53 protein-coding genes and 2 pseudogenes (2 of these 55 only partly in view) are annotated in these 56,936 nt (G+C 71.1%); 15 read left to right on the forward strand and 40 right to left on the reverse strand.

The window, feature by feature from the left end; translation table 11 throughout:
• Positions 1-238, reverse strand: partial view of a radical SAM/SPASM protein FxsBH, inactivated beta-hydroxylase extension form gene (fxsBH, locus tag ACTWOL_RS07520; RefSeq protein WP_474295636.1) — the 5' portion only. The gene continues 1,988 nt to the left of window position 1, outside the view; 238 of the gene's 2,226 nt are visible here — the first part of the coding sequence; its start codon is at positions 236-238; the stop codon falls past the left edge of the window.
• 40 nt (positions 239-278) lie between these two features.
• A complete protein-coding gene (locus tag ACTWOL_RS07525) occupies positions 279-443 on the reverse strand; it encodes a hypothetical protein (protein WP_474295639.1) in 165 nt (54 codons plus the stop codon).
• A 201-nt stretch (positions 444-644) separates the two neighbouring features.
• Here ACTWOL_RS07525 and ACTWOL_RS07530 point away from each other — a divergent pair, with 201 nt between their 5' ends.
• A complete protein-coding gene (locus ACTWOL_RS07530) occupies positions 645-1,577 on the forward strand; it encodes a DUF4231 domain-containing protein (protein ID WP_474295641.1) in 933 nt (310 codons plus the stop codon).
• Positions 1,578-1,605: 28 nt separating this feature from the next.
• Here the strand turns inward: ACTWOL_RS07530 and ACTWOL_RS07535 are convergent, their stop codons facing one another.
• The 4 genes from ACTWOL_RS07535 to ACTWOL_RS07550 form a co-directional block, all read right to left on the reverse strand.
• Positions 1,606-2,085, reverse strand: a complete 480-nt coding sequence (locus ACTWOL_RS07535; RefSeq protein ID WP_474295645.1) for a hypothetical protein — start codon at positions 2,083-2,085, stop codon at positions 1,606-1,608.
• Positions 2,086-2,192: 107 nt separating this feature from the next.
• Entirely contained in the window at positions 2,193-2,387 is a 195-nt protein-coding gene (locus ACTWOL_RS07540; RefSeq protein WP_474295647.1) for a hypothetical protein, read from the reverse strand.
• A 154-nt stretch (positions 2,388-2,541) separates the two neighbouring features.
• Entirely contained in the window at positions 2,542-3,447 is a 906-nt protein-coding gene (locus ACTWOL_RS07545; RefSeq protein WP_474295649.1) for a S1 family peptidase, read from the reverse strand.
• A gap of 716 nt (positions 3,448-4,163) precedes the next feature.
• Entirely contained in the window at positions 4,164-5,435 is a 1,272-nt protein-coding gene (locus ACTWOL_RS07550; RefSeq protein WP_474295651.1) for a DUF5685 family protein, read from the reverse strand.
• Positions 5,436-5,734: 299 nt separating this feature from the next.
• Between ACTWOL_RS07550 and ACTWOL_RS07555 the strand changes: the two genes are divergently transcribed.
• Positions 5,735-6,169 carry a cell division protein SepF gene (locus ACTWOL_RS07555; RefSeq protein WP_474295653.1) on the forward strand — a complete coding sequence of 145 codons (435 nt, stop codon included), beginning with the start codon at positions 5,735-5,737 and terminating at the stop codon, positions 6,167-6,169.
• Between the two features lie 107 nt (positions 6,170-6,276).
• On the opposite strand, the gene ACTWOL_RS07560 is transcribed toward ACTWOL_RS07555, so the two are convergent.
• Positions 6,277-7,467: an acyl-CoA dehydrogenase family protein gene (locus ACTWOL_RS07560; protein WP_474295655.1), complete on the reverse strand. Its 1,191-nt coding sequence runs from the start codon at positions 7,465-7,467 to the stop codon at positions 6,277-6,279.
• Between the two features lie 80 nt (positions 7,468-7,547).
• Positions 7,548-9,398, reverse strand: coding sequence for an MFS transporter (locus ACTWOL_RS07565; protein ID WP_474295657.1), 1,851 nt, complete (start codon positions 9,396-9,398; stop codon positions 7,548-7,550).
• A gap of 446 nt (positions 9,399-9,844) precedes the next feature.
• Here ACTWOL_RS07565 and ACTWOL_RS07570 point away from each other — a divergent pair, with 446 nt between their 5' ends.
• Positions 9,845-10,897 carry a phosphatase PAP2 family protein gene (locus ACTWOL_RS07570; RefSeq protein ID WP_474295659.1) on the forward strand — a complete coding sequence of 351 codons (1,053 nt, stop codon included), beginning with the start codon at positions 9,845-9,847 and terminating at the stop codon, positions 10,895-10,897.
• Positions 10,898-11,039: 142 nt separating this feature from the next.
• Here ACTWOL_RS07570 and ACTWOL_RS07575 read toward each other — a convergent pair whose 3' ends face one another.
• Positions 11,040-11,258 carry an I78 family peptidase inhibitor gene (locus ACTWOL_RS07575; RefSeq protein WP_474295661.1) on the reverse strand — a complete coding sequence of 73 codons (219 nt, stop codon included), beginning with the start codon at positions 11,256-11,258 and terminating at the stop codon, positions 11,040-11,042.
• A 668-nt stretch (positions 11,259-11,926) separates the two neighbouring features.
• Between ACTWOL_RS07575 and ACTWOL_RS07580 the strand changes: the two are divergent.
• Positions 11,927-12,150, forward strand: a pseudogene (locus ACTWOL_RS07580) (hypothetical protein); the annotation flags it as partial.
• Here the strand turns inward: ACTWOL_RS07580 and ACTWOL_RS07585 are convergent.
• The 3 genes from ACTWOL_RS07585 to ACTWOL_RS07595 all read right to left on the reverse strand — a co-directional run bounded on the left by ACTWOL_RS07585 (position 12,116) and on the right by ACTWOL_RS07595 (position 15,279).
• On the reverse strand, positions 12,116-13,075 hold the full coding sequence (locus tag ACTWOL_RS07585) for a helix-turn-helix transcriptional regulator (protein WP_474295663.1): 960 nt from the start codon (positions 13,073-13,075) through the stop codon (positions 12,116-12,118). The pseudogene ACTWOL_RS07580 and the gene ACTWOL_RS07585 overlap by 35 nt on opposite strands.
• A gap of 108 nt (positions 13,076-13,183) precedes the next feature.
• The gene (locus ACTWOL_RS07590) at positions 13,184-13,999 is read right to left on the reverse strand and encodes a hypothetical protein (protein WP_474295665.1); all 816 of its coding nucleotides are present in this window, start codon (positions 13,997-13,999) and stop codon (positions 13,184-13,186) included.
• Entirely contained in the window at positions 13,996-15,279 is a 1,284-nt protein-coding gene (locus tag ACTWOL_RS07595; RefSeq protein WP_474295666.1) for a glycosyltransferase family 4 protein, read from the reverse strand. The genes ACTWOL_RS07590 and ACTWOL_RS07595 overlap by 4 nt, the downstream gene beginning before the upstream one ends.
• 357 nt (positions 15,280-15,636) lie before the next feature.
• On the opposite strand from ACTWOL_RS07595, the gene ACTWOL_RS07600 reads away from it, so the two are divergent.
• The gene (locus ACTWOL_RS07600) at positions 15,637-16,455 is read left to right on the forward strand and encodes a hypothetical protein (protein ID WP_474295668.1); all 819 of its coding nucleotides are present in this window, start codon (positions 15,637-15,639) and stop codon (positions 16,453-16,455) included.
• A 125-nt stretch (positions 16,456-16,580) separates the two neighbouring features.
• Positions 16,581-16,877, forward strand: coding sequence for a hypothetical protein (locus ACTWOL_RS07605; RefSeq protein ID WP_474295670.1), 297 nt, complete (start codon positions 16,581-16,583; stop codon positions 16,875-16,877).
• Between the two features lie 108 nt (positions 16,878-16,985).
• Here the strand turns inward: ACTWOL_RS07605 and der are convergent, their stop codons facing one another.
• From der to ACTWOL_RS07635, 6 genes are all read right to left on the reverse strand, one after another.
• Positions 16,986-18,434: a ribosome biogenesis GTPase Der gene (gene der / locus ACTWOL_RS07610; protein WP_474295672.1), complete on the reverse strand. Its 1,449-nt coding sequence runs from the start codon at positions 18,432-18,434 to the stop codon at positions 16,986-16,988.
• Between the two features lie 83 nt (positions 18,435-18,517).
• Positions 18,518-19,105: a lysophospholipid acyltransferase family protein gene (locus tag ACTWOL_RS07615; protein ID WP_474295675.1), complete on the reverse strand. Its 588-nt coding sequence runs from the start codon at positions 19,103-19,105 to the stop codon at positions 18,518-18,520.
• A gap of 62 nt (positions 19,106-19,167) precedes the next feature.
• Complete coding sequence (gene cmk / locus ACTWOL_RS07620) at positions 19,168-19,848, reverse strand: (d)CMP kinase (protein WP_474295677.1); 681 nt, start codon at positions 19,846-19,848, stop codon at positions 19,168-19,170.
• A gap of 226 nt (positions 19,849-20,074) precedes the next feature.
• Positions 20,075-21,160, reverse strand: a complete 1,086-nt coding sequence (locus tag ACTWOL_RS07625) for a prephenate dehydrogenase (protein WP_474295680.1) — start codon at positions 21,158-21,160, stop codon at positions 20,075-20,077.
• Entirely contained in the window at positions 21,157-21,519 is a 363-nt protein-coding gene (gene aroH, locus ACTWOL_RS07630; RefSeq protein ID WP_474295682.1) for a chorismate mutase, read from the reverse strand. The genes ACTWOL_RS07625 and aroH overlap by 4 nt, the downstream gene beginning before the upstream one ends.
• Before the next feature lie 124 nt (positions 21,520-21,643).
• Positions 21,644-22,087: a YidB family protein gene (locus ACTWOL_RS07635; RefSeq protein WP_474295684.1), complete on the reverse strand. Its 444-nt coding sequence runs from the start codon at positions 22,085-22,087 to the stop codon at positions 21,644-21,646.
• A 161-nt stretch (positions 22,088-22,248) separates the two neighbouring features.
• Here ACTWOL_RS07635 and ACTWOL_RS07640 point away from each other — a divergent pair, with 161 nt between their 5' ends.
• Genes ACTWOL_RS07640 through ACTWOL_RS07650 form a run of 3 tightly spaced genes read left to right on the forward strand, consistent with a single transcriptional unit; the run spans position 22,249 to position 24,116 of the window.
• Positions 22,249-22,920: a hypothetical protein gene (locus ACTWOL_RS07640; RefSeq protein WP_474295686.1), complete on the forward strand. Its 672-nt coding sequence runs from the start codon at positions 22,249-22,251 to the stop codon at positions 22,918-22,920.
• Positions 22,921-22,941: 21 nt separating this feature from the next.
• Positions 22,942-23,562: a DUF6529 family protein gene (locus ACTWOL_RS07645; protein WP_474295688.1), complete on the forward strand. Its 621-nt coding sequence runs from the start codon at positions 22,942-22,944 to the stop codon at positions 23,560-23,562.
• A gap of 20 nt (positions 23,563-23,582) precedes the next feature.
• A complete protein-coding gene (locus ACTWOL_RS07650; RefSeq protein ID WP_474295690.1) occupies positions 23,583-24,116 on the forward strand; it encodes a Rieske (2Fe-2S) protein in 534 nt (177 codons plus the stop codon).
• A gap of 156 nt (positions 24,117-24,272) precedes the next feature.
• On the opposite strand, the gene helR is transcribed toward ACTWOL_RS07650, so the two are convergent.
• A complete protein-coding gene (gene helR, locus ACTWOL_RS07655; protein ID WP_474295691.1) occupies positions 24,273-26,423 on the reverse strand; it encodes an RNA polymerase recycling motor ATPase HelR in 2,151 nt (716 codons plus the stop codon).
• Between the two features lie 337 nt (positions 26,424-26,760).
• Between helR and ACTWOL_RS07660 the strand changes: the two genes are divergently transcribed.
• Positions 26,761-27,441, forward strand: a complete 681-nt coding sequence (locus ACTWOL_RS07660) for a nucleotidyltransferase domain-containing protein (protein ID WP_474295693.1) — start codon at positions 26,761-26,763, stop codon at positions 27,439-27,441.
• A 320-nt stretch (positions 27,442-27,761) separates the two neighbouring features.
• Here ACTWOL_RS07660 and ACTWOL_RS07665 read toward each other — a convergent pair whose 3' ends face one another.
• Positions 27,762-28,379 (reverse strand): TetR/AcrR family transcriptional regulator, encoded by a 618-nt coding sequence (locus ACTWOL_RS07665; RefSeq protein ID WP_474295695.1) that lies wholly within the window; start codon positions 28,377-28,379, stop codon positions 27,762-27,764.
• A 73-nt stretch (positions 28,380-28,452) separates the two neighbouring features.
• Here ACTWOL_RS07665 and ACTWOL_RS07670 point away from each other — a divergent pair, with 73 nt between their 5' ends.
• On the forward strand, positions 28,453-28,929 hold the full coding sequence (locus ACTWOL_RS07670; RefSeq protein ID WP_474295697.1) for a DUF1453 domain-containing protein: 477 nt from the start codon (positions 28,453-28,455) through the stop codon (positions 28,927-28,929).
• A gap of 143 nt (positions 28,930-29,072) precedes the next feature.
• Here ACTWOL_RS07670 and ACTWOL_RS07675 read toward each other — a convergent pair.
• The 6 genes and pseudogenes from ACTWOL_RS07675 to pnuC form a co-directional block, all read right to left on the reverse strand.
• A pseudogene (locus ACTWOL_RS07675) lies at positions 29,073-29,414 on the reverse strand (transposase); the annotation flags it as partial.
• Between the two features lie 4 nt (positions 29,415-29,418).
• Positions 29,419-30,168: a nucleotidyltransferase domain-containing protein gene (locus tag ACTWOL_RS07680; protein WP_474295699.1), complete on the reverse strand. Its 750-nt coding sequence runs from the start codon at positions 30,166-30,168 to the stop codon at positions 29,419-29,421.
• A gap of 3 nt (positions 30,169-30,171) precedes the next feature.
• A complete protein-coding gene (locus tag ACTWOL_RS07685; RefSeq protein ID WP_474301110.1) occupies positions 30,172-31,185 on the reverse strand; it encodes an ADP-ribosylglycohydrolase family protein in 1,014 nt (337 codons plus the stop codon).
• 5 nt (positions 31,186-31,190) lie between these two features.
• Positions 31,191-31,931 (reverse strand): NUDIX hydrolase, encoded by a 741-nt coding sequence (locus tag ACTWOL_RS07690; protein ID WP_474295701.1) that lies wholly within the window; start codon positions 31,929-31,931, stop codon positions 31,191-31,193.
• Entirely contained in the window at positions 31,928-33,043 is a 1,116-nt protein-coding gene (locus ACTWOL_RS07695; RefSeq protein ID WP_474295703.1) for an AAA family ATPase, read from the reverse strand. The genes ACTWOL_RS07690 and ACTWOL_RS07695 overlap by 4 nt, the downstream gene beginning before the upstream one ends.
• The gene (pnuC, locus tag ACTWOL_RS07700; RefSeq protein ID WP_474295705.1) at positions 33,040-33,699 is read right to left on the reverse strand and encodes a nicotinamide riboside transporter PnuC; all 660 of its coding nucleotides are present in this window, start codon (positions 33,697-33,699) and stop codon (positions 33,040-33,042) included. Before pnuC ends, ACTWOL_RS07695 begins: the two co-directional genes overlap by 4 nt.
• A gap of 260 nt (positions 33,700-33,959) precedes the next feature.
• Here pnuC and ACTWOL_RS07705 point away from each other — a divergent pair, with 260 nt between their 5' ends.
• Positions 33,960-34,967, forward strand: coding sequence for a 1-aminocyclopropane-1-carboxylate deaminase/D-cysteine desulfhydrase (locus tag ACTWOL_RS07705; protein ID WP_474295707.1), 1,008 nt, complete (start codon positions 33,960-33,962; stop codon positions 34,965-34,967).
• 108 nt (positions 34,968-35,075) lie between these two features.
• Here the strand turns inward: ACTWOL_RS07705 and ACTWOL_RS07710 are convergent, their stop codons facing one another.
• The 9 genes from ACTWOL_RS07710 to ACTWOL_RS07750 all read right to left on the reverse strand — a co-directional run bounded on the left by ACTWOL_RS07710 (position 35,076) and on the right by ACTWOL_RS07750 (position 46,247).
• Positions 35,076-35,831 (reverse strand): pseudouridine synthase, encoded by a 756-nt coding sequence (locus ACTWOL_RS07710; protein ID WP_474301111.1) that lies wholly within the window; start codon positions 35,829-35,831, stop codon positions 35,076-35,078.
• Positions 35,832-36,157: 326 nt separating this feature from the next.
• Entirely contained in the window at positions 36,158-36,847 is a 690-nt protein-coding gene (gene scpB, locus ACTWOL_RS07715; RefSeq protein ID WP_474295709.1) for an SMC-Scp complex subunit ScpB, read from the reverse strand.
• Positions 36,844-38,181, reverse strand: a complete 1,338-nt coding sequence (locus ACTWOL_RS07720) for a segregation and condensation protein A (RefSeq protein WP_474295711.1) — start codon at positions 38,179-38,181, stop codon at positions 36,844-36,846. Before ACTWOL_RS07720 ends, scpB begins: the two co-directional genes overlap by 4 nt.
• A gap of 46 nt (positions 38,182-38,227) precedes the next feature.
• Positions 38,228-38,794 carry a hypothetical protein gene (locus ACTWOL_RS07725; protein ID WP_474295713.1) on the reverse strand — a complete coding sequence of 189 codons (567 nt, stop codon included), beginning with the start codon at positions 38,792-38,794 and terminating at the stop codon, positions 38,228-38,230.
• A complete protein-coding gene (locus tag ACTWOL_RS07730; RefSeq protein ID WP_474295716.1) occupies positions 38,779-39,825 on the reverse strand; it encodes a ParA family protein in 1,047 nt (348 codons plus the stop codon). Before ACTWOL_RS07730 ends, ACTWOL_RS07725 begins: the two co-directional genes overlap by 16 nt.
• A gap of 500 nt (positions 39,826-40,325) precedes the next feature.
• A complete protein-coding gene (gene ald / locus ACTWOL_RS07735; protein WP_474301113.1) occupies positions 40,326-41,441 on the reverse strand; it encodes an alanine dehydrogenase in 1,116 nt (371 codons plus the stop codon).
• Positions 41,442-41,604: 163 nt separating this feature from the next.
• The gene (locus tag ACTWOL_RS07740; RefSeq protein ID WP_474295719.1) at positions 41,605-43,665 is read right to left on the reverse strand and encodes a tetratricopeptide repeat protein; all 2,061 of its coding nucleotides are present in this window, start codon (positions 43,663-43,665) and stop codon (positions 41,605-41,607) included.
• 195 nt (positions 43,666-43,860) lie between these two features.
• The gene (locus ACTWOL_RS07745) at positions 43,861-44,487 is read right to left on the reverse strand and encodes an NUDIX domain-containing protein (RefSeq protein ID WP_474295721.1); all 627 of its coding nucleotides are present in this window, start codon (positions 44,485-44,487) and stop codon (positions 43,861-43,863) included.
• Between the two features lie 83 nt (positions 44,488-44,570).
• Positions 44,571-46,247: a CTP synthase gene (locus ACTWOL_RS07750; protein WP_474295723.1), complete on the reverse strand. Its 1,677-nt coding sequence runs from the start codon at positions 46,245-46,247 to the stop codon at positions 44,571-44,573.
• Between the two features lie 456 nt (positions 46,248-46,703).
• Here ACTWOL_RS07750 and ACTWOL_RS07755 point away from each other — a divergent pair, with 456 nt between their 5' ends.
• From ACTWOL_RS07755 to ACTWOL_RS07765, 3 genes are all read left to right on the forward strand, one after another.
• The gene (locus ACTWOL_RS07755) at positions 46,704-48,506 is read left to right on the forward strand and encodes a glycoside hydrolase family 15 protein (protein WP_474295725.1); all 1,803 of its coding nucleotides are present in this window, start codon (positions 46,704-46,706) and stop codon (positions 48,504-48,506) included.
• A 90-nt stretch (positions 48,507-48,596) separates the two neighbouring features.
• A complete protein-coding gene (locus tag ACTWOL_RS07760) occupies positions 48,597-49,979 on the forward strand; it encodes an FAD-binding oxidoreductase (protein ID WP_474295728.1) in 1,383 nt (460 codons plus the stop codon).
• A 57-nt stretch (positions 49,980-50,036) separates the two neighbouring features.
• Positions 50,037-51,665 (forward strand): PucR family transcriptional regulator, encoded by a 1,629-nt coding sequence (locus tag ACTWOL_RS07765; protein ID WP_474295730.1) that lies wholly within the window; start codon positions 50,037-50,039, stop codon positions 51,663-51,665.
• Positions 51,666-51,696: 31 nt separating this feature from the next.
• Here the strand turns inward: ACTWOL_RS07765 and ACTWOL_RS07770 are convergent, their stop codons facing one another.
• From ACTWOL_RS07770 to ACTWOL_RS07790, 5 genes are all read right to left on the reverse strand, one after another.
• Positions 51,697-52,341 carry a cysteine hydrolase family protein gene (locus ACTWOL_RS07770; RefSeq protein WP_474295732.1) on the reverse strand — a complete coding sequence of 215 codons (645 nt, stop codon included), beginning with the start codon at positions 52,339-52,341 and terminating at the stop codon, positions 51,697-51,699.
• A gap of 143 nt (positions 52,342-52,484) precedes the next feature.
• A complete protein-coding gene (locus tag ACTWOL_RS07775; protein ID WP_474295734.1) occupies positions 52,485-53,582 on the reverse strand; it encodes a glycosyltransferase family 4 protein in 1,098 nt (365 codons plus the stop codon).
• Between the two features lie 89 nt (positions 53,583-53,671).
• Entirely contained in the window at positions 53,672-54,409 is a 738-nt protein-coding gene (locus ACTWOL_RS07780; protein ID WP_474295737.1) for a hypothetical protein, read from the reverse strand.
• Positions 54,410-54,585: 176 nt separating this feature from the next.
• Positions 54,586-56,316 (reverse strand): DNA repair protein RecN, encoded by a 1,731-nt coding sequence (recN, locus tag ACTWOL_RS07785; RefSeq protein WP_474295739.1) that lies wholly within the window; start codon positions 56,314-56,316, stop codon positions 54,586-54,588.
• 208 nt (positions 56,317-56,524) lie between these two features.
• Positions 56,525-56,936, reverse strand: the 3' end of a protein-coding gene (locus ACTWOL_RS07790; protein ID WP_474295741.1) for an NAD kinase. 512 nt of this gene lie beyond the right edge of the window; 412 of the gene's 924 nt are visible here — the last part of the coding sequence; its start codon lies off the right edge, out of view; it ends in the stop codon at positions 56,525-56,527.

Genomic DNA, 56,936 nt, shown 5'->3' on the forward strand with positions numbered 1-56,936 from the left:
CGGCCAGCAATGGCTCCCCTCCGTGCAGGATCACTGACACGGAGGGCAATGCATGGGTCCTTGCATGCTCGGCCAGTCGCCGAGCTGTCCGGACGATCGCGTCGTCAGAGATTGCCTTAGGGCGTGTACGCCAGCTCTGATCTGCGTGTTCATAGATGTAACAGTGGTCGCATGCGAGATCGCACCTGCTGTGCACCTTGAGAACGATCTCGCGGAATGGGACCAGCGGTCCTGTCATTCCACCAGTCTAGGGTCAGGCGGGGAGCCTGGAGACCAGACTAGAGAGCCGAGTTGAAACTCGGCACCCGATCGGTGCGGTCGACGGCAGCGGGACGCACGCGACCCAGCTTCCTGACGGCATCGGCACCGTGCACGTCGATCTCGGTGACGGGCACACGATTCTTCTTCGCGGCGGCGAAGGTGGCTGAGGTCTGGAAGGTCACGACGGCCGTCCTAGGTCATCTTGTGCTAACAGAGGGCACCGCACCGTTGCAGTGTCGGCGGCACGACTTTACTCTCATGGCCACCCACAGCAACTCGGCACGTAGAGCTGAAACAAAAGCGTTGCGCGAGTATTCCCCACTCCGAACGGAACAAGCCATTCCATCGAACGAGTGAAGCCAAATCCGCCGAGGGGGGTACGCATGGCCGGGGTTCCCGGACATCTGCAAAGCATGGTCTTCCGAAACGCTGATCTGCCGGTTCTCTTCCACCGCACCGACGAGACCGCCATCTCGCGCCAGCGCGAGGCTGTCAACGGCACCCGGCTGCAGTTACTCCTCCTCGTCCTGGGAGCCGGGCTGGCGGCGCTGCCCTGGCGCGGCTCGATCGGTCACTCCTTCCAACTCATGGGCATGCTCAGCGCGTTGGCGTACGCCGGGGTTCTGGTGGTCAGCTTCCGCGGATCCCGTCACCGAGCAAAGTCGCATTGGCAACTCAACCGCTCCGCAGCGGAGTTCATCCGCTCGATGTGCTGGCGGTACGCGGTCCACGGCGCACCCTTCGACTCCAACTCGCCCGATCCCGACCGGCTGTTCGTCACACGACTGGAAGAGGGACTGCAGGAACTGAGGAAGGTCGGATGGGTGGACCCGCGGGAGAACGGGGAGAGCGCCGCCGGCACCGAGCTCATCACCACACCGATGCGACTGCTGCGGGAGAAGGTCTTCAGCGTACGCAAGGAGACATATGTACGAGACCGGCTGATCGAACAGCGCAACTGGTACCACCGGCGCACGGAGGTCTCCCGGCGGGCCACCCTGCTGTGGCAGCTGACGATCGGCCTGCTCACCCTGCTGGCCCTGCTGTTCGGGACCCTGCGCACCTTCTCGGTCACCGAGTCGGCCGAACCCTTCGGACTGCTCTCGGCGGCGGCCGCGGCGTGTCTGGCGTGGAGCGAGATCCGGCGCCATCAGCCGCTGATCGCCGCCCACTCGCTGGTCGAGGAGGATCTGGCGGCGATCCACATCGCGATGGAGACCTCGGTGAACGAGGAACAGTGGGCGTCTGCCGTGTACGAGACCGAGCGGATCGTGTCACCCCAGCACACGGACTGGCTTGTGCGACACCGTAGTTGACCGTCCGTCACTCCTGGCGGCCCACTCCTCAGGCACGCTCGACGCCGGGCCGCCAGATGACGGTGACGGGGGTGCCGGTCTGCCGCGCGTAGCGCACGATGTCACCCGTCCCGCCGAGCCCCCGGGCCGGCTGCCCGTCCCAGACGGCGAGCAGCCGGTCGCAGTTGTCGGCGATGTAGGCCCCGGCGGCATAGTAGGCCTCGTCGGTGGAGTGGTCGAAGGCCATCCGGATCTCCTGGGCGGCCAGACTCCTCAGACTGCGGAAGCGCGCCAGTTCGTCCGGATGGTCGAAGGCGTCCTCGTAGTCACCGCTCGGGATCACGACGGTGAGCGCGGCGCCGCATTCGAGTGCGATGTCGGCGAAGATCTGGTCGGCGCCCGCCGCCAGGCTGGACAGTGCTTCCAGTGAGCCGCTGTGACCGCAGAGCAGTCTGCGGATGGCTGTGCGGACATGGGTCATGGCCTCGGGCGGGATGTTCCGGTGGCCGGTCACTCCGATGCGCTTCACAGATCGCAACCCCCCTGGCGTCTACGGTGCGCGACCGTTCTGACATCCTCTCAAATCCGCGCAAGAGGACGGGCCCGCGTACTCGATCCGGACACCGGTGGCCGCCGCTACGGTGCGGCGAAGGAATCGAGATGCCGCCGCAGCACTTCCTGGATCTCGTTGGTGTCGCCGGCAGGCAGCAGCCACGGGGTCTCGGCTCCGTTCGCCATGGCGAGACTGCTCGCAAAGCGCACGAGGTGCGGTGCGGGGGCGAACGAGTCGCGAAGCCACGTGGCGAAGACGCCGGCTTCGGCCGAGGTCACGTCGGTGAGTCTCGCAGCACTCGGTCCCGCCGAGCCGGAAGCTCAGCGGGACCGAGGAGAACCACCCCCTCACCGATCTGGAGCGTCCGGATCGGGGACGGGGGCTTTGACTACAGCTCGAGCTGGTGTGCGAGGGGATTGCGGGAGGGCGGAATCAGTAGACGCTGACGCCGTACGCGCTGAGTGCCTCGGTGACCGGCTGGAAGAAGGTCGTACCGCCGGAGCTGCAGTTGCCACTGCCGCCGGAGGTCAGGCCGATGGCGCGGCTGCCGGAGTAGAGCGGGCCGCCGCTGTCGCCCGGTTCGGCGCAGACGTTGGTGCGGATCATCCCGTAGACGATGTCCCCGCCGCCGTAGTTGACCGTGGCGTTGAGACCGGTGACGGTGCCGCTGTGGGTGCCCGTGGTGGATCCGCGGCGGGTCACCGACATCCCGACGGTGGCGTTGGCGGCGCTGGTGATGTCCACGCCGCCGACCGTTCCCGGCTTGGCGATCGAGGTGTTGGTGTAGCGGACGATGCCGTAGTCGTTGCCCGGGAAGCTGGAGCCCGCGGTCGGGCCGAGGACGGTCGTGCGGGCGGAGTTGGCGTACCAGGTGCCCGCGCCGTCGGTGCAGTGGCCTGCGGTCAGGAAGTACTGGGTGCCCGCGCTGTTGCGGACGTTGAAGCCGAGGGAGCAGCGCCAGCCGGATGCGTAGACGGCGTCGCCGCCGGAGATCAGCTTGGAGAGCTTGCCCGGGATGCGCTCGATGCGGAGCGCGCCGGAGTTCGATCCCGCGGTCTGCCTGAGCTTGGCGAGCTCGGCCTTGGAGACGGTGGAGTCGGCGGTGACGACCAGGGTGTTGGTCGCCTTGTCGATGTACCAAGCGGTGCCGGCCACATCGGCTTCGAGCACGGCGTCGCTCGCGGCGGAGAGCTGCGTCGCGCTGAACATGCGGGGAGACTCGTCGGCGCTGGCGGTGGGGACGGCCAGGGCTGCGGCTGCGACGAGTCCGGTGGTGACGGCGAGCAGACGGGTTCGTCTCGCGACGCCACTGCGGGGGATGGTGCGCTTGATCCTCACTTGTCGTTCCTCCAGAGGGGGATCGGGGACCCGGCTGTGGGGTGACGGGTCCGTGAGGCGCAGTCAGCAGGCGGGGCGGATGCGGCATCCCTTTCCGCCACGTTCTGACAAGCGCTGTTCGGAGTATTCGCGGCCTCAACTACCCACGCAAGGGGGCCTTTCGGTCGCCGGTAGACCCGTGGACGGCGCCCCGTCAAGACAGCTTGCCCGGCCGAGTCCGGAAACCGGAGTCCGGGGGTCTGCCACCGGGCGTCCGGCAGCCGAGCAGCCCGCGCTCGTCGGCGTTTTCGCCGGTCGGCGGGCGCGGTGGGGATTCGGCGCAGGCGCATCACCTATCGGCCGGCGGCTCCGTGGAGACGACCGCTTCGTGGTGGACCTGTCAGCCCCGGACAGGGAAAGCACCACGGCGGCGCATCCTACGGTCCCCTTCGAACAAGGCCGGAATTCGATGTTCCGGATGGGTCGATGAAGGGAACCGGGGCAGGTGGGAACAGACGACCGGAGGGGTACGCGGTACACCGGAGACCCCTGACACGTTCGGGTGCGGGGCCATCGGTGAGGCCGCGCCGGGCTCTACCGCAGCAACAGAGCCGTGTCAGCGGCGCTCGCCCGGGGCGCGCAATCCGGCGCATGCTCCGACGCGCTGCCGCGGCCTTCCCCCGCCGCCAGGTCGTGCCCCCAGGACGCGCACGTACTGCGCTGGTCCTGACACAACCTCAGCAGCCGTCGCACGGACAGCAGCAGTCGCAACCGTCACAGCCGCAGTCGTCGCACTTGTGGCAGCAGCCCTCGCGCTTCTTCCGGGACCACGGCCCCTCGTACTCCTCGGCACAGCAGAGTTTGCAGGTACAGCACAGGCCGATGAAGGCGCCGCAGCCCGCCAAGAAGCCGCGCGGCTTCGGCTTGTGCGGACCGCCGCCGTACTCGGGCGGCAGTCCCCCGGGGCCGCTCGGACCGCCCGGACCACCCGGGCCTCCCGGCACACCGCCCCCGTAGGGGTTGGACGATCCATACGGGCCGTGCAGCCCGTGCCCGCCGTGCTGCCCGGGTGACCCCGCGCCGCCTCCGTAGGGCCCCGCGCCGTACGGGTTGCCCTGCGGAGGATGGCTTCCGTAGCCCTGGTGCGAACAGCCGACGGTACCGAAGGCCCGGTCGACGGACCGCACCAGTTCGTGGGCGAGCAGCATGTGCAGCAGCTTGTCGTCGACGAACTCGGCGTCGCGCAGCGCGAGCCTGATTCCGTGCAGGGCGTCGTCCGCGAGCCGCCGTGCCTCCGCCAGTGAGGTGCCGGTCGCCGTCAGCGGGTTCCACGCACCCGACGCGGCGTCAGTTTCCTTGTCCTCCACCGCGTCCAGCAGATGCGCGAGACGACCGAAGAGCCGGCCCGCCTCGGCGAGCGGGGCGACGTTCCCCGGCCGGCCGGCCAGTACGGCGGTGTGGGCGAAGGCCGCCGCGGTCGCCGTCTCCGTCGGCTCGGTCACCGTCAGCAGCGGGGTGCCCGGCCCCGCGAGGGCCTCGATCCCGGTCTGCCGGTCGACGGCGTCGACCAGCACGGCCGTGTCGAAGCCCAGCTCCCGGCCGGTCCGCGCTCCGGCCCGGTCCCAGCTTCGGGCGACCTTGCGGGCCGCGGCGGCCACCGGCCTGCGTGCCAGCACCCCGTCCCCGTCGGCGACATGGTCCCGCACCTTCGCCGAGGCGAGCACCAGTGACACGGTGGCGGCCAGCCGGGCGCCCTCACCACGCGCGACGGGAGCCGTGCGCATGGCGCGCAGCGGACAGGGGCCTGCCGTCCTGCGCAGCCGGGTGGCGTGCTCGGTCTGAGCCTCCGTCAGAACCGAGACGACAAGCCCGTCGTAGTTGGTGACGATCCGGGCGAACTGGCCGTGGTCCGAGCGAAGTGCCAGGCACAGACCGCAGAGATGGGCCATCCACTGCGTCTTGAGGCCGTCCGTGAGCCGATGGGTGCAGGGCCTGACGATTCCGAACACGACATGTCCCCCGTGAAGCCGTTCGAGTGCGCGGCCCGCATCGTACCCGCCGGACTCGTTAGGCCATACGCGCCCGACGTCACCCATCCGGCACGACATTCATATTTTGCTTCGATATGAGGCGTCTGAAGGCTCCTCAGGGCCCGTATTCAGGAACAATGTTGACGAAACGCCACATCTTCTGCACCAGTACCGTCACGAAACCCGCCTGCGGCGACTAACCACTTGGCGCACGATCCGCATCATGGACGACCATAGTGATGCGGAACCACGAGTGACCGCGGTGAAAGGAGGCGTCCATGGCATCGGTACGCAAGGCGAGTGCATGGCTGGGGCTCGTCGAGGACAACGACGAGCGGTACTACGACGACGAGTACTCCGAGGGTGCGGGAGCGGCCGAGCAGTGGGTCACCGACCCGCGGGTCCAGGTGGCCTCCGAGGCGGCACAGGAGCAGGGCCGCCGCATCGCCACCATCTCTCCCGACAGCTTCCGTGACGCGCGCATCATCGGCGAGCACTTCCGGGACGGCGTTCCGGTCATCGTCAACCTGACGTCCATGGAGCCCACCGACGCCAAGCGCGTCGTCGACTTCGCAGCCGGGCTGACCTTCGGGCTGCGGGGCTCGATCGAGCGTGTGGCGACCCGGGTCTTCCTGCTGACCCCCGCCGACACGGAGATCGTCACCGGAGAGCCCACCGGCCACCCCGGTGACAACTTCTTCAACCAGAGCTGAGGCCGGGATGGCCCCCGGCCGCACGCCCCGGCCCGCGGCGGGGACGCCGTACCGTGCGGCGTCCCCCGGCAGACGCGGAAGCCGGACCGAGCAAGGCGCTCGCCGGTCTACCGGAAGGCATCGAGACCGGTGAGCGCCTTGCCGAGCACCAGTTGGTGCATCTCCACGGTCCCCTCGTAGGTGAGCACCGACTCGAGATTGGTCGCGTGCCGCATCACCGGGTACTCGAGCGAGATCCCGTTGGCACCGAGGATGGTGCGCGAGGTGCGGCAGATCTCGATCGCTTCCCGCACGTTGTTGAGCTTTCCGAAGCTGACCTGCTCCGGACGGAGCCTCCCTGCGTCCATCCGCCGCCCGAGGTGGAGGGCGAGCAGGATCCCCTTGTGCAGTTCGAGCGCCATGTCGGCGAGCTTGGCCTGGGTGAGCTGGAAGCCGCCGATGGGCTTGCCGAACTGCTCGCGCGTCCTGGCGTAGTCGAGCGCGGCCTCGAAGCTGGATCGGGCAGCGCCCATGGCGCCCCAGACGATGCCGTAGCGCGCGTGCGACAGACAGCCGAGCGGGCCCTTGAGCCCGGTGACGCCCGGCAGGACGGCGTCGGCGGGCAACCGCACCTCGTCCAGGACGAGTTCACTCGTGACGGACGCACGCAGTGACCACTTGTGGGTGATTTCGGGGGCCGAGAATCCAGGGCTGTCGGTCGGGACGGCAAAACCGCGGATCCCGTCGTCGGTCTGTGCCCAGACGACCGCCACGCCCGCGACCGAGCCGTTGGTGATCCACATCTTGCGGCCCGTCAGCACCCAGTCACCGCCGTCGCGCTTGGCGTACGTACGCATCGCGGCGGGATCGGATCCGACGTCGGGCTCGGTCAGGCCGAAGCAGCCGATCGTGGAGCCGTCCGCCATCGACGGCAGCCAGCGCTGCTTCTGCTCCTCGGAGCCGTACTTCCAGATCGCGTACATGGCCAGGGAGCCCTGCACCGAGACGAGCGAGCGGATACCGGAGTCGGCGGCCTCCAGCTCCAGACAGGCCAGTCCGTACTGGACGGCCGTCGCGCCCGCGCAGCCGTAACCGGTCAGCGACATGCCGAGCGCGCCGATCGAGCCCAGTTCGCGGGCGAGTTCACGGATCCCGGGGAGCTCACCGCGCTCGTACCACTCGGCGATGTGCGGCAGCACGCGGTCGGCGGCCCAGGAGCGGACGGTGTCGCGGATCGCGAGGTCCTCCGGCTCCAGGAGGTCGTCGATGCCCAGGGGGTCGGCGGGGTCGAAGGGCGGCAGCTTCGAGGATGCGGTCATGAGGGTGCCTCCGGCGGCCGGCACGGCGCTGTGCGCAGAACCTAGCGGTGTTAGTTAATGCTCCGCGCTGACGTTACGGCTCAGTGTGCCGTGCGTCCAGAGCGGGCCGCGCCCGCCGCTTCGGCGGCCTTGCGGTACGCCGGGGCCGGGGCCGGGGCCGCGCTCCGCAGATGGTCCCGCGTGGGGAGAGCCGCCTGTCCGGGGAGCCCGGGCGCACCGTGGTCGAGTGCACCGTGGTCGAGTGCACCGTGGTCGAGTGCCCCGTGGTCGAGTGCCCCGTGGTCGAGTGCCCCGTGGTCGAGTGCCCCGTGGTCGCCCGCCTCGCTCCGCTCACTCGCCGCGTCCTGCGCGTACGCACGGGCATCGGGACGCGCGGGCGCGGGCACGTCGGTCTCCTCGGCGCACTCCATCACCTTCGGCAGACGCAGTGCCGCCAGCGCCCCGAGCAGCAGCAGCCCGGCACTCACCACGAGCGTGACGTGCAGACCGTGCACGAACGAGGTCCGCGCGGCGATCCGCAGTGCGTCCCCGGCGGGGCCGCCAAGGGTCTCGGCCACCTGATAGGCCTCGCCGAGCGAGTTGGTCGCGGCGGAACGCGCGGCTCCCGGCACTCCGGAGGCAACGGTCAGCCCGGGCGCATAGGCGGCGTTCATAACGCTGCCGAGCAGCGCGATGCCCATACCGGCGCCCAGTTGGTACGAGGTCTCGCCGATGGCGGCGGCCCCGCCCGCCTGGGCCGCGGGAGCCTCGCTCAGCATCGACTCGTACGCGGCGAACAGGGTGGTCTGCAGCCCGAAGCCGAGCAGCACGAAGCCGGCGGTGAGCAGCAGCGGCCGGTCGTGGTGTCCCATCAGGGTGAGCAGCAGCACGGCAGCCGCGGTCAGCACGAAACCCCAGCCCACCATCCGCCGCGGGCCGACGCGACGCAGGGTGTACGAACCGGTCGCACCCGCCGCCATGGCCGCGAAGGTGAGGGGCAGCAGCCGCAGCCCCGTCTCCAGTGGGCTGAGTTCCAGCACGAGCTGGAGGTACTGGACGGCGATCAGCTCCAGGCCGACCAGTGCCAGCATCGCGAGCACGATGCAGCCCACGGAGGTGGAGAAGGTCGCCCTGGCGAACATCCGCATGTCGATGAGGGGATGGTCGCGGCGCCTCTGCCGGCGTACGAAGAGGGCGAGCAGCACCGCTCCGGCGAGCAGCGGACCGGAGGTGCGCAGGTCGAGCGGCCCGTGACCCACGCCGAGCCGCTTCACGCCGAGGACCATTCCGAGCACGCCGGACGCGGCCATCAGCGCGCCGACGACGTCCCACGGCCCGTCGCCGCTTCCCCTGGACTCGGGGAGCAGCCAGCGGCCGACCGGCAGGATCAGCATCATCAGCGGGATGTTGATCAGGAAGACCGAGCCCCACCAGAAGTGCTGGACCAGGAAGCCGCCGAGCACCGGTCCGGTGGCCGCGCCCACGGCGGCGACCGCGGTCCAGATGCCGATGGCGGTGGCGCGCTCGCGGCGGTCGGGGAAGACGGCCCGCAGGATCGAGAGTGTCGCGGGCATGATCATCGCGCCGCCGACGCCGAGCAGGGCGCGGGCCCCGATGAGCACCTCGGGTGTGGTGGCCAGTGCGGCGACGGCGGAGGCCACGCCGAAGAGCGCGTAGCCGAGCAGCAGGATGCGCCGGCGGCCGACGCGGTCACCGAGCGTGCCGAAGAGGATCAGCAGCGAGGCGCACACCAGCGGATAGGCGTCGACGATCCAGAGGAGCTCGACACCGCTCGGGCGGAGGTCCTCGGTGACGGCGGGCACCGCGACGTGCAGCACGGTCGCGTCGAGCGCGACCAGCAGCAGGCTGAGGCAGAGGACGAGGAGGACGACCCAGCGGTTGGCACCGCCGCCGGCGCGCGTGCGCGCTCCGGTCGTGGTCGTCCCGAACATGTACGTACCTCCTGGTGAGTCTCTCGCGTCGGTGGGCCGGCCGGGGCGGGGCCTCGGGTGGGTGGCCCGGCATCGACGGGCGAGTGATCAGTCAGCGTACGCGAGTCCGGGCCGGTGACGCGTGGTCCACCTCTCACCTCACCGGGCCCCGCAGTGTGGCGTACACCACGCCGGACTGCCGGTGAGGTGGTACCCGTCGCGTGCGGAACGGCCCCGGAATTCCGGGCACCATTCCCGTGAACTGTTTTCTGTGCGACTGTTCGCGTTTCTTCGCCGACAAACACACCGCCCGCGGGTGCCGCCCCGCATTTGATGTGGACATACGCCTGCTTTTGCCACTCCGAACCGGAAAGAATGTCCGACTGAGACGCACTCCACATCACATCGTCATCACGAAGAGCCGAGATCGGCCTGGCGCAACGCTCACTCCCTGTAACGTCGATTGGGTGCGTACCGACATCTTTGCCCGTCTGGACCGGGAGCCGGAGCCGCCGAAGATAGAGATCCCGCGGATGAGCCGCACCCGTCTCGCCCTTCTCGGCGGGACCGCGGCGTTCTATCTGGCGATCGTCGTGGCCGTGATCGTCTCTTCCTGGCTGGTGATCGTCGACTGGAAGGTCATGCTCTTCCGGCCGTACCAGCAGTGGCCGGAACTGCACGCGTTTCTGGACTACTTCGTCGTGCTCGGACAGCGCGGCCCGACCGCGGTGATGGTGGCGGCCTGGCTGGGCTGGCGTTCATGGCGCCAGCACACGCTGCGGCCGCTGCTCTCCCTGGGCGCCGCACTGCTGCTGCTGAACGCGACGGTCGGCTCGGTCAAGCTCGGCCTCGGGCGGCTCGGACCGCACTACGCGACGCAGATCGGCTCCCCCGAGCTCTTCGCCGGCGGCGATATATTTCCGTCCGGCCACACCGCCAATGCCGTCGTGACCTGGGGAATCCTCGCCCATATGGCCACCACTCCACGGGCTCGGCGGTATCTGTCGGCGCTGTCCGCGGTGGTCGCGCTGGGCGTCGGCCTGACCACGGTCTACCTCGGTACGCACTGGCTGAGCGATGTGCTGCTGGGCTGGGCGGCGGGTCTGCTGATCCTGCTGGCGCTGCCGTGGTGCGAGCCGTTGATCGGGCACGCCGAGGCCTTCATCCTGTCGCTCCGCGACCGGCTGCGGGAACGTCGTCTTCCGGTGCCTTCGATGCCCGTCGCCGCGGGCGGACCACGACCCGTGGTGTACCCGCAGCGGGTGTCGTCGCAGGACCAGGACGGTGAGCCGACGCGCAGGCCGGTGGGTGCGGGAAACGGCCGGGTATCCGCTCCGGGCGGGACCCCGTCCGCCGCGACCGCGCAGCTCACACCGCCACGTACGCACGCCGTCGCACGCTCGGGACACGGCGGGCACGCCCCGCACGGCTCCCACCCGTCGCACGCGGTGCACACCAACCCGGTGGCGCCGACCGGCAGCCGCCGCCCGCCGCGGTCACGTCCGGTCACGGGCGGCTGACGACCGGGAGGCCTCGCACGACGCCTCGCATCGCGACTGTATGGCGAAGGGCCCGACCGCGGTCGGGCCCTTCGCCATACAGTCGCCATACAGAGGATGCGAGATACGGGGGATGCGAGCGCTCCGGCGCCGCGGGTCGGCGTCAGCCCTTCCAGCAGCGGCGGACCGTGCCGTCGTCGCCGACCTCGAAGTTCAGCCGCCCCACCAGGTACTCCATGGTGATGAAGGCACCCGGCGGCAGCGATCTGACGGTGGTCCAGCCCTGGCGGCGGGCGCGCCGCTCCGCCGTGTCGGCGTCGAGGCCGACGTAGTTCTCGGGGGCGTCGTCGGGCTGTGCGGGAGGAGTCGGTATGGGTGCCATGGAACCTCACCGTAGGCGGCAGCGGACAGTGACGGAAGCCATGAGGGCCTTCGCTTCCCCCCTTGGTCTCCGGCCCGGGGAGCCCCGCCGGAGGCTGTCGGCACGGCCCGGTGGTTCACCGTCGGCACGGGCCGTCCTTACACGTATCACCATCCCCGCGTACCTCACCGGTCACACTTGTGTCACAGGATCACGACATGTGTTTGACACCACCGTGTTCATTCGTGCGATTAACCGGAGTCATCCGTCCGGGAATTGCCAGAACGTTTCTGAATTTCACCGCAGAAGAACATGTGCCGCCCGGGAAATAGCCCCTGCCGTCGCATCGCGACGAACTGCCGGGGACCGGGAATTCATCATTCCTTACGCACTCCCTACTTCAGGACGAAACGGCCCTTCGCTCGTACGCGTATCACCCGTCACCCGGCTCGTGTCGCACCCTCTCGGGTGGTCTTGGTGCCTGGCATCGTGACACCAGCCCGAGACCGATTCCGCGCCGGACGAAGGTCCGCTCCGGTGACCGCGAGGTGGCAGCGATGGGCCGGACACCCCCGGGGCGCCGCCGCCACGACCCGCTTCAGGCGGCGGGGCCGCGCGGTCGCGGACTGGCTCACCGCCACCGGCCACAAGAAGATCGGGCATCTCTGCCTGATCACCTCGTTACCACGAAGTACGCGCCGAAGGTCGACGTCGACGACCCCTGGGGGTTCGGCCGGTCACTGGAGTGGGCGACCTCCTGCCCGCCGCCCCGGCACCACTCCTCTCGCTCCCGCGGATCCGCTCCGAGTCCCCGGCGTTCGATCTGCACCACCCCGGTTTCGCGCCACCGCGCGAGCTGCCCGCGGACGGCCGGACGGTCATTCCCCCAGGGCCCGGGACAGCCGGTCCCTGAGCGCCCGGACGTGCCCGGTCAGCTCCTCGGGCTCGACGATCTCGAAGTCGAAGCCCATGAGGGCCGCATGAATGACCATCACGTCGAGACTCGCCGCTCCGGTGTGCAGCAGACAGCTCTCCGGCCCCTCCGCCTCCAGCACACCGTCGGACGGTGACACGGCCACGGCCGCCCGCTGCGCCGACACCCGCAGTCTGATGACCGCCTTCGCGGCATACGCGGCGGTGGACACACCCTTGGAGACATAGGCCGCCAGATCCTCCGCCGGCGGGGTACGCGGGGCGAAACGCGGGCCGTGCGGCGGCTTGGGGGTGATCCGGTCGACCCGGAACGTCCGCCAGCCGGCCCGGTCCACGTCCCAGGCGACGAGATACCAGCGGCGCTCGCTGCACACCAGGCGGTGCGGTTCCACGGTGCGCCGGGTCGAGGTGCCGCCGTGGTCCTCGTACGCGAAACGCAGTCGCTCGGCGTCCCTGCAGACCCCCGCCAGTTCGGCCAGGACGGAGGGGTCGACCTGGGTACGCGCGGTGCGCAGCATCGGCACGGTGTACGCGTTGAGGGCGCTGATCCGCCGTCGCAGCCGGCTCGGCAGCACCTGTTCGAGCTTGGCCAGGGCGCGTACGGAGCTCTCGCCGATGCCCTCGATGCCCTGGCCGGCCGCGGTGCGCAGACCGACCGCGACGGCGACGGCCTCGTCGTCGTCCAGCAGCAGTGGAGGCATCTGGGCACCCGCGCCCAGCTGGTAGCCACCGCCGGTGCCGGGGCTGGCGTTGACGGGATAGCCGAGCTCGCGCAGCCGGTCGACGTCCCGTCGCACGGTGCGCGGGGTGACGCCGAGCCGCTCGGCGAGGTCGGCGCCGGACCATTCGCGGTGGGCCTGCAGCAGGGAGAGCAGGCGCAGTAGTCGCGCCGAGGTTTCCAGCATGGAGCGAGTCTGGCAGTACTTTCGGACAGGAGCGGTCCGCAGACGACGACGGGCGTCCTCACCCCCGGCGAGCGTGCTCCCCAGGCGACGGACACCCCCGCACCCGCCCTACGGGTGTGGGGTCAGCTCCACGCACAGGTCGTTGGCGGTGGTGTAACACGGCGCGGCGCGATACCCCTCGGCCTCGTGGACCGGATAGACGAAGGTGCCCCTGCGGTTCCAGATGTCGTCCAGGAGGCGGGAGATCCGCACCGCTCCGGCACCCTGCGCCGGCCGCAGCCACAGCGTCCACAGCTGTTGCTTCCGGACCGAACCCTCGACGAGCTCCGCGTACGGCACGGTGAAGCGGAAGCGCTCGCCGTCTCCCGCCACCGCGAACCGGTGGACGCTGTCCCCGTGCCGCGCCTCGACCACCGCACCCTCGCCGGTCCGTGCCCCGTACAGGACGCACTCGACGGTGAAGTCGCCCTGCCCGAAGGTGATGTCCCCGGCCTCGGCGTGCGGCGCGCGCACCCAGGCGCGCACGGCGAGAGTGCCGTCCGCCGTCGGACAGGGCACACGCACACGGACCTTTCCGGGCTCCGGGACCCGGTCGACAAGCGCCCGGAGGTCGCGGACACCGGACTCGACGGCTGCGTCCTCGTCGTCGAGATACGCGTCCCAGTAGCCGTCCGCCAGTTCCACGGTGCCGGACAGCTCGGCGCGTGCGCGCCCGCCGCCGGCCGGGACGAGCGGCAGCCGCACGGTGTCGTCGGGGCCGGTGCCTCCGCCGCGTCTGCGCAGCACCAGCGCCGAGCCCCCGGCCGTGCCGACCGCCAGGTCGAAGGTGACGGTGCCCGCGGAATCGGCCACGCAGTCGGCGCGCGGCGCACGGCGCGCGGTGGACCGCTCTGCCGACCCGGTGGACGCGGTGGACGCGGTCATGCCTTCTTCCCCTTCCGGATCGCATCGGCGGCCTTGTAGCGCAGCGCGTAGGCGCTGTCGAGCACGGCGCCTCTCGAACGGTGTATGGCATCCCGGAGGGCGCCGCAGGTACGGACGCTGCCGCCCCGGGTGACGAGTTCGGTGAACAGCGCCTCGTGGCGCTCGGCGATCCGCACCGGGTCGAAGCGCTCGGAGGCTCTCAGGGCCGCCTCGCCGGTGCGGCGCCGCAGTTCGTCGTCGTCGATCAGGCCGAGCAGGGCGTCGGCGACCGCGTCCGCGTCCCCGACCGGTACCAGCCGTCCGTCAACCCCGTCCTCGATGATCTCGGCCGGGCCGTGCGGGCAGTTCGTGGAAACGACCGGGAGGCCGCAGCGCATCGCCTCGACGATGGTCATCCCGAAGGACTCCATGCTCGAAGTGACGGCGGCGATCGAGCCCTTGACCCACTCCGGTTCGAGCGGATTGGCGGGGCCCATCAGGAAGACGTGGTTGTGCAGTCCGCGCTGTTCGATCAGGGTCCGCAGGGCGGTGCGTTCGTTGCCGGTCGCGTCGCCCGTGCCGTAGATCCTCAACCGCCAGTCGGGGCGGGCCGCGACGACCTTGGAGAAGGCCTTGACCAGCAGGTCGTAGCGCTTGACCTTGGTGAGCCGGCCGGCAGCGATCACCCACTTCGCGGCGGGATCGGCGGGCGCCGCGCCTGGTGCCGGCACGCTGTTGGGCACGGACTCGATCCGTACCCCGCTCAGCTTCAGGCGTGTGCGGTAGGCCCGGGCGTCCGCCTCGGTGACCGTGGTGACCGCGTCCAGCAGTGCGTAGCGGTGGGCGATCTCGCGCCGCAGCCGGTAGCCGTGGCTGTCCAGCGTCAGATGCTCCTGGCCGACCCTGGCCGGGCCGCGGCGGGCCTGGCGGGCGATGTGCACGTTCAGCCCGGGGCGGGTGCCGACGACGACATCGGCCTCCAGCGACCTCAGATGGGCGGCGATCCGGGCGTCGCTGAGACGGCTGTACTGCTTCCAGCGGCCGTCGCCCCGCGGGAACACCTTCGCGGGACGGCTGTACTCCGGATCGCCCGTGTCGTTGCCGGGGCTCCCCTTGCGCAGGTCGACGAGATGGCGCATGACGACGCCGGGCGGTTCACCCAGCATCGGCTCGTCGCGGTGCCTGAAGACGGAGACGATCTCGACGTCATGACGCTCGGCCAGGACCTGGGCGAGGTTGAACGTCGTGCGGATCGTGCCTCCGATGCCGTATGCGTTGTGGAGCAGAAAAGAAATATGCATGCGGTGCCGCATCCCCCGGTTCAGATGGTCAGCACGCCACTGTACTGGCCGTCCGGCGGGTGGCGCGGCAGCTCCGGCGCGGGGCAGGGCGGGGCGCGTACCACGAAGGTGCGGGGCCGCGGCAAGCCCACGCCGCATTCGCGGGGCGGGCCGCGGCGCGGGAACCTCGCTCACCGGTGCCTGGCCGCGCGCAAGCGCCGGGCACAGCTCACCCTTGCGATCGATCTGTCGACTTGACGTTCTGTCGCCACCGTCTGTCACACGCGTGACCCCGGCCGCCGCTCGCCCGTTGTTCCCGTCATGAGCCGGGGACTCCTTCCCCGGCCCCCACCCAGCACCGAGTCCGAGGAGCCACCCGTGCCGCGCATGCTCGACGTCAGCGAGGACGTACGCGCCGAGATCGGCGACGAAGAAGCCGACCGGTTGCTCGCCGGCGAGAACGCCCCGGGCAGCTACGACTGCACCTCCTGCCGCACCCCGGGCGATTCCGAGCAGGAACGCACCAGCACCGTGCTGTTCGTCGGCGAGGAGACCGCCGTCCTCGCCTTCGCCCATGCCAGCTGCATCCCGTCCCAGGTCGTCCAGGTGGCCGAGGAGCACCTCAAGGGCGCCGTCCGGTCCATCACCGGTGAGACCCCGGCTCCGCACGGGCACGGCTACCCCGCCGCCCGGCCGGAGCCCGTCGCGCAGCCCGCGCCCCCGGTGCCCGCCGTGCTCGGTGTCACCAGCGGTCTCGTGCTGATCGCCGACGAGTTGCACCCCGCACTCGTCGTGGAGCCGACCGCGCCGATCGCCCGCCCCGGGACGACGGGGGGCGGGGACGACTTCCTGCCGCTGCTGATCGAGCAGGGCTTCCTCCCGGTGTCCGCGGTCAACGAGGTCCCGCCGACGCTCCACGGCTGGTCCGTGCTGCTGGCCGTGGGGCAGCTGCACGCGGTGCTCCAGCCTGGTACGGCCGGCGGCGGCCAGGTCGCCTGGTGGCAGGCCCACCAGCCGCTCCAGGTGACCGACGGCTGGCGCGTCGCGGCCAACAAGTCCCACACGGTGCTGGTTTTCTGCGCCCCGGTCGGGTCCATCGGCCAGCAGCCGCGTGAGGACCTGCTGCGCGACGCCCTGGACAAGGCGGCGGCGAACGGGCGGCTGGTCGCCGCCGCCATGCCCCTGGCGGGCACCTGATCCCGCCGGGGCCCCAGCAGCGTCCGGGCCGTCAGGAGAACCCCATGCGCCCCGCGTACCCCCGCCGAACTGCGATTTCCCCGACAGGACCGCATCCCACCGGCACGAAGGTCGTTGGCTCATACGTGCAGAGATACGAGCCCGGCCGAGAGCCCTACCCGAGCAAGACCTCCGAGGCCACGCCGATCTACGACGCGCTGTGCTCCGAGTACCGGAAGGCTTTCCGGGCACTGCCCGGAGACCGCAGCGGCGAGGAGGACTTCGGCTTCAAGGCCTTCGGAACCGGCCAGAACAACGGCCACACCGGATTCGGCTCGGGATACAGCGGGGACCTGAGCATCTGGCAGGCAGGCGTCCGGCGGCGCACCGGGCAGCACCGCGCGCCGGCGGCACTGCCTCCGGCCCCCCGAAGAGGTCTGTGAGGACGGGGAGTTCACACGGAAGTGGCCGGGCGGCACAGCGCCGCCCGGCCACTTCGTCGTCTCCGTGGGTGACTTCATGCCCCGCGGACCACGAGTCGTCTCCGCGCGCTACCTCTTCTTGCCGCGCTTCTCCCGCACCCGCACCGAGATGTGGATCGGCGTGCCCTCGAAGCCGAACTCCTCACGCAGCCGCCGCTCCACGAAGCGCCGGTAGCCGTGCTCCAGGAAGCCGGAGGCGAACAGCACGAAGCGCGGGGGCTTGGTGCCCGCCTGGGTGCCGAACAGGATGCGCGGCTGCTTGCCACCGCGGATCGGGTGCGGATGGGCCGAGACCAGCTCGCCGAGGAAGGCGTTGAGACGGCCGGTCGGCACCCGGGTCTCCCATCCTTCGAGTGCCGTCTCGATCGCGGGGACCAGCTTCTCCATGTGCCGTCCGGTCCGGGCGGACACATTCACCCGGGGCGCCCAGGAGACCTGCTGCATCTCGGTCTCGATCTCGCGCTCGAGGTAGTAGCGGCGCTCCTCGTCGAGGCTGTCCCACTTGTTGTACGCGATGACGAGTGCCCGGCCCGCCTCGACGGCCATCGTGATGATCCGCTGGTCCTGGACGGAGATGGACTCGCTGGTGTCGATGAGGACGACGGCGACCTCGGCCTTCTCGACGGCGGCCGCGGTGCGCAGCGAGGCGTAGTAGTCGGCGCCCTCCTGCAGGTGGACCCGCTTGCGGATGCCCGCGGTGTCCACGAACTTCCAGGTCGTGCCGCCGAGTTCGATGAGCTCGTCCACGGGGTCGCGAGTGGTGCCGGCCACCTCGTTGACGACGACGCGCTCTTCGCCCGCGACCTTGTTCAGCAGGGACGACTTGCCGACGTTCGGGCGGCCGATGAGCGCGATCCGCCGGGGGCCGCCGACGGCGTTGCCGAAGGTCTGGGCGGGGGCGTCGGGAAGGGCCTTCAGCACCTCGTCCAGCAGGTCTCCGGTGCCGCGGCCGTGCAGTGCGGAGACCGGGAACGGCTCGCCGAGGCCGAGGGACCAGAGCATGGCGGCGTCGGCCTCGGCGGACGGGCCGTCGACCTTGTTGGCGGCGAGGACGACGGGCTTCCCGGCCCGGCGCAGCAGCTTCACGACGGCCTCGTCGGTGTCGGTGGCGCCCACGGTGGCGTCCACGACGAAGACGACCGCGTCGGCGGCCTCGATCGCGAACTCGGCCTGGGCGGCGACGGAGGCGTCGATGCCGAGGACGTCCTGCTCCCAGCCGCCGGTGTCGACGACCTTGAAGCGGCGCCCGGCCCACTCGGCCTCGTAGGTCACCCGGTCGCGGGTGACGCCGGGCCGGTCCTCGACGACGGCTTCGCGGCGGCCGATGATGCGGTTGACGAGGGTCGACTTGCCGACATTGGGGCGGCCGACGACGGCGAGGACGGGCAGCGGGCCGTGACCGGCCTCCTCGATGGCGCCCTCGACGGCTTCGAGGTCGAAGCCCTCCTCCGCGGCGAGCTCCATGAACTCCGCGTACTCGGTGTCGCCGAGTGCCCCGTGGTCGTGCTGGTCGTTCATGAAGTCCGTTTCCTTGTTCTTCCGTGGTGATCGGTGAGCACCGCGCGGATTCCGCGGGGGGTGGCTCACTACTGAAGTCTCGCTCAGCGTCCGGTGAGGCGCCTGGCGTTTTCCAGGTGGGCGGTGAGCCGCTTCTGGATGTGTACGGACGCTTCGTCCAGCGCCTTGCGGGTGCGCCTGCCCGTGCCGTCCCCCTCGGTGAAGGCCTCACCGAAGACGACGTCGACGCCGCTGCGCAGCGGAGGCAGCGCCGGTATCAACCGCCCGCCCCGCCCGCTGCTTCCCAGCACCGCGACCGGGACGATCGCCGCCCCCGACCGTACGGCGAAGTAGGCGAGTCCGGAGCGGATCGAGGAGAAGTCGCCCTCCCCCCGGGTGCCCTCGGGGAAGATCCCGAGAACCCCGCCGTTCTCGAGCACGCCGAGGGCCCGGGTGATGGCCGCCCGGTCGGCGCGGGTGCGGTCCACCTCCAGCTGACCGATCCCGCGCAGGAACGTGCCGAGGGGACCGATGAACGCCTCCTGCTTGATCAGGAAGTGCACCGGCCTGGGGGCCGACCCCATGAGCATGGGTCCGTCGATGTTGTGTGCGTGGTTGACGGCGAGGATCACCGGGCCGCTGGCCGGAACGTGCCAGGCTCCGAACACACGCGGATTCCAGAGCGTGCGCATGAGCCCTGTCCCGATCCGCCTGCCGACGGCGGCGCCTCTCGCGGATGGCACAGGCAAAGCGGTCACCGCGCGGCCCGCTTCTCCTCGACCAGCGTCACGATGCACTCGATGACCTGCGACAGCGTGAGCTCGGTGGTGTCGACCTCGACGGCGTCGTCCGCCTTGGCGAGCGGGGACGTCTTGCGGCCGGAGTCGGCGGCGTCGCGCTTGATCAGTGCCTCGCGGGTGGCGGCGAGACCGGCGGCCTCCTTGCCCTTCAGCTCGCCGTTGCGGCGGGCGGCACGGGCCTCGGCGGACGCGGTCAGGAAGATCTTGAGATCGGCGGTGGGCAGCACCGTCGTGCCGATATCCCGGCCTTCGACGACGATGCCCTTCTCCGCGCCGGCGGAGATGGTCCGCTGCAGCGCGGTCAGCCTGGCACGCACCTCGGGAACCGCGCTGACCGCACTGACCTTGGAGGTGACCTCCTGGGTACGGATCGGGCCGGAGGCGTCCGCGCCGTCCACGCTGATCGTGGGCGCGAGGGGATTGGTACCGGACTCGATCACGGGCTTGCCGGCCGCGCTCGCGATCGCGGCCGGGTCATCGGTGTCGACCCCGTTGCTGATCATCCACCAGGTGATCGCCCGGTACTGCGCACCGGTGTCGAGGTAGCTGAGTCCCAGCTCGGCAGCGACCGCCTTGGAGGTGCTCGACTTGCCCGTGCCGGAGGGGCCGTCGATGGCGACGATCACGGATTCCACGGTGTCGGAGACCTTCCTCGTACGGATTGCGGGCAGGCCGGAATGCCAAGGTGCCCCGCACAAGGTTACCGAGTGCGGGGAGGGGGCATGCACCGCTTCCCCGGCTGCCCTGATCCCCGGCTCCCCGTTGCCCCCCCCCGGGAGACACCGGACGCACCGGGCGGCTCCCGGCGGCCGGAAGGCCGGGGACCCGCCGGGGACCACCAAGGACCGCCGGGTGCAGCGCCTACTGCCTCAGGGCCCAGCCCCGCTCGCGCAGCGCGGCGCTGAGGACCGCGGCCGCGGCCGGCTCGACCATGAGCTGGACGAGGCCCGCCTGCTGCCCGGTCGCATGCTCGATGCGGACGTCCTCGATGTTGACGCCGGCCCGGCCGGCGTCGGCGAAGATCCGGGCCAGCTCACCGGGCTGGTCGCTGATGAGCACGGCGACGGTCTCGTACGCGGCGGGGGCGGCACCGTGCTTGCCCGGGACGCGTTCGCGGCCCGCGTTGCCGCGGCGGAGCACGTCCTCGACACCGGTGGCGCCGTCGCGGCGCTTGTCGTCGTCGGAGGACTGGAGGGCCCGCAGCGCGCGGACCGTCTCGTCCAGGTCGGCCGCGACGCCCGCGAGGACGTCGGCGACGGGTCCGGGATTCGCGGAGAGGATGTCGATCCACATCCGGGGATCCGAGGCCGCGATCCGGGTCACGTCCCGGATGCCCTGCCCGCACAGCCTGACGGCCGTCTCGTCCGCGTCGGCCAGCCGCGCCGCGACCATGGACGAGATCAGCTGAGGGGTGTGGGAGACCAGCGCCACCGCCCGGTCGTGGGCGTCGGCGTCCATCACCACGGGCACCGCCCGGCACAGCGCGACCAGCTCCAGCGCCAGGTTGAGCACCTCGGTGTCGGTGTCACGGGTGGGGGTGAGTACCCAGGGCCGGCCTTCGAAGAGGTCGGCCGTGGCGGCCAGCGGACCCGAGCGCTCCTTGCCGGACATGGGGTGGGTACCGATGTACGCGGACATGTCCACGCCGAGCGCCTCAAGCTCGCGCCGCGGCCCGCCCTTCACACTCGCCACGTCGAGGTAGCCGCGGGCGGTACCGGCGCGCATCGCCTCCGCGAGCGCGGCGGGCACATACGCCGGGGGCACGGCCACGATCGCGAGGTCCACCGCCCCCTCGGGGGCTTCGTCCGTTCCGGCGCCGAGCGCCGACGCGGTCCTGGCCTGTGCGGGATCGTGGTCCCTGAGATGGACGGTGACGCCCCGGCCGGCCAGTGCCAGTGCGGCGGAGGTGCCGATCAGTCCGGTTCCGATGACGACCGCGGTTCTCACTGGGCGATGTCCTTGCGCAGAGCGGCCGCCGCGCCGAGGTACACATGCGCGATCTCGGACCTGGGCTTGTCGGAATCGATGTGCGCGAGGATCCGTACGACCCGGGGCATCGCGCCCTCGACGTCCAGCTCCTGGGCGCAGATCAGCGGTACGTCCACGATCCCGAGCCCACGTGCCGCCGCGGCCGGGAAGTCGCTGTGCAGATCGGGCGTGGCCGTGAACCAGACGCTGATCAGATCGTCGGCGGTGAGCCCGTTGCGCTCCATGATGGCGGTGAGCAGCCGGCTGACCTGCTCGTCCATGTGCCCGGCCTCGTCCCGTTCCAGCTGGACGGCTCCCCGGACGGCTCGTACCGCCACGTTGTGCTCCTTTGCTCGGCATGTGCTCCCGTCAGCGTAGTCAGCCACCAGGACGCACCGGCGCGGCGACCGCCCTCCGAGACGAGAGGACGGCCGCCGCTCCACGGTGGGTACCCGGATGCCGCTACATCCGCCGCGACTTGATCAGCTCCTCGAGCGAGCCGCTCTTCGGCAGCTGCCCCTCGGGGGTCAGCTTGTCGACGGCCTTCGGCAGGGACTGGGCGATCTCGTCCGCGGCCTGCTGCGGTGTCACACCGCTCTCGTTCGCGACTTTGGTCAGGGTCTCGGACGGAAGCGCCTCGACGATCTGCGAGCCGCTGACGGGCTTGTTCTGGCCGGTGCCGATCCAGGACTGGGCCTGCTCGACGAGACCGGACTTGTTCAGCATGTCCATCAGTCCACTGAGCGGACTGCCGTTGGACGCGCCCTTACCGTTGCCGCTGAACGCGTTGAACAGAGCGCCCAGGATGTTTCCCGCACCGTTCTGGCCACTGCCGCTCTGACCGCTACCGCTCTGGCCTCCGCCGAGCAGACTGCCCAGAAGGCTGCCGAGATCGTTTCCCGCCATGGTCCTGCCTTTCGCGTAGGAGAAGGGGGATCACGGCCAATGTCACCCACTCGGGGCTGTGCCGCCACCCGGACCATTACGCACCGTCGACCGGTGGACACTCACCGCCATGTCGGTTTGCATGGGAATCTCCATGTCCGCCGCCCCCGCGGAAGGCGCCGATGAAGCATCCAGGACCACTGATCACGCTGTTCGCCGGACTGGTGCTCGGCGTGTTCATGCTGTCGCTCAACGCCACGACCGGTGAACCCGCGCCCACCGCCGTCAAGCGTCCTGCCCAGAGCCGGCCGCCGAGCCCGGGCCCGAGCACTCCCGCCCCGGCGTCCCCGGCGCCGACGACCGTCCCGGCCACCAGCCCGGTCGCCCGGCCGCAGACCGAGTACGCGGGCCGCACCGCCGACGACTCGGCGTCCGTCGCCATCTCGCTGCGCGGCGACAAGGCCATCGCGTACTTCTGCGACGGACGTACCCAGGAGGCCTGGATGCGGGGCCCGGTCGAGGACGACGGGGACATGCACCTGACCAGCACCGACACCGACGCCCGGCTGGACGGCTTCCTGGACGCGGGCAGGGTCACCGGCACGGTCCGGACCGGCGGCCGCGACCATCTGTTCACCGCCCCCAAGGCGGACAAGCCGGCCGGGCTGTACCGGGCGACCGCCGAGGTACGCGGCGCCGAGCTCAAGGGCGGCTGGATCATCACACAGGACGGCCGCCAGGTCGGCATCGTCACGCGCGACGGCAAGTCCACCGCGGCTCCCCCGATCGACCCGGCCACGGGCGCCGTCACCGTGGACGGCACCCAGCTGACCGCCCGTCCCGTCGTCCCCTGAGGTCCTTGAGGTGCGTCCGTCATGAGCGTGGACCCGAACGCCCGGAGCGGAGGCTTCCCGCCTCCTCCCCCGCCCCCGTCCCAGCCCCCGTCCGAGCCTGAGGTCGCGAGCCCCGGCGCGGCGCGCTTCCTCGTCCCGGCCCTGGTCGCCGCGGCGGTCGCGGTCGCCCTCGGGGCGTACGGGAAGATCCACACCCCCGCCGCCACCGCCTTCAATCTGGCCGGCTTCAGCAGCCCTGGCGCGGTGAAGGCCTGGCTGTCGACGGTCGCGCTCGCCTTCGCCCTGGTCCAGCTGGTCACGGCACTGACGATGTACGGCCAGATGCCCGGACTGCGTGCCGGGCCGTGGACACCGGTGCTGCACCGCTGGTCGGGCCGGGTCGCGTTCCTGGTGACGGTGCCGGTGGCCGTGCACTGTCTGTACGCGCTGGGCTTTCAGACCGGCACGCCGCGGGCCCTGTGGCACTCGCTACTGGGCTGCTTCTTCTTTGGCGCATTCAGCGCGAAGATGTTGCTGTTGCGCATGGAGCGACTGCCGGGGTGGCTGCTGCCCGTCGTCGGCGGAGTGGTCTTCGTCGTGCTCACCATGCTGTGGCTCACCTCGGCGCTCTGGTTCTTCCGCACGTTTGGAGTGACGGCATGACTGAGGGCAGGACTGACGGCATGACTGACGACGCGAGCGGCGGCATGGAAGACCGTACGAGTGGCCGCGCCGGCAAGCGCGGCGGTGACCGGGTGGGCGGCAAGGGCGCCACGCGCCGTACGGTGCTGATGACCGGCGCCGCCGTGGTCGTGGCAGCGGGCTGCAGCAAGTACGGGGAGGACAGCGGCGGCGGCGAGTCGTTCGTCCCCGCACCCGGCTCGCCGACGGCGTCCCCGCCCGCGAGCGACGGCGCACAGCAGCCCGCGGGCGAGAAGCTGGGGACGACCTCCGAGGTCCCCGAGGGCGGTGGGAAGGTGTTCACCGCACAGAAGGTCGTGGTGACACAGCCGGAGAAGGGCCGGTTCAAAGCCTTCACGGCCATCTGCACCCACCAGGGCTGCACCGTCGACAAGGTCGAGAACGGCACCATCGACTGCCCCTGCCACGGCAGCGAGTTCCGTATCACGGACGGCTCGGTGGCCAGGGGGCCCGCGACCCGGCCCCTGGCGGCGAAGCAGATCGCCGTCTCCGGTAACGAGATCAGACTCGTCTGACGCACCGCGCGGGGAGCCCGGCGGCCGGCCAGTCCCGGGCCCGGCCGACGTCAGGAGCCCGTGAGGCCGGGGCCCTGACGTCGGGAGCCGGTGAGGCGAGGCCCTGACGTCGGGAGCCGGCGACGCCAGAAGCACGGACGGCGCGAGCCCGCGGCGTCAGGAGCTTCTGAGGATCACGAGTTGCCGGGTCGCGCGGGTCATCGCGACATAGCGGTCGACCGCTCCTTCGGTCCCCTCGCCGAACGCCTCCGGGTCGACGAGGACGACCAGGTCGAACTCGAGCCCCTTCGACAGCTCCGGGGTGAGCGACCGGACGCGGGACGTCGCCCGGAACGTGGGATCGCCGATGACGCAGGCGGTCCCGTCGGCGTGCTCGGCGAGCCAGGTGCCGAGGATCGCGTCCCGTTCCGAGAGAGATCCGTGGACAACGGGGACATCACCGCTGCGGATGGAGAGCGGCACGTTGGCGTCCGGAAGCACGGCCCGGATGACCGGCTCGGCCTCCGCCATGACCTCTTTCGGCGTCCGGTAGTTGACGGTCAGGGATGCCACGTCGATCCGGTCGAGCCCGATCCGCCCGAGCCGTTGCCGCCACGTCTCCGTGAACCCGTGCCTGGCCTGGGCGCGGTCCCCGACGATGGTGAAGCTCCGGGACGGGCAGCGGAGCAGCAGCATGTGCCACTCCGCGTCGGTCAGTTCCTGGGCCTCGTCCACGACGATGTGCGCGAACGGGCCGGCGAGCCGGTCCGGGTCGGCGCCGGGCAGTGCGCTGTCGTCGATCAGACTGTCCTGCAGGTCGCGTCCGCGCAGCATCGTCACCGCGCCTTCACCGTCGTCGTCGGCCGCGAGCACGTTGTCGATGACGTCGGACATACGCGCGCGCTGGGCGGCGACGGCTGCCTTCTGCCGGCGCTTCAGCCGGGCCGTCTCCGGGTCGCCGAGCCGCTGCCGTGCGGCGTCGAGGAGCGGCAGGTCGGACACCGTCCATGCCTGGGGGGCGTCCTTGCGCTGGAGCGTGCGGACCTCTTCGGGGCTGAGCCAAGGAGCGCACATCCGCAGGTAGGCGGGTACCGACCACAGGTCGCCGACGAGGTCGGCCGCTTCGAGCAGCGGCCACGCCCGGCCGAGGGTCGTGACCAGCTCCTCGTCGTGCAGCAGCGATCTGCGGAACCGGTCGGCCGGGACCTCGCCGTCGAGCTTGTCCTGAAGGATCTCGACGAGCGCCTCCCAGATCTGCTCGCGCGCCTCGTTGTGCGGAGTGCCCGGTTCCGGTGACGCGAACGCCTCGGCCCAGTCGTCGGCGCTCAGCGGGATGTCGGCCCAGTCGGTCGTGACCGTCATCCCCTCGGCCGGCGGCTCCTCGTAGAACCTGACGGCCGTCTCGATCGCCCGCACCATGTCCGCGGACGACTTCAGGCGGGCCACCCGCGGGTCCGCTTCGGCCGCCGCCCCGGCTCCCTCCGCGACGAGGTCCCGCACGGTGCAGGTCTGCACGCCCTCCTCGCCGAGGCTGGGGAGGACGTCGGCGACGTAGGCCAGGTAGGGCTGGTGCGGACCGACGAACAGCACACCGCCGCGGCGGTGGCCGAGGCGGGGGTCGGAGTAGAGGAGGTAGGCGGAACGGTGCAGAGCGACGACGGTCTTCCCCGTACCCGGACCGCCGTCGACGACGAGAGCGCCCCGCGACCCCGCGCGGATGACGGCGTCCTGGTCGGCCTGGATGGTGGCGAGCACGTCCCGCATCCGGGCCGACCTGCTGCTGCCCAGACTGGCGATGAACGCGGACTGGTCGTCGAGCGCGGCATGCCGTTCGAGCCCGTCGGCGGTGAACACCTCGTCCCAGTAGTCGCTGACCCGGCCGCGGGTCCAGCGGTATCTGCGGCGGCTCGCCAGGCCCATCGGGTTGGCGTGGGTCGCCGCGAAGAACGGCTCGGCCGCGGGCGAGCGCCAGTCGAGCAGCAGCCGGCGCCCCGCGCTGTCGGTGAGGCCGAGTCGTCCGACGTACACGGGCTCGGGGTCGTCCGCGCTGACCATGCGTCCGAGGCACAGGTCCAGACCGAAGCGGCGCAGGGCGCCCAGACGACCGGTCAGCCGGTGGACCTCCGCGTCCCGCTCCATCGCTTCCCGGCCGATGCCACCGGGTGCCCTGCGTGCGGCGTCGAGGCGGTCGGACAGTTCGTCGATCGCCTGCTCGAGGCTCTCCGCGACGGCGGCGAAGTGCTGCTCGTCGTCGGCGACCAGCGTCGGGGCGGCCTTGGGAGCGAGACGTGCGTGCAGCGCGAACGCGCTGGCGGTCAGGGGGTTCATGTCATCGGCTCCGATCTGACGTCGCGTCCGTGGTACCCGGCTGTACCCGCACCCGGCCCCCGGCTGGGAGTGCCCGCAGCCGCGGCGCGAGTCGGGCCACCGGCTCGCCGGCAGCGCACGGCCCAAGGACCGACAAAAGCAAACGCACTTCGTGAATCTCCGATTTCCGCAGGTTCTGGCTTCGGCGTGCGATTCTGCGGCATGACCCGGGCCTTGCCGCAAGCCCCCCGGTGCGCTATACCTTGAGAGTGGCGAGAGGTGGGTATGCCCTCTCGCCTTTCTCATGCGCCGTGGACGGACAGGGCGGCCCCGGCTGACACGGCATAGCCTGTCGCGCATGACTCCCGAAGCGCTGATACGTGATCACACCGTCTACTCCTGTGTGATGGGCTCACGAGCCTTCGGACTGGCCACGGACGACAGTGACACGGACCTCCGCGGGGTCTTCCTCGCCCCCACCCCGCTCTACTGGCGCTTCGACAAGCCCCCGACGCATGTGGAGGGCCCTGCGGACGAGCAGTTCAGCTGGGAGCTGGAGCGCTTCTGCGAGCTGGCGCTGCGCGCCAATCCGAACATCCTGGAGTGCCTGCACTCCCCGCTGGTCGAGTACGTCGACGACACCGGCCGTGAACTGCTCGCCCTGCGCGAGGCGTTCCTGTCGCGCCAGGCCCATGTCACCTTCGCCCGCTATGCACTCGGCCAGCGGCGCAAGCTGGAGGCCGATGTACGCCGGCACGGGGCACCGCGCTGGAAGCACGCCATGCATCTGCTGCGGCTGATGGCTTCCTGCCGGAATCTGCTGCGCACCGGGCGGCTGGTCGTCGACGTCGGCGACGACCGTGAGCGGCTGCTCGCGGTCAAACGCGGCGAGATGCTCTGGGCCGATGTGGAGTCCTGGATGGCACGGCTGTCCGACGAGGCCGACCGGGCCGCCCCCGGCAGCCCGCTTCCCGAGGAGCCGGACCGGCGGCGTGTGGAGGACTTCCTGGTCCGTACGCGCCGGGCTGCCGTGGGGTGACCAGGGCCCTGAACGGGGCCGGGACGGGCGGCACCGACGGGGATCTCCCTGGTCAGGTGTCCGCGGTCCGGCACCGCCCGGACAGGACCTGAGCCCGTCCTCACCGCCGCCCGGCCACAGCACTAGGTGTATTGCCCTGTCCGATGGGTCAGGGCATCACGCGGGTGACGACCGGCCGGGCTTGACCCACATGTCAAACGGTTCTTGGCCTTCGCCTGCCGCGCCGGCTGGGTGGCGAACCGCCAGGAAGTGCCGGTCGGGTGATCGGTGAGCAGCCCTTGATGTCTCCGAGGCGTGCGCGCTGAACGCGTTGGCCCCGGTCAGCTGTCGGCTCTGAGGGCGTCCAGGTGCCGTCGCAGTACCTGTCGGAGCAGCTTCGGCGGATAGCGGTCCGGCAGCAGCGTTGCCTGGAGATTGAGTCCGTCGAGGAGGGCGGCCAATCGCGTGCTTTCCAGTTCGATGTCCAAGCCGCTTGGCAGTCCGCCGGCGCACAGGGCCTCGTGCAGCACACGTGCCATCAGGGTGTGCAGGTCGGCCTGCATTTCGGCGGCACAGGGCTGCAGTTCGGGGCGGGTGAGTGCTGCGGCGGTGAAGGCGAGCCAGAGTGCGGACTCCTGGCGGCGGGCCTCGTCCAGGGGGAGGAACTCGGCCAGGAGCTCTTCCGTTCCGGCCCGGCGGTCGGTGCAGCCGTCAGGAGCCAGGAGCCGCTCGGCGTGGATGCGGACGCGGTCGCTGATGCGCTGGCTCAGCTCCCTCATCGTGAAGGTCATCAACTCGTCGTGGTCGGCGAAGTAGTGGCGGACCGAGCCAATGGCGAGTCCGGCTTCATCGGCGACGTTGCGCAGCGACGCATGCTCCAGCCCATGCCGGGCGGCGACGGAAAGGACGGCCTGCGCCACTGCCCTGCGGCGGGCGACGGGATCGACGATCTTTGGCACGTTGCCTTTATAGCACGGCCGAGCTAACATCCTTTTTTAGCTCAAGCGCGCCATAAAGATGGGTGGTACCCGCGTGAACCCCTGGCTGCTCGCTGCGATCATCGCGGTGGTCGTGATCGCGGTCGTGATCAAACGGATGATCGGTGAACCGGTCAACGCGAAGGACCTCTTCGTGGCCCCGGCGATCCTGACCGGGATCGGAATCCTGTCCCTCGTCAAGAAGACGGAACTGACCGGCACCGACCTCACTTGGGTCGTCGCGGGCGCCGTCTTCGGTGCGGCACTCGGCGCACTCCGTGGCGCCACCGTTCAGCTCGTCGACAAGGGAGGTGTCCTGTGGCAGCGATACACCGGCCGCACCTTCCTCGCCCTCATCGGCACCCTGGCAGTCGCAGCCGGCTTCAGCATCCTGGCGGTGAAGATGGGCATGCACGAGAACGCACGCCCCATCCAGCTGTCCATCGGCGTGAGCTTCCTGGGCGAGTCCCTCATGGTCGGCCGCCGCGGAATGACTTCGGGGATCCCCTTCGCCCCGGCACGTACTCGCTGACTCCTTGTCATACCCGTGCCCGCATGTGTCGGACCCGCTCTGGCGGCATCGTCCGGCAGGTCATGAGCGGAGCCACAGATGAATGGCAGCGACGGTCACGGTGCCATGGAAGATGTACGCCCTCTTGTCGAATCGGGTGGCTACGGCGCGGAAGCCCTTGAGCGCGTTGATGGTCCGCTCGAACGCGGCTCGGCGGTGCGGGCGCCTGCGGCATGTTGATGGGCGCGGCAGGCGGTCGAGTCCACGCTGACCATGCTCCAGTCAATCCGGCCTTCAGTATCGGCATCAGCCTGGACGGCCCGCAGGATCCTTTCCCACGTGCCGTCCGCCGACCAGCTGCGATGTCTGTCGTGCGCTGCCTTCCGCCTCCCGAACCGGGCTGGCAGATCACGCCACGAGATACCAGTCGGCTGGCGGAAGAGAATGCCGTTGATCACCCTGCGGTGACTCTTCCAACGCCCGCCTCGTCCCTCGTTCTTCGGCAACCCCCTAGCGCGCCAGGCGCGTCCGTACGACGAAGTCGTCCAGGGCGGCGAACACACCCGGCTCGTCGGGCAGTGCCGTCCGTGCCTGTGCCTCGTCCAGGTCGGCGTGCAGCGCGTCGATGTCCGCGCGGACCGCCGCGGTGCCGACCGTCGCGGGGCCGTGCTCGGCCTCCGTCTTGGCCGCGACGAGCTCGGGCAGATAGTCCGGGGCCTTCACCTCCCCGAGGAGCGTGGGCAGATGCGCCTGCACCTGCCCGGTGCGCATCAGATGGATGCCGGTGAGCAGCGCCCTGAAGGTGTAGAGCAGCGGCTTCAGTTCGCCGCTCTTGTCGAAGAGCCGCCACTGGGTGCCCGCGAAGCCGCGGTAGTGGTGGGCGTGGTGCCGGGTGAGCACACCGGGGGCCAGCGCCGCCAGCTCGGCGTGCTCCTGCGTCGTGTGGACGACCAGCGGTGACAGCAGCTGTTCCAGCACGTAGCCGTTGCGCCGCAGCATCAGCCGCACGAACTTGCGGAGATCGTGAGTCACGAGGTCCATCTCGGTACCGTCCCGGTCCCACATCCGGGACCGGGTCTCCTCCGGCTCCCGCAGCCCCACGAGCCGTTCCACCGGCAGCACATGGACCCCCCGCAGGTCCACGTCGGAGTCCCGGGAGGGGAATCCGTAGAGGTGCGCACCGGACACCGTGGCGAAGAGCAGGGGGTCCGGCTGCTCGGCGACGACAGAGGTGAGGTCAACGCTCAGGGCATCCAGCATGGCTCAAGCATCCCAGAGCGCCCCGAGCGTCAGCAGTTCGCTCCGGTACTCGATGCGCTCCGCCCATTCCTTGGGCCATGCCGCCGCCCCCAGATGCGCTCCGGCGAACGCCCCGGCGAGGCAGGCGATCGAGTCCGAGTCGCCCCGGGTGCAGGCTGCGCGGCGCAGGGCCAGCAGGGGCCGGTCGGGGAAGAGCAGGAAGCAGTGCAGGGCCGTGGCGAGGGCCTCCTCGGCTATCCAGCCGTCGCCCGTGGCGATGCACGGGTCGACTTCCGGATTCGGTTCGCGCAGCGCGGACGCCAGCCTTTCCAGAGCGCCCAGGCACTCGTCCCAGCCGCGCCGGATGAAGTCCTCGGGCGTGGCGTCGTGCGCACGGGTCCACAGGTCGCCCAGCCAGCGCTGGTGGTAGCGGGAGCGGTTCTCGTACGCGTAGGACCGCAGCCTGCCGACCAGACCGAGCGGTTCCGTGCCCTGGGCGAGCAAGAACACCGCCCGTGCGGTGAGGTCGGAGGCGGCGAGCGCCGTGGGGTGACCGTGGGTGAGTGCCGCCTGGAGCTGTGCGGCACCGGCTCGCTGGCCTTCGCTCAGCCGGGGTACGAGTCCGACGGGTGCGACGCGCATATTGGCCCCGCAGCCCTTGGAATCGATCTGGCTGGCGTCCTGCCAGGGCATGTCGCTGTCGAGCTTCTGGCAGGCGACCAGGCAGGTGCGGCCGGGGGCGCGGTTGTTGTCCGGTGAGTGGTACCAGTCCACGAACTCCTCGCGTACCGGCCTCGTCATCCGCAGCGGGTCGAGCGGGCCGCGGTCCGTGGCGGTGCGGATGCCGCGGGCGAGAGCGAGGGTCATCTGGGTGTCGTCGGTGACGATCGCGGGCTTCGGCAGGGCCATGTCCCGCCAGGGCCCGCACTTGGCCAGGATCGAGGGCACGTCGTTGAACTCGGTGGGGAATCCGAGTGCGTCACCGAGGGCCAGCCCGGTCAGGGTTCCGGTGGCCGCCTGCTTGGTGGCGGTCCTCATCGGGGTCATGTCGGTTGCCGTCCTTCCGGTCGCAGGAGTGGAGGGTGCAGGGCGGTCGCCGGCCCCGCACGGTAGAGCGCGGCCGGCTTGCCCCGGCCGCCGGTCAGGCGCGCGGCCCCCGCGACGGCCTCGACGAAGCCGGGTGTGGTGAGGACCTTGCGCCGAAAGTTGGGGCGGTCGAGTTCGACCCCCCAGACGGTCTCGTACACCTGCCGCAGCTCGCCGAGGGTGAACTCGGCGGGGCAGAAGGCGGTGGCGAGGCAGGTGTACTCGAGCTTGGCTCCGACGCGGTCGTGGGCGTCGGCGAGGATGCGGTCGTGGTCGAAGGCGAGACGGACGCGGCTGCCCCAGGGCACCCACTGGGCGTGTGCGGCGTCGCCGCCGCCGTGCGGCTCCGGCAGGTCGGGGACGAGCGCGGTGTAGGCGACCGACACCACCCGCATACGGGGGTCGCGGTCCGGGTCGCTGTACGTCCGCAGCTGCTCGAGGTGCAGCGCGGCGACGGTGTCCTCGGACAGCCCGCTCTCCTCGGCGAGTTCACGGCGGGCGGCCTGGCCGGCGGACTCCCGGGGCAGGACGAAGCCGCCGGGCAGTGCCCAGGCGCCCTTGAAGGGCTCCTGTCCCCGCTCGATGAGCAGCACCTGCAACTCGCCGTCGCGGACCGTGAAGACGGCGAGGTCGACGGTGACCGCGAAGGGCGGGAAGGCGCGCGGGTCGTAGGCGGCGGGGCCGGATCCGTCGGTCATCCGTTCACCACCGCTCCGGCATGGGGGGCCTCCCCGCCGTAGGTAGGGGGAGGATCGGCGAACTGCCAGCCATCGGCGAGCAGTTCGTCGACGGCGGCGACAGCCGTGGCCAGCCGGTGCCCGTGCGGACCGCTCAGGGTGAGGAACCTCCGCCCGGTGCGGGCGAGCCGGTCGGCGAAGCGGGCGGTCATCCAGGGCCGCAGGTGCTCGCCGTCGCGCAGTCCGTCGTCCTCGAAGGGCACGCCCCTGTGGTCGGTGAGCAGCCACAGGTCGCCCCTGCCGCGCGCCGCGATCCGGGTGACCTCGTCGCTGGGCCCGCCCATGTAGCGCTCGTGCCAGATGGTGGTGGCGAAGGCGTCGGTGTCGCAGATGAGCACGGGCGATCCGATACGGGCCGCGGCGTCCTCGCGCTCGGCCTGCCGCCGCGCGATCAGAGGGAAGTCCTCGGTGCGGAAGCGGACGTCGGACCAGTCGGCACCGGGTCGACCGGCCCGCAGCCGGGCCAGCTTCTGCTCGCTGAACTCCCTTCCGTACTCGGGGACGCAGCCGGTGCGCGACCAGATTCCGCCTCGCGCCCGGAAATGCCCGGCGAGCGCCGTGGCCAGGGTCGTGGTGCCGGTCGACTCGGCGCCGAGTACGACGATCCGGCGGGCGAGCGCGGCACGCACCGGCGGCTCCAGGAAGTCCCAGCAGCCGACGGGGTCCTTGCGCACGGCCGTACCGGACACCGGGAAGACCGTGCGGCCGGGGTCGACGCAGACGGAGTCGGCACGGAAGCGGCGGGCGAGCTCGGTGCCGTACGACTCGGAGGTGAAGACGGCGTCCACGCGCCGGGGCACGGCCGCCCGGAAGATCGCCATGTGCGCGTCCCAGACGGCCGGGTCGGTGAGGTCGACGGGGACGTCGTCGACGGCGCCCACGACATCGACGTCCGGGTGCACTTCGCGCATCCATGCCACGCGGTCCCCGAGCGGTACGGACTCGACGGAGGCGGCGCAAACGAGCACGGTGAGCCGCTCGCAGCGGTCACGGGCGGTGCGTACGAGATGGTGGTGACCGGCGTGCGGCGGATAGAACTTGCCGAGCACGAGGCCGTGGCCGTAGCGCTTCATACCGGCGTCGCCTCCGCCGCCCGCGGTCGCTGCGCGGCTGCCCCGTCGCGTGACCAGGAGCGCAGCCCGTTCACGCACAGGGCCAGGAACCCGGCGTAGAGCAGCGAGGTGAGGTAGAGCTGCTTGTAGGCGTACAGCGGCACGTAGACGAGGTCCGCCGCGATCCACAACCACCAGGACTCCAGCCGCTTCCGGCACTGACCGTAGGTCGCCATCAGCGAGAGCGCGGTGGTCAGCGCGTCCCAGAAGGGGACGGTCGAGTCGGTGGCGCGCTCCAGGAGCAGCGTCAGCCCGAGGGTCCCCACCACCCCCGCCGCGAGCAGCCACATCCACTCGGTGCGCGTCGTGCGGCGCACCGGGAGGATGCCGGAGCCTGGTCCACCCCCGTGGGTCCAGGTCCACCAGCCGTAGGCGGCGAGGGTGATGAAGACGACCTGCAGCGCCGCGTCGGCGTACAGGCCGGCCTGCGTGAACAGCAGCACGAACAGGACGTTGTTGGCGATGCCGATGGGCCAGTTGGCGAGGTGCTGACGGGCGACCAGCCAGACGCAGAGCGCCCCGCTGCCGAAGCCGAGCACCTCGGTCCAGCTCACCGAGGTGCCGAGCAGCGTGAACAGCGGCCGCTGCAAGGGTTCGAGGACGTCTGCCGGGTTCACACCCGCCTCCCTTCTTAAGAGTCATTCTGACTATAAAGCGAGGAAGGGTGGCCCGACAAGCACAAGAAGCTCCGGCCCGAGAAGCAGCCGGAGCACTGCGAGGTGCTGTACACCGGTTGCCGCTGGGCCGAGAAAGGCCGACGCGCGTGCGGTGCTTCGGCGGCTGAGCCGGAATCCGGTCCGGTGCTCCCCGAGGGCAAGTACGCTGAGCCGGTCCTGTCAGAGGCGTCAGCGTGAGCCCGGGAAGGGAGTCGGCCGGCATGGACGGACCCCTGCTGCACCAGCGCTGTCCGCGGCTGGTCGCCTCGCTGCCGCACCTGCGGCTCGGCGACGGGCCGACGCCCGTACGCGAACTGACCGGGATCGTCCGCGGCGTGACGCTCTGGTGCAAGGACGAGAGCGCGTTCGGCTCGGGAGGCTGGGGCGGCAACAAGGTCCGCAAGCTGGAGTGGATCCTTCCCGATGTACGCCGCCGGGGAGCCCACACGATCCTCACGGTGGGCGGACTCGGCACGAACTGGGGCCTGGCGACGGCGCTCTACGCCCGTGAGCAGGGCCTGCACACCGCACTGGCGCTGATCGACCAGCCGGTCGACGACCATGTGAGGGCTCAGGTGCGGCGGCTGCGGCGGTCAGGCGCCACCCTCCACTTCACCCACACGAAGCCGCGGACCGTCGCGGCCGCCCCCTGGCTCTTCCTCCGCCATGCGCGCGGCGGGCGGTGGCCGTACTTCCTCCCCGCGGGAGGCTCCGCCCCGATCGGCACGCTCGGCTATGTCGAGGCCGCCTTCGAGCTCGCGGCACAGGTGGCGGCCGGGGACCTCCCCGAGCCCTCCCATGTCGTCACCGCCGTCGGCTCGGGAGGGACCGCGGCGGGACTGACACTCGGTCTTCGGCTCGCGGGGCTGCGCACCCGTGTCGTGGGCGTGGTCGTCAATGACACCCTGCGGCTGGACGCGACCGCCGTCGTCACCCTCGCCGCGAAGACCGGGCGACTGCTGCGTCAGCGGGGGGCGGACCTTCCGCCGGCCCGGCTCACCCCGGACGATGTGACGATGGTCCGGGACTGGCTGGGACCCGGATACGGCCACAGCACACCGGCGGCCGTCGACGCGCAGCGCCTCGCCGCGAAGGAGGGGTGGCTCGGGCTCGAACCCGTCTACACGGCGAAAGCACTGGCCGCGCTGATCGCCATGGCGGACGACGGCCGGTTCGGCGCCGGGCCCGTGCTCTTCCTCCAGACACACGGACCCCGGGATACGGCCTGATCCACAAGGCACCGCCGGGGTCCCGCGGTCGGCCATGCGCCGAAGGCCAACCGTCGGGACTGACAGCGGCGGGGTCCGTCGAAGAGCCTCAGGCGCCGCCCGGAAGGATCAGAGGCCGACTTCCTTCATCAGCATGCCGACCTCGGTGTTGCTCAGCCGGCGCAGCCAGCCCGACTTCTGGTCGCCCAGCGCGATCGGCCCGAAGGAGGTACGGACGAGCTTGTCGACCGGGAAGCCGGCCTCGGCGAGCATCCGGCGCACGATGTGCTTGCGGCCCTCGTGGAGGGTCACCTCGACGAGGTAGTTCTTCCCGGTCTGCTCGACGACCCGGAAGTGGTCGGCGCGGGCGTAGCCGTCCTCGAGCGGGATGCCGTCCTTGAGGCGCTTGCCGACCTCCCGGGGCAGCGGACCCTGGATGGCCGCGAGGTAGGTCTTCTTGACGCCGTACTTGGGGTGGGTGAGACGGTGGGCCAGCTCGCCGTGGTTGGTGAGCAGGATGATGCCCTCGGTCTCGGTGTCGAGCCGGCCGACGTGGAAGAGACGCGTCTCACGGTTGGTGACGTAGTCACCGAGGCACTGGCGGCCGTCGGGGTCCTCCATGGTGGAGACGACTCCGGCGGGCTTGTTGAGCGCGAAGAACTGGTGCGACTGGGTCGCGACCGTCAGCCCGTCGACCTTGATCTCGTCCTTCTCGGGGTCGACCCGGAGGCCCTGCTCGACCACGATCGAGCCGTTGACCTCGACGCGGGCCTGTTCGATCAGCTCCTCGCAGGCGCGCCGCGAGCCGTAACCGGCGCGGGCCAGCACCTTCTGCAGCCGCTCGCCCTCCTGCTCCGCGCCGGGGAAGGTCTTGGGCGTCTTGATCTGCGGCTTGCCCGCGTAGCGCTCGCGGTTGCGCTCCTCGGCCCGGGTTTCGTACTCACGCGAGCGTGCCGGGGCCGTACGGCCGCCGCCGCGCTGCTCGGACTGCTTCGGGCCGCCCTTGGCGCCGCCCCGGGCAGCCGTGCCACGGCCCTTGCGGGGCCCCTCGGACGGGGACCCTCCGACGTCGTAGCGGCGCTCTTCGGGACGGGGCTTGCCCGCGCGCTTCTGCTTGTCGTCGCGCGATCCCCCAGCCTTCGACCGGGAGGTGCCCCCACCGGCACCCCGGTAGTCGCCGCGTCCGCTGCTGTTCCTGCCGCTGCTTCGCATCAAAGTTCCGTCGTCGTCGTGTCGTCATCGTCTGCGTCCGGAGCATCCGGATCGAACGACGGCACCCCTTCCTGGGTCTCGGCCTCGATCGCCTCCGCCTCGGGGAGGAACGGCGCGAGCTCCGGGAGCTCGTCCAGGCCGCGCAGGCCCATCCGCTCCAGGAAGTAGTTCGTCGTCCTGTACAGGATCGCACCTGTTTCGGGTTCCGCGCCCGCCTCCTCCACCAATCCGCGCTGGAGCAGGGTGCGCATGACGCCGTCGCAGTTCACTCCGCGGACGGCCGAGACCCGGGACCGGCTCACCGGCTGGCGGTAGGCGACCACCGCGAGGGTCTCCAGGGCCGCCTGGGTGAGCCGGGCCTGCTGCCCGTCGAGCACGAAGCGCTCGACGGCATCGGCGTACTCGGGCCGGGTGTAGTAGCGCCAGCCCCCGGCGACCAGCCGCAGCTCGAATCCGCGCCCCTGGACGGTGTACTCGTCCGCGAGCTCACGCAGGGCGTCCGCGACCGCTTTGCGCGGCCGCTGCAGCACCTTGGCCAGGTGTTCCTCGGTGGCCGGCTCGTCGACCACCATGAGCACGGCTTCGAGCGCGGGCTTGAGCGCCGGCTCGGGTGCGGCCCCGAGCGCGGACTCGAGCGGGGACTCGAGGTCGCCGCTCACGTCCACGGCACTCTGATCCACGTCGCTCATGCCTTCTCCTCCGTGATCTCGGGTGCCCGGTCGAACTCGTCGGTGACGTGCGCGGCGGAATCACCGCCCGCCCAGGTGACCGTGAGCTCCCCCAGGGCGGTCTCCTGGTCGAGGGCGACGGCCTTGTCACGATAGAGCTCCAGCAGCGCGAGGAACCGGGCGACCACGGTGAGGGTGTCCGTCACGCCTTCGGTCAGCTCGCGGAAGCTGGCCCTGCCGCGCTCCCGCAGCAGGGCCACGACCAGCTCGCCCTGCTCCCGCACGCTCACCAGAGGCGCATGGATGTGGTCGACGTAGACCTGGGGTTTCGGCTTGGGCTGCATGGCCTTGACGGCCAGCTTGGCGAAGCCTTCCGCTCCGATGCTGATGACGACTTCGGGGAGCAGCTCGGCATGGTGGTCCTCGAGGCCCACCGTCCGCGGGTACCGCCTCGACTCGTCTTCGAGCCGCCCGCTGAAGATCTCCGCGATCCGCTTGTACGCGCGGTACTGCAGCAGTCGCGCGAACAGCAGGTCCCGTGCCTCGAGCAGCGCGAGATCCGCCTCGTCCTCGACCTCGGCGGTGGGCAGCAGCCGGGCCGCCTTGAGGTCCAGCAGGGTCGCGGCGACCACGAGGAACTCCGTGGTCTGGTCGAGGTCCCAGTCGGGTCCCATGGCCCGGATGTGGGCCATGAACTCGTCGGTGACCTTGGACAGGGCGACCTCGGTCACATCCAGCTTGTGCTTGGAGATCAGCTGCAGGAGGAGGTCGAAGGGGCCCTCGAAATTGGCCAGCCGCACGGTGAACCGACCGTCGTCCGGCGCGGGCGTCGAATCACCGCCCTCACCGCCCTCGCCGCCCTGGTCGGCGGCCTCGGCGCCGGCCCTGGACGGGCTCCCGGCCTGCCCCGGCGCCTCGTGGTCCACCGAGACCTTCCGCGCCGGGAGGTGCTCCTCGGTCCGGTCGGCCGCGGTGTCCGCGGTCGCGGCTCCGGCTCCGGCTCCGGCTCCGGCTCCGGCTCCGGCTCCGGCTCCGGCGGCAGGAGATCCCGCCACGACCGCCGCTGCCCCGCCGCCGGTGCCCTGGTCACCGGAGTCGTCCGCCGGGGCCTTTCCCGGGCCCTCGAGGACCGCGATCCGCGGGCCGGACGGGGTGGCGTCCACGACCTCGGAGACACCCTCGGACACTCCGTCGGCCACGCCGTCCGACGCGGCGGGGGCGGTGTCCTGGGGGCCGGGGCGCGAGGGCTCGGGAGGGGGAGCCGGCTGCCGTGGCCCGGACGCACCAGGGCCACGGCCGAGCGCGCGGCGCGGGGCGCGAGGGGCGGAAGCAGCCGGGTCGTCGGTGGGGGGCATGGCGGTCCAGGGTGCGGAAAGGGACGGGCCCGCGCAGGCTATCCCGTCAGCGACCGCGCAGCCGCCGCACCAGGATGCTCGCGTCGCCCCGGGATTCCAGATCCGCGAGCACGACCGCCACCGCCTCGCGCACGATGCGCCCCCGGTCGACGGCGAGCCCGTGCTCCCCGCGGAGCACCAGGCGCGCGTGCTCCAGGTCGATCAGCTCCTCGGCCGAGACATAGACCGTGATCTTCTCGTCGTGGCGCTCACGGCCGCTGGGACGCCGGTTGCTGCTCCGTCCCCGGCGCCTCGGCGCCGCTCCCGGAGCGGGCGCGGCGGAGGTCCGGCCCTTCGCCGGTGCCGTGTCTCCCTCGGCGGCCGTGGTACGGCTGCGCGGTTCGGGGGTGTCGGCCTCCTCTCCCGCAGGAGCGTGCTCCTCCCCCGCCGCACTGGCGGAGGGGGCAGCCACGGTGGATGCCGCCGACTCATCCGCCGGGGCCGCCGGTGCCGGCAAGCGCGTCTCCCCGTTGGCGGCGTTCGCCCCCCGCCGCGGGGACGACGACTGCAGCGCCGTGCCCCCGGTCGTACGGAACAACTCGTCGGCCCCGGGCAGACTCACTCGGCGTGACACCGGGCGAGCACCTCCCTGGCGAGCTGGCGATAAGCGGCGGCGCCGACCGAGTTGCTGGCGTACGTGGTGATGGGCTCACCGGCGACCGTGGTCTCCGGGAAACGCACCGTGCGCCCGATCACCGTGTGGTAGACGTGGTCGTCGAACGCCTCGACCACTCGCGCCAGCACCTCACGGCTGTGGACCGTGCGCGAGTCGTACATGGTGGCCAGGATGCCGTCGAGCTCCAGCTCGGGGTTGAGCCGCTCCTGCACCTTCTCGATGGTCTCGGTCAGCAGCGCGACACCGCGCAGCGCGAAGAACTCGCACTCCAGCGGCACGATGACCTTGTGAGCCGCCGTCAGGGCGTTCACCGTGAGCAGACCGAGCGAGGGCTGGCAGTCGATGACGATGTAGTCGTAGTCCTGCATCAGCGGCTTCAGGGCGCGCTGGAGCGTCGACTCCCGGGCGACCTCGCTCACCAACTGCACCTCGGCGGCGGAGAGGTCGATGTTGCTCGGCAGCAGGTCCATGTTGGGCACTGCCGTCTTCAGCAGGACCTCGTCCGCGGACATGCCCCGCTCCATGAGCAGGTTGTAGACCGTGAGGTCGAGCTCCATCGGGTTCACGCCGAGGCCGACCGACAGGGCTCCCTGCGGGTCGAAGTCGACGAGCAGGACACGCCGTCCGTACTCCGCGAGTGCCGCGCCCAGATTGATGGTCGACGTCGTCTTGCCGACGCCGCCCTTCTGGTTGCACATCGCGATGATCTTCGCGGGGCCGTGGTCGGTCAGCGGGCCCGGGATCGGGAAGTACGGCAGCGGCCGCCCGGTGGGGCCGATGCGCTCACGGCGCTGGCGCGCCGCGTCGGGCGCGAGCGTGGCCGCGTACTCGGGGTCGGGCTCGTATTCGGCGTCTGGGTCGTAGAAGTGCCCCTGGGGCACCTCGTCGTACTCGGCGAAGTGGGTGGACTCTCGGCCACTCTCGTTGCCGGCCATGGCGTTCACGTGTCGGCCGTCCATCATCTTCTTCTTGTGGGCTGTCGTCGTCATGTGCTGGCGGGTCGCGAAGGTACGGACAGCGACGGAGCCGACAGCTTCGTGCCCGGACGCAAAACCCCTGTCCGGCGCAGGGGGTACCCCCACGCACTCGGGCTGCAGAGGGTGGATGCCTGCATGACCACCCCCGGGAGAAAATGTCGACTCATTCACAAGTCGTCTTACCTCCTTGGACGTGACCAGGAAACTTATCGATAGGTCAGCGTGGCACCATGCCGACGGTTGGCGACTCTATGGCGTGTCACCGGTCCGCAGCAACACAATCCGCCGGACCCGGCCCGATGTGTCGGCAACCCAACCCCTCCCTGTCAAGGGTGCACGGCGGTCGATCGGTGCTTTTCGCGGGTGTGCGAAACGGTTGAACCGTTGCGTTCGAGGCGAGTTGAACCATTACCCCACCCGCTCCGGACACACATCCGGCCGGACCTTGTTCGTCAAGGTCCGGCCGGATGTGTGATGTTGACGACCTGAATTGACAAGTACGTCGCTCTTGTTCAGCCGAGGAGGGTGGCCAGCTCCACGGACTCGAGGCCGTGCGCCTCGGCAACCTCCTTGTAAACGACCTGGCCCTCATGGACGTTGAGGCCCTTGGCCAGCGCCGGATCACGGCGCAGCGCCTCGACCCAGCCGTTGTTCGCCAGCGAGACGACGTACGGCAGCGTGGCGTTGGTGAGTGCGTTGGTGGAGGTGTTCGGCACCGCGCCCGGCATGTTGGCGACGCAGTAGAAGACCGAGTTGTGGACCATGAAGGTCGGCTCGGCGTGGGTGGTGGGACGGGAGTCCTCGAAGCAGCCGCCCTGGTCGATCGCGATGTCGACAAGGACACTTCCCGGCTTCATCCGGGAGACCAGCTCGTTGGTGACCAGCTTCGGCGCCTTGGCACCCGGGATGAGGACCGCGCCGATGACGAGGTCGGCATCGAGGACGGCCTTCTCCAGCTCGAAGGAGTTGGACATGACGGCCTTGACCTTGGTGCCGAAGATCTTGTCGGCCTCGCGCAGCTTGTTGATGTCCCGGTCCAGCAGGGTCACGTCGAAGCCCATGCCGACGGCGATCTGCGTGGCGTTCCAGCCGGAGACACCGCCGCCGATGACGACGGCCTTGGCCGGGGTGACACCCGGGACGCCGCCGGGCAGCACACCACGGCCGCCGACCGCGCGCATCAGGTGGTAGGCGCCGACCTGCGGGGCCAGCCGGCCCGCGACCTCGGACATCGGGGCGAGCAGCGGCAGGGCGCGGCTCGGCAGCTCGACCGTCTCGTAGGCGATGGCGGTGGTGCCGGACTCGACCAGGGCGTCCGTGCACTCCTTGGAGGCCGCCAGGTGCAGGTAGGTGAAGAGGACCTGGTCCTTGCGGAGACGGTGGTACTCCTCCGCGATGGGCTCCTTGACCTTGAGCACCATGTCGGCCGTGGCCCAGACCTCGTCGGCGGTGGGCAGGATCTGCGCACCGGCGGCGACGAACTCCTCGTCCGTGATCGAGGAGCCGACGCCGGCGTTCGCCTCGATGAAGACCTGGTGTCCGTTGCGGACGAGCTCATGCACTCCGGCAGGGGTGATGGCCACCCGGAACTCGTTGTTCTTGACCTCGCGGGGGATGCCGACCTTCACGTCGATCACGGTCCTTGGCTCAGGGGGATTTTTGGTGCAATTCCATATTTACCCGGATACGTACGGCGCACCGGAAGGGACCGGAGCGACGCCCGGCAGAGCCAGTCTAATGAAGGACTTCGCGCTGTCTAGCCTTGCAAAGCAAAATTCTTCGACCGAACCACTACGGATTTCGTAGGCCGGAGGGCCCTGTTTCAAGGAGCTGGTCAGCGGTGGAGCGATGCAACCGGGCGGCGGTCGGGTCGCCCAGCCGCTCCAGGGTGTCGGCCAGCCTCAGCTGCAGCGCCGCCTGCAGCCGCACATCTCCCGCGCGGCGCGCGCAGGCAACGGCCTCCTCGCAGGTACGCAGGGATTCACGGGGTCTGCCCGCGTACTCCTGGACCCGGGCCGCCTCGCTCAAGGCCCTTGCGTGGCCGGACAGATCGCCGAGTCTGCGGTATCCGGCCGCGGCCGCACGCCAGCTGCGCAGTGCCTCTCCGTAGCGGCCCGCATAGGTCTGCACGGCGCCGATCCGGCCGTACAGCCGCGCCTCGTCGGCGAGCTCACCGCGGGCCAGCCGCTGGGACAGGGCCCGCCCGTACCAGTCGGCGGCTCGCTGCCAGTCCCCCAGCTCCTGATAGGTGCCTGCTACGGATTCCATTGCTCGACCAATGGCATACGGGTCATTTGCTCTGCGGCTGGCATCCAAAGCCGACCGATATCGCAGCAGAGCGGCATCCACGCGCCCCGTCTGCGCATCCAGGTCGGCGAGGTTCAGCAGCGCCGCGGCCTGCTCCCGGTCGAGGCCCCGGCGCTCGGCCACCCCCAGGACGAGCTGATGCAGTCCGTAGAGGTCGGGCGCGGCCACCTCGGGACCGCGATGGGCGACGAGGGCCCGCACCAGTGCGGCGATCAGCCTGCGGGCCAGGGTGTCCAGCTCGCCGTCGGTGACGGCGAGCCGCGCTGCGGCGGACAGTGCCGCCCGGCGGGCCAGCAGCCAGTCCCCGGCGGCCTCGGGGCCCGGAAAGCGCAGAGTCCGCGGCAGCCCGGCCAGTCTGCGGCGGGCGTCGGAGCCGTCGGGTTCGGTGACGGCACGGCACGACTGCAGCAGCCGCACGGTCCGCTCCAGCATCCGGGCGCGGGCGAGCTGGATCTCCGCGGGGCGGTCGTGCGCCGTCATCCGCTCGTGCAGGAGCGGTGCGAGACAGCCGGGCACCTCGTACGTCCCCTGGTCGCCGTCCTCCCGCAGCAGACCGAGCGCGGCGAAGTCCTCGAGTGCCTGCGCGGCGTCCGCGATCGTGCCTCCGGCCAGCGCGGACGCCGTGTTCGCGTCCACGAACCCGGCCGGAGCGAGCCCGAGCAGCCGCAGCGTGCGGGCCGCGGCGGGCGGCAGGGACTCGTACACCAGCCGGAAGGTACGGGCCAGCGGCTTCGCTCCATCGGGCCGCTCGGGGTCGTCCGTCAGTCCGCGCAGGCTCTTGGCCGCGTCGGCGACCGAGGCGCTGGGGCGGGCCGCGAGCCAGCCGCCGATCAGGACCATGGCGGCGGGCTGGCCGCCGCACTGCTCGACCAGGGACTCCGCGGCCTGCGGGTCGACGGTGATCCGCACCTCGCCGGTGAAGCGGCCCAGCAGTTCGATCGCGGACTTCGGGTCCATACCGCCGACGGTGCACGGCCGCACGTCCGGGATGCCGGTGAGCGGCCCCTGGGCGACGGCGACGACCAGGCAGTCGGGGTTGTCGGGGATCAGCGGATCGACCTGCTCCGCATCGCAGGCGTCGTCCAGGAGCAGCAGACAGCGCCGCTCGGCCAGCGCGTCGCGGACCAGTCCGGTGAGCTCGTCCTCGTCCCCACCGGGCGGGGCGGTGACGCCGAGGGCGTCGAGCAGTTCACGCGCGGTGCGCTCGGAGGGGACGGCGTCCCCTCCGGGGTCGGTGAGCCGTGCCCGCAGCACTCCGTCGGGATACTCGCCGGCCAGCCGTCGTACCAGCTCCCCGGCGAGCGCGCTCCGCCCCGAGCCCGGTCGCCCCGCGACGAGCAGCACCCTCGCGCGTGGTGCCTTGCGGCCCGCGAGGGTGTCCAGACCGGTCCGTTCGATGTCGGCCCGCAGGGCTTTCAACTCGCGCTGCCGCCCGATGAATTGTCCGGCCGCACCCCTCGCGGTCCCCTGCACCGCCGCCTCCGCGGCCACGGGCTCGGCCGCCGGAGACGGCGGGCTACCGGGCGAAGGGCCGTTCACGTCCACGCCTGCTCCCTCATGGGCCACGCTCCAGTCCGCCGCTGAACGAGCCGAGCCCACCGGAGGTTCCCCGTGCGGGCGCTCCGAGCGTAGATCAGCCGTCTCGGCGGATGCCGGGGAGCGCTGCGGCGCGTGCGGCCGGTTCCCTCGATCGGATCAACCGATCGTCCCACCGGACGCCCGCGCAGGCGCTCCTCGCGCCTACGCCCCGAACGGCCGGGCCGGCCACGGCGCCTCGGCCGGACGGAGGGACTCCACGCCGTCGCCCGCGAGCACTGCCGCGAGCGAGAGCACGCCCACGGCCAGGCAGTTGTTGTGCAGCTCCCCCGCGAGCACACCGCGCACCAGGTCCTGCAGCGGCACCCGGGCCAGTTCCATGTCGGCCTCCTCGTCGGAGACCCGGAAGCGTTCGCCGTCGGCCTCGGAGAGGTCACGGGCCAGGAAGACCCGCACCGCCTCGTCGCAGCCGCCCGGCGTGGTGTAGACGTCGACGAGTACCCGCCAGTCGACGGCCTTGACGTGCGCCTCTTCGTACAGCTCGCGCTGAGCCGCCGTCAGCGGGTTCTCGCCGGGGACGTCGAGGAGCCCGGCCGGGATCTCCCACAGCTTGTGCCGCACGGGGTGCCGGTACTGGCGGAGTACGAGGACACGGTCCGACTCGTCGAGGGCGAGCACCGCCACGGAGCCCGGGTGGACCTGGTAGTCACGGCGCACGACCGCGCCGTCGGGCATGACCACATCATCGGTGCGGACGCTCGTCTTGTTCCCCTGGAAAGGGGTCGCGGTCGCGGTGATCCGCCATTCCTCAGGGGTGTCCTTGATGGTCATGTACGTACGTCCTCCCAAACGCCGGAACCGGGGTACGCGGCCCGAGAGCCGGCCCGTACCCCGGTCCACGTTAGTGCTTTGCCTTACTTGCCCGTCTTGCGCGCCGCCTCGGCCTGCCGCTGCACGGCCGCCTTCACCAGTCCGGCAAACAGCGGGTGAGGACGGGTCGGGCGGGACCGGAGCTCCGGGTGGGCCTGGGTCGCGACCAGGTAGGGGTGGACGTCGCGCGGGTACTCGACGTACTCGACGAGCTTGTTGTCCGGGGAGGTTCCCGAGAAGACGATGCCCGCCTTCTTCTCCAGCTCCGCGCGGTAGGCGTTGTTCACCTCGTAGCGGTGGCGGTGGCGCTCGTCGACGTACGGCTGGTCGTCGTAGACCTCGCGGACGATCGAGCCCTCGGCGAGCTTCGCCGGGTAGAGCCCGAGACGCATCGTGCCGCCGAGGTCGCCCGCGCCCTCCACGTAGGCGAGCTGCTCCTCCATCGTCGAGATGACGGGGTGGGCGGTGGTCGCGTCGAACTCGGTGGAGTTCGCCTCGGGGATCCCGGCCAGGTTGCGCGCGGCCTCGATCACGATGCACTGCAGACCCAGGCACAGCCCCAGCAGCGGGATCTTGTTCTCGCGGGCGTAACGGATCGCGCCGACCTTGCCGCTGACCCCGCGGTCCCCGAAGCCGCCCGGGATGCAGATCGCGTCCACGTCACCGAGCTGCTTCGCGGCGTCCGCCTGCGTCTTGCAGTCGTCCGACGTGACCCACTTGATCTTGACCCGGGCCCGGTTGGCGAAACCGCCGGCCCGCAGTGCCTCGGTCACCGAGAGATAGGCGTCCGGCAGGTCGATGTACTTGCCGACCAGGGCCAGACTGATCTCGTGGTCCGGATTGTGGACACGGTCCAGCAGGTCGTCCCAGATCGTCCAGTCGACGTCGCGGAACGGCAGGTCCAGCTTGCGCACCACATAGGCGTCCAGACCCTCGGTGTGCAGCACCTTGGGGATGTCGTAGATCGACTTGGCGTCGATCGCCGCGACCACGGCCGCCTCGTCCACGTCGCACATCAGCGAGATCTTGCGCTTGATCGCCGTCGGCACGTCGCGGTCGGCGCGCAGCACGATCGCGTCGGGCTGGATACCGATGTTGCGCAGCGCGGCGACCGAGTGCTGCGTGGGCTTGGTCTTGAGCTCGCCCGAAGGACCGATGTAGGGCAGCAGCGAGATGTGCACGACGAAGACGTTGTCCCGGCCGACCTCGTGGCGGACCTGGCGGACGGTCTCCAGGAACGGCAGCGACTCGATGTCGCCGACCGTGCCGCCGACCTCCGTGATCACGACATCCACATCGTCCGTGGCCATCCGGCGGATGCGGTGCTTGATCTCGTTGGTGATGTGCGGAATCACCTGGACCGTGTCGCCCAGGTACTCGCCGCGGCGCTCCTTGGCGATGACCGTGGAGTACACCTGGCCGGTGGTGACGTTCGCGGAGCCGTCCAGGTCGACGTCGAGGAAGCGCTCGTAGTGGCCGATGTCCAGGTCGGTCTCGGCGCCGTCGTTGGTGACGAACACCTCACCGTGCTGGAACGGGTTCATGGTGCCCGGGTCGACGTTCAGATACGGGTCGAGCTTCTGCATCGTGACCCGCAGGCCGCGTGCCTTGAGCAGAGCACCCAGACTGGAGGCCGTCAGGCCCTTGCCGAGGGAGGAGGCGACACCCCCGGTGACGAAGATGTGCTTGGTCGTCGTGGATGTCGAGGATCGAGCCGGCATGGCCAAGAGGGGGCTCCCGTGGTCGCGAGTGGTGGTGCGTACCGGCGCTCCCGCTGTGGAGATCCGGAGATTTCCGGGGTGCCGTCGCTGCGGTTCGGGGGCCGCCATTCACGAGAGGAGCCCACCGGTCCACGGGCTACCAGGGTATCAGCGCCGGGGGGAGACTGCTTCCGGCCACACGGGGCATCATGGCCATCACGGGCTTCTCCGGACTCACCCGTCGGTCACCCGTTCGGCGGCACCGGATTGCCGGGAGCGTCGCGCGGATCACGGGGGTGCGTCGTATCCTGCTCGGACACTTGGTTCGGAATGTCGCTCTCCGAGCAAGCCGGCGATTGGCACCACCCCCGCCCTTCACCCGGAACAAGAGCTCGTCAATGACCGATTGACCGATTGACACCCTTGACCGAAGAAAGTGCCACGCAGGGCGGACGTGGCCGTTCAACTGGAGATCCATTGGCCGGGCGCATCGAGGACTACGCACTCATCGGGGACATGCAGACCGCTGCCCTGGTCTGCCGGGACGGCACAGTCGACTGGCTGTGCCTGCCCCGCTTCGACTCGCATGCCATCTTCGCGGGACTTCTCGGCACCGAGGAGCATGGCTTCTGGCGCCTCGGGCCCGCGTATCCGGGCGAGGCGGAGCCCCCCACGGCAGACCGCCGCAGGTATCGCGGGGACTCGCTGATCCTGGAATCGGAGTGGGACACCCCACGCGGCACGGTCCGTGTGACGGATTTCATGCCGCCACGTGACGGGGCACCCCAGCTGATCCGGATCGTGGAGGGCGTCAGCGGCCGTGTCCCGATGCGCTCGACGCTGCGGATGCGGTTCAGCTACGGACGGGTCGTGCCGTGGGTGCACAAGGTCGACAACCGGACGGTCGCGGTCGCCGGCCCCGACTCGGTGTGGCTGGACACACCGACGGAGACCTACGGCAAGGACCTCACGACGTACTCCGACTTCACCGTCTCCCCCGGCGACCGGGTCGCCTTCACCATCAGCTGGCAGCCCTCGCACCGTGAGCCCCCGGCGCTTCCCGACCCCGAGGGGTCGCTGGACGCCACCGAGGATTTCTGGCGCGAGTGGGTCGAGCACTGTACGTACCACGGCCCCTACCGGGAGTCGGTGGTCCGCTCGCTGATCACGCTGAAGGCGCTGACCTACGCCCCGACCGGCGGGATCGTCGCCGCCCCGACCACCTCCCTGCCGGAGGAGATCGGCGGCGTACGGAACTGGGACTACCGCTACACCTGGCTGCGGGACGCGGCGATCACGCTGTCCTCGCTGCTGCGCACGGGCTACCGGGAAGAGGCCCGGGCCTGGCGTGAGTGGCTGCTGCGCGCGGTCGCCGGCGACCCGGAGAACCTGCAGATCATGTACGGCATCGCCGGCGAGCGCGAGCTCGGCGAGGCGGAGCTGGACTGGCTGCCGGGGTACGAGAACTCCACCCCGGTCCGGGTCGGCAACGGCGCCGCGAGCCAGCTCCAGCTCGATGTCTACGGCGAAGTCACCGAGGCCCTGCACCTGGCGCACATGACCGGCCTGTCGCGCAACGACTACGCCTCCGTGCTCCAGCTCAAGCTGATCCGCTATCTCGAGGACCACTGGGACCAGCCGGACGAGGGCATCTGGGAGGTCCGCGGGCCGCGCCGCCACTTCGTCCATTCCAAGGTCATGGCCTGGGTGGCCGTCGACCGCACGATCAAGCTGATCGAGTCGGGCGACGCGGACGGCCCTCTGGAGCGCTGGCGGGACCTCCGCGACGAGATCCATCGCGACGTGTGCGAAAAGGGCTACGACAAGGAGCGCAACACCTTCACGCAGTCGTACGGCTCCAAGGAGCTCGACGCCTCGCTGCTGCTCATCCCGCAGATGGGCTTCCTGCCTCCGGACGACAAGCGCGTCATCGGCACGATCGAGGCGATCCAGCGGGAGCTGTCCACACCGGACGGTTTCGTGCTGCGCTACCCGACGGCCGGCGACGAGGCAGGGGTCGACGGGCTCGAGGGCGACGAGGGCGCCTTCCTCGCCTGCTCGTTCTGGCTGGCCGACGACCTGGCGATGATCGGACGCGTCGACGAGGCACGGCGGCTCTTCGAGAAGCTGCTGTCGCTGCGGAACGACCTCGGGCTGCTCGCCGAGGAGTGGGACCCCCGGCTGCAGCGCCAGGTGGGCAACTTCCCACAGGCCTTCAGCCATGTGCCGCTGATCGACACGGCGCTGCGGCTCACCGCGTCCGGCGCGTACGGAGGCTGAGGGACCGGCCGGGACGGCTCCGGATGTGCGCGGCAGGACCGCTCGTACCTACGATGAAAAGGTCCTGTTCGCGCCCCGGAAGGGGGCATCATGGCGCCCCAGCCCGTAGCGGAAGCGGCCCTGGACGGGCTACGCGAGACCGTCACCGGCGAGGTCATCGCCCCGGGTGATCCGGGGTACGACGAAGCCCGCACGCTCTTCAACGCGATGATCGACCGGCGGCCGGGCGTGATCGCCCAGTGCGAGTCGGCGGCCGACGTCGCCGCGGCGATCCGCTTCGGCCGGGAGCACGGTCTGGAGCTGGCGGTCCGCGGTGGCGGCCACAGCGTCGCAGGTCTCGCGAGCACCGACGGCGGTCTGGTGATCGATCTACGCCGGATGCATGCGGTCACGGTGGACCCGGACGCCCGCACGGCCCGGGTCGGTGGTGGAGCCACGATGAGCCATCTCGACCGGGCCGCCGAGCCGTTCAGGCTGGCGACCACCGGAGGCAGGGCGTCCACCACCGGTGTCGGCGGGTTCACCCTCGGCGGCGGATCCGGTTGGCTGGAGCGGAAGTACGGGCTGGCCTGCGACAATCTGGTCGCCGTGGATCTGGTGACCGCCGAAGGCACCGAGATCCACGCCGACGCGGACGAGAACCCGGAGCTGTTCTGGGCGCTCCACGGCGGCGGCGGCAACTTCGGGGTGGCCACCTCGATCACCCTGAAGCTGCACTCCCTGCCCGCCATGTCGGTCGCGATGATCTTCTTCCCGGCCGATCGCGGGGCCGAGGTGCTCCCCGTCTACCGGGACGTCCTGGCGAGCGCCCCTGACGAACTGGGCGGCGGGTTCATCTATCTCACCGGCCCGCCCGAGGACTTCATGCCCGAGCACCTGGTGAACCAGGCCGTGACCCTGGTGCTGATCACCTTTGCGGGCACCGAACCGGAGCTGCGCAGGGCGGCCGGTCCGCTGCTGGACCTCGGCCATGCGGCGGAGCTCGTCATGGAGCTCCCCTACGCCGAGCTGCAGTGCATGCTCGACGATCCACCGGGCCTGCGGAACTACTGGTCGGCGGAGTATCTCGACACCCTGCCGCCCGACGCAGTGGACGTCTTCTGCGCCCGTGCCTCGTCGATGATCGTGCCGTCGAACTCCCAGCACATCCTCTTCCCCATGGGCGGCGCACTCTTCCGCGACGACTCCGACTTCCCGGTGCCGTGGCGGTCCGCCCAGTGGGCCGTGCATCCCTTCGCCATCTGGAACGACGTGGCCGACGACGAGCGCGGCCGGCAGTGGGTACGTGACGTCCGGTCCGATGTCGAGCCCTGGTCGCTCGGCACGACCTATCTCAACTTCACCGGTCTGGAAGGGGAGGAGCGGGTGGTGGCCGGCTTCGGGGCCGCCAACTACCGGCGGCTCGCCGCGGTCAAGTCGCAGTACGACCCCGACAATGTGTTCCGGCTCAACCACAACATCAGGCCGGGCTGATCTCCGGCCCCGGCTGGTGGTTGTCCGTGGATCTTTCGCCCAGGTAGCGTCCCGGCAATGGAAACACAGGGCGGTATCACCGTGCAGCGGGCGCTTGAGCTGCCCGGACTCCGCAGCGGGCTCCCCGAGGTGGTGGCCGGTGCCGACCGGCTGAACCGTACGGTCCGCTGGGTGCACGCCGGTGAGGTGTCCTACATCGCCTCGCTGCTCAAGGGCGGGGAGCTGCTGCTGACGACGGGGCTGGGGATCGGCAGCCGTCCCGCCGAACAGCGCGCCTTCGTACGGCGCCTCGCGGACCGCGGGGTGTCGGCGCTCGTCGTCGAGCTCGGCTCGCGCTTCACCCGCCTTCCCGCCGCCGTCGTCGATGCCGCGACCGCCGCCGGGCTGCCGCTGATCCAGCTGCACCGCGAGGTGCCGTTCGTCTCGGTGACGGAGGAGGTCCACACCGAGATCGTCAATCTGCACTACGCCCTGCTGCAGCGCGCGGACGAGGTGCACCGGCGGTGCACCGAGGCTCTGCTGGGCGGCGGCGGCATCCCCCAGGTACTGCGGATCCTCGCGGACTTCACGGCCAACCCGGTGTTCCTCGAGACGGCGGACGGGCAGCTGCTGTACGCGGCGGAGAGCGGCTCGGGGCCGGCCGCCGCCGACCCGCTCCAGGTGTGGGAGGGGCTGCGCGGGCAGCGTGCCGCCCGGGAGTCCGGACCGCCTGCCGGGACCGCCCTGGTGGATGTGCCGGGCGGTGGCCCCGGCACCGGGTCGGTGCGCGCCCGCCTCGTCGTACCGGCGGTCGCCGCGACCCTGCTCCCGGTGCACCGGATGGCGCTCGAGCGGGCGGCGGCCGTTCTCGCGGTGGTCCTCATGCAGGCACGCCAGGAGGAGGAGCTCGCCGCGCGCGGCCGGGGCGACTTCCTGACCGATCTCGCGGAGGGCCGGATCACCGCGGAGGACGCACCCGAGCAGGCCCGGGTACTCGGCTTCAAGCCCGGCGACGGGCCGTTGCTTCCGGTGGTGATGCGGCTGGCCCCGGAACTCTCGCCGTCGGGGAACTGGTCGCTCCTGGCCCGTGCGGTGCTCGAGGAACTGCAGTCCGTGGGCGTACCGGTGCTGCTCGGGGTACGGCCGGTGGAAGGCCGCGTACCGCTGCTGGTCGGTCTGCGCGCCGAGTCGGAACGCGCGGCGGTCGCGGACCGGGTCGCGGCGGCTCTGCGCGCCGGCCTCAAGCGGGCGGGCATGGAGCGCGCAGGAGCCCATCCACCGGTGGTCGTCGTCGGCGTCGCGGGCGGCTGGGCCGGGACGTCGGCCGGTCTGCGCCATGTGTCCGAGACGGCGACCGCGGCACTCGGGCTGGTCGAACGGCCCTGGTACGACGCGCGCCGGCTCGACATCGACCTGCTGCTGTGGCGGTTGCGGGACCACCCTGACCTGGCGGCCTTCGTGGACCGGGCGATCGGGCCGCTGCGCGAGCACGACCGCGCCTCACGCCCGCCGTTGCTGCCCACGCTGGAGACGTATCTCGCCCACGCGGGCCGTAAGGCGGAGACGGCCCGCGAGCTCCATCTCAACCGCCAGACGCTCTACAACCGGCTCGCGCGTATCGCGGAGTTGCTGGGCACGGACCTCGACGACCCGCAGACGGTGCTGGCCCTGTCGCTGGCCCTGCGGGCGCGCAGACACCTCCCGTAGGCTCCCGGCTCGCGCCCTGACGGCCGGGTGGTCAGGGACGACGGGGCAGTACGGAGCGGAACTCCTCGACGGTGGTCAGCAGGGCGTCCCCCGCGAAGCGCAGCGCGGCCAGCGACCGCTCGCCGGCGTCCGCGTCGCCCGCACCGCAGGCATCGGTGACGACGACGGGGACGTAGCCCAGATCCGAGGCGTGGCGGACGGTCGGCTCGATGCCGATCTCCATGGCGACGCCGATGACGACGACGGTGGTGATGCCGCAGTCGCGCAGCGCGATGTCCAGCCATGTGCCCTCGAACGCCGACATGGTGATCTTGTCGACCACCGCGTCCCGGTTCGTGGGCCGCAGCTCGGGGACGAACTGGGTGTGGGGAGCGGCCGGAGGGAAGGGCGAGACCACGTCGGCGGCCTGTGCGGCGCCCTGCCAGCTGCGCCACATCCGCAGCTGAGAGGCGCCCATCAGTTCGGGCGGAAGCGTGACGTGGCGCAGGAAGTAGGTGCGGATCCCGACGGTCCGGGCGGCTTCGACGGTCTCGACCGCGCGGCGGACGATCCGGTCGCGGTCCTTGATCTGCGCCAGAATGCCCGCCTGCATGTCGTAGACCAGCAGCGCTGTGCGCCGCGGATCGCAGGCTTCTTCGAGAGAACGCGGAACTGCCAGCCCGAATCGCTCATCCACGGGCGCGACGCTACTACCTCCGTACGGCCGCCGCACCCATGACGGACCATCGGGAGACGGCCCGCGCCCCGACGGCCGGGCAGGCCGCGGCAGCGGCGTCCGGTGCGGGGCCGGGTGACGGCCCCGCACGGCGGCCGGCCGGGTCAGTCCGGCGGGCGACGGCGCGGCGGGGCGAACTCGTCGTAGATGCTCAGGATCTGGGCGATGGTCTCGTCCTCCGTCGGCCAGGTGGCCGCCTGGGCCTGTCCCGCCGCCGCCAGCCGGCGCCGGCGGGACGAGTCGGCGAGCAGCCCGGTCACCGCCGTGGACAGTGCGCCGGGGTCCCCGTAGGGCACCAGCTCGGCCGCGTCACCGACCAGTTCGGGGATCGCGCCGACACGGGTCGCCACCAGCGGCACACCGAGGCGCAGGGCCTCCTGCGCCAGGAGCGAGCGTGCCTCCCAGCGGCTGGGCAGAAGCGCGATGTCGGCGGCCGCGAGAAGGTCCGTGATGTCGGTTCGACGGCCGATGAGCCGGACGGGGAGACCCTCGGCATCGATCCGGCGCTGCAGCGGCGCCCGTCCGCGGCCCTCGCCCGCGATCGCGACCAGGGGCACGGGGTCGAGCCCGAGCCAGTCCCGGGACGCGTCGAGGAGGGTGGTGTATCCCCGCCCGGATTCCAGCCTGCCCACGGCCATGAGCAACGGCCGGTCGACGGCGCCCAGTTCCGCCCGAGCCTTGTTCTCGTACGAGCCCGCGCAGCCGCGTGGCCCCGGCACCGCCACCGGGGACAGCCGGGCATCGCGCGCGCCCCTCTCTCGCGCCCGGTCGACCAGCTCGGACGAGGTGGCGAGCACCACCGTGGCCGTGCGTACCGCCCTGCGTTCCATCAGCCGTACCACCGGTCCCCTGGCGCCCGCCGCGTGCGGCCGGGTGTGCCAGGTGACGACGAGGGGGAGGCCGGGCTGCCTGCCGATGGCGAGCCCGGCGCGCACGGCGGCGTTGAGTCCATGCGCGTGTACGACGTCCGCGCGGGCGCACGCCGCCCTCAGCGCACCGACGGCGGCCGGGTCACTGCGCGGCGGTACGGGCACGAAATGCGCTCCGGTGCCCAGGAAGTCGTACTCGTGCTCCAGGGCGGCGGGGGCGCATACGGTCACCCGCACGCCCCTCGCCACCAGCCCCGCGGCGAGTGATCTGACATGAGCGCTGCTGCCCGCGCTGCCGCCGCTCAGCACCTGGACCGTACGCAGCTGTGTCACGCGCCAAGGATGCCAGCCCGTACGCACGTTCCGGCACCGCTGGAACGTCTTTCCCCTGCCCCACGCGGCAACTCCGTCGGCCGGTTCACTCACATGGGTGAGCGCGCGAGTTCGGTGATCCGTTCGCCGCACGCCGCCGCGGCGATCAGCGCGGCCGCGTGAACGGCCAGTCCCGTACGGCCGTTGCCCACGGCCATCGCAGCTCCGACGGCCGCGCCGAGGGCGTGCGCCCCCGCGTCGCCGAGCATGGTGCTCTCGCCCAGGTCGTCGCCCATCACCGCGGCCGCGGCCCCCATGGGGACGGCGGCGAGCGGTCCCCGCAGCAGTCCCGGCGCGCCGAGGCCGAGCACGATGAGGCCTGCGCGCCCGGGCCGTACGTCCACGAGGTTCGCCAGGTGCGCCGTGCCCGCGATCACCACCCCCGCGAGCACCTTGTCGACGGGCCGCTCCTTGAGCAGCGCCCCGGCGAGGAGTCCGGCGGCCCCGACCCCGAAGAGCTTGACGGCGCCGCTGGTGACCTCGCCCTGCCTCAGGGCCGCGAGATGGGCCGGGAAGCCCCGCCGGTCGTCCCCCGCGACATCGTCGTACGCCCCGCACGCTCCGGCCGCCAGGGCGGCGGCAGCGGCTGCCGGGGCGCCCACCGCCATCGCACCGGCCACCACCCCCGCGGTCACCGCGGGACCGGCGCACAGATCGACGGTGCGCCCGGCGTAGTTGGTGCGTTCCCAGCGCGCGTCGCCACGCGTGCGCGCCCGGAGTGCGCGGTAGACGAGGCGTGTGCCGCCCGCGGCGACGGCGAGGGCGGTGACTCTGCTCAGGGTTCCCATGATCGTCAGCCTAGGACGCCGTGCTCGTGCGCCGGATGGGCGGGCAAGGGCCGCCTGGAGACGGCTCGTCCCGGCGCGAAAGGGCGGTTCAGGGGTACCGGGGTCCGCGACCGGGGCGAAAAGGGCGACGAAGCCCGACCCCGGCCGCCGCCGTCACGCCCCCGCACGCGCCGCCGTCACACCTCCGCACGCGCCGTCGCCAGCAGTTCCTCCGCATGCGCCCGGGCCGTCTCCGAGTCCTCCTGGCCCGCGAGCATCCGGGACAGCTCGCGCACCCGGTCCTCGCCCTCCAGCACCGTGACCCCGGACCGGGTCACCGATCCGTCGTCGGTCTTCTCGACGAGGAGCTGCCGGTCGGCGAACGCCGCCACCTGCGGCAGATGCGTGACCACCACGACCTGCGCGGTCTTGGCGAGCTTCGCCAGCCGCCGCCCGATCTCGACCGCGGCCTTTCCTCCGACGCCCGCGTCGACCTCGTCGAACAGATACGTCGGCACGGGGTCGGTCCCCGCGAAGACGACCTCCACCGCGAGCATCACCCGGGAGAGCTCACCTCCCGAAGCACCCTTGGCGATGGGCCGCGGCTGAGCACCCGGATGCGGGGCGAGCAGCAGCTCGACCTCGTCCGCCCCGGACGGCCCATAGGCGACACGGCGGCCGCCGACCTCGATACCGTCCGGGTCCTCGGACTGGCGGATGTCGATGGTCACGCGCGCGTGCGGCATCGCCAGATGGGCCAGCTCCGCCGTGACGGCGCCGGCGAAGCGGGCCGCCGCCTCCGTGCGTGCGTCGGTCAGGGACTGCGCCAGCACGGACAGTTCAGCGCGCAGGGCATCGCGCTCCGCGGTGAGTTCGCCGATCCGGTCGTCGTCGCCCTCCAGCTCGGTGACCCGCCGGGCGCCCTCCTCGGCCCAGGCCAGCACGGCGTTGATGTCCTTGCCGTACTTGCGGGTCAGCCCGGCGAGCGCGGCACGCCGCTCCTCGACCGCCGCCAGCCGCAGCGGATCGGCGTCGAGATCGTCGGCGTAACCGGCGAGCTCACCCGCCACGTCGGCGAGCAGGATCGAGATCTCGCCCATGCGTTCGGCCAGCGCGGCCAGCGCGGGGTCATGGGCCCGTACGGTCTCCAGGGCCCGCCCGGCACCCGCGACCAGCGTGGTGGCGTCGATGCCCTCGGGATCCTCGGGATTGCCGGCGAGCGCCGCGTGCGCGACCGAGGCGGCCGACGCGAGCGCCTCGGCGTGTCCGAGCCGCTCGGCCTCGGCGGCCAGCTCCACGTCCTCGCCCGCGCTCGGCTCGACACCCGCGACCTCGTTCAGCCCGAAGCGCAGCAGATCCGCTTCCTGTGCCCGCTCGCGGGCCCGCGTGGTGAGCTCGTCCAGCTCCGCGGCGACGGCCTTGAGGCGCCGGTAGGCGGTCAGGTATCCGGCGTACGGCCCGGACACGGCGTCACCGGCGTACCGGTCCAGTGCCTGTCGCTGCCGCGCGGCCTTGAGCAGACCCTGCTGGTCGGTCTGCCCGTGGACGGCGACGAGTTCGTCGGCCAGTTCCGTGAGCATGCCGACGGGCACCGACCGTCCGCCGAGGTGGGCGCGTGAGCGACCCTCGGCCGAAATCGTCCGGCTGATCAGCAGCGCACCCTCGTCGAGTTCGGCCCCGGCCTCCTCCGCGCGTACCGCGGCTGGGGCGCCCTCGGGCAGGGCGACCCGCCCTTCCACGACCGCCGACTTGGCGCCGATCCGCACCAGGGCGGGATCGGCGCGCCCGCCGAGCAGCAGTCCCAGACTGGTGACGACCATGGTCTTGCCCGCGCCGGTCTCGCCGGTCACCGCCGTGAATCCGGGTGACAGCTCGACGACGGCATCGTCGATGACCCCGAGCGACCGTATCCGCATCTCCTCCAACACGGGGAAGACCTTACGAGGTCCTGCTCCCGCTGTGCGACGGACCCCGGTCCTCACCGGCAGAGCCGCAGGTCGCGGAGGGCTGCCATCACTCTCCGGAGTGGCCGTGGAGACACCGGGACACTACACCGGGGAGGTGAGCGTCCCGGGCTGCGGCCGGTGACGCCGCCACCGGTGCCGGCATCCTCCGGCGGGACCGGCCGATCGCCGATCAGCGGGGAGCGCCCCGCCACCCCGACACCGGCAGCGCGAACTTCGCCACCAGCCGGTCCGTGAACGACGCGTGGTGCAACCGTGCGAGCCGCACCGGCACCTCGCCCCGGCGCACCTCCACCCGCGCCGCGGGCGGCAGCTCCACGGCCCTGCGGCCGTCGCACCAGAGCACTCCGTGCGGGGTGTTCGGCTGGACCTCCACGGCCAGGACCGACGTCGGCGCGGTGACCAGCGGCTTCGCGAACAGGGCATGTGCGCTGATCGGCACCATCAGCAGGGCCTCCACCTCGGGCCACACCACCGGACCGCCCGCCGAGAACGCGTACGCGGTCGAACCGGTCGGGGTCGCGCAGACGATGCCGTCGCAGCCGAACGCCGTGACGGGCCTGCCGTCGATCTCCAGGAGGACC

The organism is Micromonospora sp. IBHARD003 (assembly GCF_056106285.1).

Coding starts and splice junctions, on each gene's coding strand:
- ACTWOL_RS07530 (WP_474295641.1), top strand. CDS start 645: ATGGCCGGGGTTCCCGGACATCTGCAAAGCATGGTCTTCCGAAACGCT.
- ACTWOL_RS07555 (WP_474295653.1), top strand. CDS start 5,735: ATGGCATCGGTACGCAAGGCGAGTGCATGGCTGGGGCTCGTCGAGGAC.
- ACTWOL_RS07560 (WP_474295655.1), bottom strand. CDS start 7,467: ATGACCGCATCCTCGAAGCTGCCGCCCTTCGACCCCGCCGACCCCCTG.
- ACTWOL_RS07565 (WP_474295657.1), bottom strand. CDS start 9,398: ATGTTCGGGACGACCACGACCGGAGCGCGCACGCGCGCCGGCGGCGGT.
- ACTWOL_RS07575 (WP_474295661.1), bottom strand. CDS start 11,258: ATGGCACCCATACCGACTCCTCCCGCACAGCCCGACGACGCCCCCGAG.
- ACTWOL_RS07585 (WP_474295663.1), bottom strand. CDS start 13,075: ATGCTGGAAACCTCGGCGCGACTACTGCGCCTGCTCTCCCTGCTGCAG.
- ACTWOL_RS07590 (WP_474295665.1), bottom strand. CDS start 13,999: ATGACCGCGTCCACCGCGTCCACCGGGTCGGCAGAGCGGTCCACCGCG.
- ACTWOL_RS07595 (WP_474295666.1), bottom strand. CDS start 15,279: ATGCATATTTCTTTTCTGCTCCACAACGCATACGGCATCGGAGGCACG.
- der (WP_474295672.1), bottom strand. CDS start 18,434: ATGAACGACCAGCACGACCACGGGGCACTCGGCGACACCGAGTACGCG.
- ACTWOL_RS07615 (WP_474295675.1), bottom strand. CDS start 19,105: ATGCGCACGCTCTGGAATCCGCGTGTGTTCGGAGCCTGGCACGTTCCG.
- ACTWOL_RS07635 (WP_474295684.1), bottom strand. CDS start 22,087: ATGGCGGGAAACGATCTCGGCAGCCTTCTGGGCAGTCTGCTCGGCGGA.
- ACTWOL_RS07640 (WP_474295686.1), top strand. CDS start 22,249: ATGAAGCATCCAGGACCACTGATCACGCTGTTCGCCGGACTGGTGCTC.
- ACTWOL_RS07645 (WP_474295688.1), top strand. CDS start 22,942: ATGAGCGTGGACCCGAACGCCCGGAGCGGAGGCTTCCCGCCTCCTCCC.
- ACTWOL_RS07650 (WP_474295690.1), top strand. CDS start 23,583: ATGACTGACGACGCGAGCGGCGGCATGGAAGACCGTACGAGTGGCCGC.
- helR (WP_474295691.1), bottom strand. CDS start 26,423: ATGAACCCCCTGACCGCCAGCGCGTTCGCGCTGCACGCACGTCTCGCT.
- ACTWOL_RS07660 (WP_474295693.1), top strand. CDS start 26,761: ATGACTCCCGAAGCGCTGATACGTGATCACACCGTCTACTCCTGTGTG.
- ACTWOL_RS07680 (WP_474295699.1), bottom strand. CDS start 30,168: ATGCTGGATGCCCTGAGCGTTGACCTCACCTCTGTCGTCGCCGAGCAG.
- ACTWOL_RS07685 (WP_474301110.1), bottom strand. CDS start 31,185: ATGAGGACCGCCACCAAGCAGGCGGCCACCGGAACCCTGACCGGGCTG.
- ACTWOL_RS07690 (WP_474295701.1), bottom strand. CDS start 31,931: ATGACCGACGGATCCGGCCCCGCCGCCTACGACCCGCGCGCCTTCCCG.
- ACTWOL_RS07695 (WP_474295703.1), bottom strand. CDS start 33,043: ATGAAGCGCTACGGCCACGGCCTCGTGCTCGGCAAGTTCTATCCGCCG.
- ACTWOL_RS07705 (WP_474295707.1), top strand. CDS start 33,960: ATGGACGGACCCCTGCTGCACCAGCGCTGTCCGCGGCTGGTCGCCTCG.
- scpB (WP_474295709.1), bottom strand. CDS start 36,847: ATGAGCGACGTGGATCAGAGTGCCGTGGACGTGAGCGGCGACCTCGAG.
- ACTWOL_RS07720 (WP_474295711.1), bottom strand. CDS start 38,181: ATGCCCCCCACCGACGACCCGGCTGCTTCCGCCCCTCGCGCCCCGCGC.
- ACTWOL_RS07730 (WP_474295716.1), bottom strand. CDS start 39,825: ATGACGACGACAGCCCACAAGAAGAAGATGATGGACGGCCGACACGTG.
- ACTWOL_RS07745 (WP_474295721.1), bottom strand. CDS start 44,487: ATGACCATCAAGGACACCCCTGAGGAATGGCGGATCACCGCGACCGCG.
- ACTWOL_RS07750 (WP_474295723.1), bottom strand. CDS start 46,247: ATGCCGGCTCGATCCTCGACATCCACGACGACCAAGCACATCTTCGTC.
- ACTWOL_RS07760 (WP_474295728.1), top strand. CDS start 48,597: ATGGCGCCCCAGCCCGTAGCGGAAGCGGCCCTGGACGGGCTACGCGAG.
- ACTWOL_RS07765 (WP_474295730.1), top strand. CDS start 50,037: ATGGAAACACAGGGCGGTATCACCGTGCAGCGGGCGCTTGAGCTGCCC.
- ACTWOL_RS07780 (WP_474295737.1), bottom strand. CDS start 54,409: ATGGGAACCCTGAGCAGAGTCACCGCCCTCGCCGTCGCCGCGGGCGGC.